This window comes from Candidatus Accumulibacter sp. ACC003 (genome assembly GCF_907163085.1).
Taxonomy (GTDB): domain Bacteria; phylum Pseudomonadota; class Gammaproteobacteria; order Burkholderiales; family Rhodocyclaceae; genus Accumulibacter.
In genome coordinates this window covers 628,315-683,950 of sequence record NZ_CAJQTX010000005.1, presented here as the reverse complement: position 1 = coordinate 683,950, position 55,636 = coordinate 628,315, and the positions used below count along the sequence as shown (strand labels likewise).

The following is a 55,636-nucleotide window of genomic DNA, read 5'->3' as shown; positions in this document are numbered from 1 at the left end:
CAGCCGAATTGGCGGCATCGACAAGTCGCCGCGTCCGCAGTAGGCCTGGATAGGCTCAGGACCGTTCCCGCAATGAGCGGCCACCGGCGATGGCGCAGCAGCTTGCTGCGCACGCCCGCGAACGCGCCCTTCAGGCACTGGCTGCGTGACCGGAGTTCGCTGACCGCCCGCATTCAGGCGCGCGGACGCTTTACGGTGCGCGTGCTGCGCCAGAGCCTCGGCATGCCGACAGCCGACGAAGCGCTGGCCCTGGGGATGGTGCCCGGAACGCGCGCCTGGATCCGCGAAGTGGCCTTGCTCGGTGACGACCAGATCGTCGTCTTCGCGCACACCGTTCTGCCCCGGCGGCCACGCGGGCCGCTCCTGGTCTGGCTGGCGCGCCTGGGCAATCGCTCGCTCGGCGCGCTGCTTTTTGCGCACCCCGGATTCAGCCGCGGCGCGATGCACTTCAAGGCGCTGGATCGTCGCCATGCTCTTTTTGCACCAGCAATCGACGCGCTGCAACTGACCAAACGGCCTCCCGACACACTCTGCGCGCGGCGCTCGCATTTCGGTTTTGGCGCCCAGTCGGTGCTCGTAAGCGAGGTCTTTTCACCGCGGCTGCTGCAACTGGGCGCGGTCGACTCGGCAACACATGCCAAGCGTGATGGCCAGCGGCCATCGCCGGAGCGTCCGGCAGAGGGGCAGGAGAGGAGTCGCGGATTAGACTTTCAGCGAAGAAAAGATCATCGCGACACAAAATAGTGCTATTATGCACGGCTGCACTTGGCGGACTCATCGCGAAGTGCGACGAGCATCGCGAACCTGGCCTTAATTCTCAAGCCCCCCTGCCCCCTGGTGTCGATTCAATCAGCACCGCCCCGGCACAAAGCTTTTGTGCCGATTGCTGCTGACTCCTGCGAATCGATCAGAGTCTTTCTCAGCTTTTCGTTGGTTGGCGTTGCATTTTTTTCTTGCCAACGCGCCATACCGTGACGGTAGGGCGTAGCGCACCCAAACGAAGAGAGAACCATGACTTTTGCAGAAATCGGCCTTCATCCAGCCATCCTTAAAGCACTTACCGATTCAGGTTACAGCGCCCCGACGTCCGTCCAGAAAGAAGCCATTCCGGCAGCCCTCGAAGGCCGCGATTTGATGGTTTCGTCGCAGACCGGCTCGGGCAAGACGGCCGCCTTCATGCTGCCTGCGCTACATCGCTTCGCCTCACAGGAGCGCGCCGCCGACCCGGCTCGCCCGGCAAGCCCGGAACGGCGTCCGGCCCGCGGCCGCTCTAACGATCGGCAGCGCTTCCAGCCGGCACAGCCCAGAATGCTGGTCCTGACGCCGACCCGCGAACTCGCTCTGCAGGTCACCGCCGCCACCGACAAATATGGCCGGCAGCTGCCCAACGTGCACGCCGTCGCCATCCTCGGTGGCATGCCCTACCCGAAGCAGATGGAACTGCTCGGCCGCAACCCGGAAATCCTGGTCGCCACGCCGGGTCGCCTGATCGACCACATGAGCTCGGGCAAAATCGATTTCTCGCAGCTGCAGGTGCTGGTCCTCGACGAAGCCGACCGGATGCTCGACATGGGTTTCATCGAAGACATCGAACGGATCGTCGCGGCAACCCCGGGCAGTCGCCAGACGATGCTTTTCTCGGCGACGCTCGACGGCACCGTCGGCGAAATGGCCAAGCGGATGACTCGCAACGCCCTGCAGATTCGTGTCGACGAGGCGTCGACGCGGCACGACAACATCGAACAGCGAATGCATTTTGTCGACGACCTGTCGCACAAAAACCGCCTTCTCGACCACCTGCTGCGTGACTCGTCGATCGATCAGGCGCTGGTATTCACCGCCACCAAGCGTGACGCCGATACCGTCAGCGACCGCCTCAACCTCGCTGGCTTGAACGCCGCAGCGCTGCACGGCGACATGCATCAGGGCGCCCGCAACCGCACGCTCACCGCCATGCGTCGTGGTCAGGTCCGCATCCTGGTCGCCACCGACGTCGCCGCACGCGGCATTGACGTGCCGACGATCACCCACGTTTTCAACTACGACCTCCCGAAGTTCGCCGAAGACTACGTGCATCGTATCGGTCGTACCGGCCGCGCCGGCCGCAATGGACTGGCGATATCGCTGGTTCATCACGCCGAACACTTCAACGTCAAGAAGATCGAGCGTTTCACCAAGCAGTTGATCCCGGTCGCCGTCGTTGTCGGGCACGAGCCGACGCGCCGACCGGCCCCGGCGAAGCCGCGACCGACCGGCAAGCCCGCCTGGAAAGGTGGTGAAAATCGCTCGCACAAGCCGTCGTCGGCTCCCCGACGCGAAGGTTTGCCGCGCACGCCGTACCGCGACGCGGGCGCTCATGGTGCTGCCAACACCGGCCGCCGGACCTACGGCGACCGCTGATCGCCAGCGCCCAGACCCGCAAGAGCCCGCCGCGTGCGGGCTTTTTCTTGGCCTGCCACCGAGCGGGGCAGTGGCGACGCGAGAAGCTCGCGACGACCGCGCCGGGAAATTGCGGGCGCATGCGCCCTGCCCATCGAACAATTCCGCCGCGCCAGTCGGAAGGCGCGCAGCATGTGAGGAAACCCTCATGGCTTGCACGATCACCGGCGACTGTTTACCGAACGGAGCTTTGTCGGTCGCCAAGGCGACTTTCACGGTAACCGCCGGAGCTGGCTCATTGTGTCGCCCCGAACGCCGCGCGCCACAAGATAGGGGCTGAACGAGGAATACGAGGAATCGTCCGACGACTGGCGCTGGCGTCGTTGCGCTTTCGTCGTGCGTCGGGACGCGTCGCCACCGTGCTGGCCCCGAGCGGGCAGCTGCGCGACGGGTCAGCGGCTCACTTGATCCAGCCGTTCCACAGCATACGTTCGATCGCCGCGTTTGCCGCTGGCCGATCGAAACGCGTGGGATCGAAGTCCAGCCCGGCCCAGGTGCGCACTTTTTCGGTCGGCTCGCCGTAGGGATCGCTCTCCCAGCACTCGAGGAACTCCTGGTACTGGCCAACGCCGCCGGCGTTCTCCGGCGGGCACGCGCGTTCGCCGCCCTCGACCCCGGCGACGCGCTCGTCGCCGTAGCGATCGTCACGGTTGCGGACTTGCTCGACATGGATGCGATGTTCCCAGCCATCGCCAAAGTCATAGAGGTAGGCGAAGGTCGTATCGGCGACCAACAGACGGTTGAGTCGGACTCTCGTTTCGACGGCAGTGGGGTGCCCGGGGTCATCGTAGTCCAGGTTCGGGACGCCGATTCTCTGGTCGCCGACGCGAAATTCGTGCAGGTGCGCGTCGTGCCAGCCCATCGCCGCCTGAATGACGTGGTGCAGCGTCGCAAAGCTGGCGTGCCCACTGATCGCGATCCGGCGCCAGATGCACGGCGTCGTATCGACGAGTTCGATCTTCAGGGTGAACAAGGTCGAGGATGGTTTTTTCGCTGCGTTGGCCACGGCATATTCCTTATTTTTATAGGTCGCCATTTTACGGAAACCTTGCCAAGCGTCCAACAGATAGCCTTGTCCACTGTGGTGTGAGCCTGAACGGTTCGCGTGTTTCCACCGAGGCATGAGCCTGAAAGAAGATGTTGGCGCAGGAAGAAACGGGTTGATCATTCTGAAGATGGTGATCAACATGAACGAAACACAGCTGCGCACGATCGAGCAGGTCGAACAATTTCTCAGCGCCAGCGCCGCCATCGAATTCTCGACGGCGGGCAACGATAGCGAGCGCTACGAGCACATCAGTCGAGTGCTCAAGCGCTTCGACTACCCTGGCCGTAGCAAGCGCGAACGTGGCGTGTTGCGGCGTTACCTGGAGCACACGAGCGGCTACAGTCGGGCGCAGATTACGCGCTTGGTGGCTCGTTGGCAGGGCAACCGCTTGGCGGCCGTTCCGCTGGTCAAGCGCTACCGGGCACCGGCCCGGCCTTTTGCACGCAAGTACACTGCCGCCGATATCGCCCTGCTGGTCGAAATGGACAAAGCCCACGAAGGCGTCTGCGGGCCGGCCATCGTGCACCTCCTGCGGCGGGCCTACCGGGAGTACGGTGACGCGCGCTATGAGCGTCTGGCTACGCTCCCCGCCTCGCACTTGTACAACCTGCGCAAGAGCGCCGGCTATCAGGCGCAGCGCATCCATTTCACGCAGACCCGCTCGGTGTGCAACGCCATCGGCGTACGCAAGGCCCCTGCGCCGGACGGGCGTGCCGGCTTTGTGCGTATCGACACCGTCCATCAAGGCGACCGGGACGGCGTCAAGGGCGTCTATCACATCACCTGCGTGGATGCGGTCAGCCAGTGGCAGGTCGAGGCCTGCGTGCAGGCCATCAGCGAGGCTTTTCTGTTGCCAGTGCTGGCTTTGATCCTGGCTCAGTTCCCGTTTGTCGTACGCGGCTTTCACTCCGACAATGGCTCGGAGTTCATCAACCGTCAGGTGGCGGCGCTGCTCGAAAAGTTGCGCATCGAGCAGACCAAATCACGCTCGCGTCATAGCAACGACAACGCCCTGGCCGAAAGCAAAAATGCCAGCGTGGTGCGCAAGCACATGGGCTACGCGCATATCCCGCAGCACTTCGCCCAGCCGATCAATGCCTTCTATCAGGAGACCTTCAATCCGTGGCTCAACCTGCACCGCCCCTGCATGTTCGCTACGGACGTCGTCAGCCCGAAGGGCAAGATCGTCAAGCGCTACAAGCACGAGGACGTAAAAACGCCCCTGGAGTGTCTGGCCCAGTTGTGCGAAAAAGACTTGGTTCAGCTGAACCCGGGGGTGACGCTGCAGGCCTTGCAGACACAAGCTCGCTCGCAACCTGACCTGGCCGCCACGCAAGCGATGCAACGCGCCAAGGGCGATCTCTTCGACAGCTTTGACAAACCGAAGCGGCGCGCTTGACGCCGCCTCCAACCCCCTGCCGCGCTTCGCTTGCCAGACAGGCCAATTGCTACGCAATCCGCCCGCCGGAAGCCCTGCGGGCGCTTTTGAAACCCGTTTAAAAAAAGCTTTCCAGAACCCCACAACACCAACCCTACAACCCCATCCGCCGCTGCAAACTCAACCCCGTTACACTACCCCTTTCAACCTTCAACCCGCCTCTCAACCTCTCCGAGATCTTCCCTCCTTCAGGCTCATACCTGAATTGGAAAATACTCAGATCCGCGAGCCCTGACGCTCGCGACCTGCGGCGTCATGGCTCAGGTCGCGGTGTCGCCCTGGCCAATTCCTCGTCTTACTTGCCAGCCATTTTCCGCAGCGGGGAGGCCACCTGACTCCTGGGGAAGACCCGGGAGGGGCGGCGCTGTTTGACCAACCCGCGATGGCGTCGGCAGCCGGCCACGGTAAATTTGTTCTCGTGCCGGGATCAAGGTGATACGTGGCCTGTAGAATTTTTGGTCATGCGCAGGTAGTCGAAGACCAATCGGATGTTGCGGTTGAGGTGGCGCATTTTTTCGGAAATGCTGGTTTTGCCGTCGGAGAAGTGGTGCAGGATTCCGACGGCAAAGCGGCGCAGGCGTGACATGTTCTCGGGTCCGTAACCAGTCCGAATACGGCTACGGTCCTCGTCGTAGTTCCAGTCGATGACGTAGTGACAGCGGTTCTCTATCGACCAATGGCCGCGATTGATGGCGAGGATTTGCTGTGGGCTGGCCTGTTCTGGAGGGCGACTGGTGATCCCGAGAGCGATTTCGTGCGTCCGCTTGCCGCTCTTCTTGTGCAGCACTTCGCGCTCGATCAAGAACACCTGGCCGACATACGGGAAGTCGAGATAGGCGTTGAGGGCATTGCTGCACCAAATACGCCGAGTCTCGATCCGACCATGGTCAGGTGGCGAAACCGCCACGAAGTCTGCCCCCTTCCGATCCTGGAAGAGGAGCGCGATATCGGCTTGCAGTGTTGGCTGATTGCCTTTGACCGTGAAGTGATAGTGCGCCTTGCGCTCCACCAGGTAGGTCGCCAGCTTGCGCTGTGTCAGTAGCGCGTCGGCGGTGATGTCCTTGCCCTGAATATCGATCGCATCGAGCAGGGGTATGAACATCCCGATTTCATTGGTCTGCTTGAGCTCGTCCCCGCCATTTACGGGCAAGGTGCCGACTTTTTTTGGGTGTGACACACGCCGGTCTGATGCCCGACCACGCTCATGATGTGTGCTTGCTGACCGTGCTCGTCATGGGCATTGCGCATGGTCTTGCCGTCGACCGCCAGACTGGGGTCGTCTTGAGCATAGGCCTTGTTCCACTGCTGACACGCTTGATCGAGCGCCATGGGATCGACACGGATCAGGACGTCACGAATGATGAACTCGCTGGGTACGCGGTAAACGCCCTTCTCGCGACGACAGCGGAAACGCTCGCGTGCTTTCGGTGTGAGGTCTTTGGCCCACCCGGCGATGGCTTTGTAGCCCCGCATTCCGCACAAGACCGCCGCCGTGGCGATGGCCAGAACGGCAGGAAGGGGGTGACGCCTTCCTTGCGCGCGCCGCGGGTCGGCGATGCCGGCAAAGAAATCGGGAAGCGTGCGCATCTGTTCGGCGGTGAGCATCATCCTGGGCGCTCCTGTGCGATAGCGGGGGTTGAGTATCGAGCGGGAAAGTTGGCCGCGAGCGTCCGCCTGCAAGGGGCGAACAAAGACAACTTTGGGCGACGTCGGGTGGGCGCTGTAGCCTTCTCGGGTGCGGCGAAAGCCTTGCGTCAGCCCCAGAGGCGTCCAGTTCGCGGCGCGATAGACGGTCCCCTGGAAGCGCGAGGGGTCCACAAAGGTCTCCAGCAGTAACAGCGGCTTCCCGAAATGCGCCTGCCAATCCTCGGCGACCCGTCGCTCGCACAGCGAGAGCACCTTGGAGCCGAGATTGGGGTAATGCCAATCGGGAAGGATCAGAAAGCGACTGTTGTTGGCGACCAGGCCCAAGCGATCGTACTGATGCCGATAGTCCCAGCCGATCCAGCGGTCACGAACGCCGCATTTCCAGGCCGCCGCAGAGAAACTCAGCAGGGCCGTCCACTTTTCGCCGTAGGTGGCCACGTACCAAAGCGTGTGCCCGATCTTCGCCAGGTCGCCCAGGTAGTGATGCTCTGCCATCAACTCCCGATAGCGAGCCTCTTCGCTCTTGCCCACCAAGCGAACACGCAATGCACCAAGAACGCTTTCCATGCGCCATTTATACGGACTTCCGGCGCAGATGTCCAGGGGGAAGAACTAACTGCTTGATTGCCCGTGCGTTGCCTGAGAGGACAAATCCACCCTGGGCAGCCGGCAGGCCGCATTGCGCACGCCTGTGGTGAGCAGCGACAATAGCGCGTTCGGATACGCGGGAAAGTGGATGCCTACTTCAGGAGCGAGCAATCGTGCCGACTTTGTGATCATCGGTGGCGGCATCGCCGGTGCTTCGATCGCTTATTGGTTGTCGCAACACGGGCGGGTGATCGTGCTGGAACGTGAGCAGCAGCCGGGATATCACTCGACCGGTCGCTCGGCGGCGCTGTTTGCCGAGAGCTATGGAAACCGCCAGGTGCGCGCCCTGACCATGGCCAGCCGCGCTTTCTTTGCTGCTCCGCCGGAAGGATTCGCCGATCACCCACTGCTTTCGCCGCGCGGCGCCCTGATCGTCGCGGCACCGGGGAAAGACCAGCTATTGCGCGACCATTGGCAAGATCTGGCGAGCACTGGCAAGGATTTACAGCGGCTGTCTGCGCAACAGGCGTGCGCGATGGTGCCGGTACTGCGGCCGGAAAAGGTGCTCGGCGCGATCCTTGATCGAGCGGCCTCGGACATCGACGTACAGGCGCTGCATCAAGGCTACTTGCGTGCTCTGCGTCGACACGGCGGCGTGCTGGTCTGCGCGGCCGAGGTCACCGCTTTGCAACGCTGTGCCGATTACTGGTCGCTCGACGCTGGCGGGCAGCAGTACGTCGCACCAGTGGTGGTCAATGCCGCTGGCGCGTGGGCGGACCAGATCGCGACCCTGGCGGGTGTCGCGCGCATCGGCTTGCAGCCAAGGCGGCGATCGGTTTTTATTTTCGCGCCGCCGGCAGACCTCGACAGCAGGCGCTGGCCGTTGACCATTGGCGTCGCCGAGGACTGGTACTTCAAGCCGGACGCCGGCATGTTGCTCGGCTCGCCAGCCAACGCCGACCCGGTCGAGCCGCAAGACGTCCAGGCCGAAGAGCTGGACATCGCCACGGGCATCTTCAACATCGCGCAGATGACGACGCTGGCGATTCGTCGTCCCACCCACACCTGGGCCGGTTTGCGGTCGTTCGTCGCCGATGGCGGTCTGGTTGGCGGCTTCGACTCGCTGGCACCAGGGTTCTTCTGGCTCGCTGCGCAAGGCGGTTACGGCATTCAGACCGCGCCAGCGATGGCGGAAAGCTGCGCCGCACTGGTTCGCGGTGCGGCGATTCCACCCCATCTCGCGGCTTTCGGGATCTCGGCTGAGCTGCTTGGGCCGGGGCGTCTGCGGTCGGCAGCGGCGGCGTAGTCGCGTGGCCTTGGTGACGGCGCAGCAGTGGCAGCGCGAGCGCCCGCTTGACTTGTTCGGCAGGCCAGCAGGAGAACACGAAAACGGGGAGCAAGCTGCTCCCCGCCGTTTGTTGCACCTGATCGTGCCGCGCCGCGCGACGACTGCGATGAATGCGACGAACAAGTAGCTTCTAGGCGGCGAAATTCTGCTCGGCGAAGCTCCAGTTGGCGAGTTGGCCGAGGAAGGTCTCGACGAACTTGGGACGCATGTTGCGGTAGTCGACGTAATAGGCGTGTTCCCAGACGTCGATGCACAGCAGCGCTTTGTCGCCGGTGGTCAGGGGTGTGCCAGCGGCACCCATATTGACGATGTCCACCGAGCCATCGGCTTTCTTGACCAGCCAGGTCCATCCCGAACCGAAGTTACCGACCGCGGAAGCCTGGAAAGCCTTGGCGAATTCGGCGAAGGAACCCCACTTGGCGTCGATTGCCGCCGCCAGTGCGCCGCTTGGTGCGCCGCCACCGTTGGCCTTCAGGCAGTTCCAGAAGAAGCTGTGGTTCCATACCTGCGCCGAATTGTTGTAAATGCCGCCGGCCGGCGCCTTCTTGACAATCGCTTCCAGGTCGAGGTTTTCGTACTCGCTACCCTTGATCAGATTGTTCAGGTTGGTGACGTAGGCCTGATGGTGTTTGCCGTGATGGTATTCGAGGGTTTCCTGTGACATGTGCGGTGCCAGGGCGTCGATGGCAAAGGGGAGTTGCGGCAGTTGATGTTCCATTGTTGTTCTCCTTGATGGCTGTCGTACCGTGAAAGTCGCATCCGCGACTCACGAATCGCCCGTCTCCCCACTACGGGAGAAGGGCCGGGGATGAGGGAAACGGTCAGGACCTTCGTCATCGAAGCGTCATGACCATTGGCTGAAGATCGAGCGTGCTGAGCAACTGCCGAAAAAAACCTGCAGGCAGGCAGTCTTCCTGCGGGCGCCGAAGCCCCGGATTCTATTCGGCGCTCGTCTTGCTGGCAATGCTGCTCGCCGCCAGAGCTGCCGCATCGTCGTCAAAAACCGCCAGCACGGCGGCGTCGGCGCGACCCCGGTGGAACAAGACAGCGATCCGCTGGCTTGGTTCCAGAGTCAGGCTGTCACGGATGATTTTCCCGTTCTCGTCGGCGACGACGCTGTAGCCACGCGCCAGCACGGCCTGCGGGTTGAGATGCGCGAGGCCATCGCGCAAGCGCGCCACGTCGGCTGACTTTGCTTGCCGGTTTTCGTGCCAGGCGCTGCGCAGGCGGGGCGCCAGCGCAGCGAGCCGACTGGCGTGGCGCGCCGGATCAGGGCGGTGCAGCAGCAAACGGCGGCTGCGGCTGGCCAGTTCGCTGCGCGCCTGTGCGCTGACCAAGCGCAGACCGGCGCCGAGCCGCCGTTGCAGATTGCGCAGGCTTTCGCGCTGCGTGGCGAGGGTCTGCGCCGGATGTTGCAGTCGGCGCACCAGCCAGTCGAGCTGCTGGCCGCGCAGATTGACGAGTTGTTCGATCTGGCGGCGCAGCGTCGCCTCGCTGGCAGTCAGGCGGGCGAACCAGGCGGCCTGCTCGGGAGCGGCGAGTTCAGCGGCGGCGGTCGGTGTCGGCGCCCGCTGATCGGCGGCGAAGTCGGCGATGCTGAAGTCGGTTTCGTGGCCCACGCCACAGATCACCGGCAGTGGGCAGGCCCGGATCGCGCGCGCCACGGCCTCGTCGTTGAATGCCCAGAGGTCTTCGAGGCTGCCGCCACCGCGACAGACGATCAGCAGCTCGCAGCCGTCGGCTTCGCGACGCTCGCCGGCGCAGCGAATGGCGGCGGCGATCTGCGCGGCGGCGCCTTCGCCCTGCACCGGCGTTGGATAGAGCACGACGCTGACCTGCGGCGCGCGGCGAGCAAGCGTACTCAGCACGTCGCGCAGCGCCGCCGCCTGCGTCGAGGTGACGACGCCGACGCGACGCGGAAACGCCGGCAAGACACGCTTGCTGTCGCTGGCAAAGAGTCCTTCGCGTTCGAGTTTTTCCTTCAGGCGAAGGAACTGTTCGTAGAGCTTGCCAACACCGCCGCGGCGCGCCGCTTCAACGTTGAGCTGGAAGTCTCCGCGTGCTTCGTACAGCGTGACCAGCACGCGCGCTTCGATCTGCTGGCCGTTTTCAAGCCGCCAACCGAGCAGTTGTGCGCGGCTGCGGAACATCACACAGCGCACCTGTGCAGCGGCGTCCTTGAGCGAAAAGTAGACGTGCCCTGATGGCGCGTGACTGAGGTTGGAGACCTCGCCGGCAACCCAGCACAGGGGAAAGGCCGCTTCGAGTCGTTCGCGCGCCAGGCGATTGAGGAGCGAAACCGGGATTACCGGGCTCGCCGACGGGACCGTCGGGAAGCCGGTGCTGGCGGGGGCAGTTTTGGACATCCGCGGATTCTACATCGGCGTCGCCCGTCAGCTTCCCCGGCGCGCGGCGCGCCAAGCGATCGGCGCCAGGCGTGCTGCACTCTCGCGGCGGTGGCGGCGACGCTTGACCGGCGATGGCTGCTTTGCTTACCACGTCGTGCTGCACCTCCGGCGGGCAAGCAGAAACATCTCTTGTCTGCCGGTAGCTTGGGAGTTTTGTCTACAGCCTGGCAGCCGCTTTATCCACAGCTTCTGTGGATACTCGGGGCACCGGCCGCACGCCGGACGAATCGCCAACGCTTGCCGCAAACGCCGCTGCAGGCTAAAGTTCCCCCCTTCAAAATATCCCGGGGTACACCGTGCTTTCCATCCTTCAGGCTGCTGGTTGGCCGATCTGGCCCTTGCTGCTGGCGTCGGTGCTGGCTGTCGCGCTGATCATCGAGCGGCTGGTGGCGCTGCGCACCGCCAAAGTCGTGCCGCCCGGCTTGCTGCAACGGGTGGTCGCCGAGTTCAGGCAGAACGGCGCCAGTGCGACGATGATTACCGATCTCGAGGCCCATTCGCCACTGGGCCGGGTGTTGGCGGCGGGCTTGCGCAACGAGAGCAGCTCGCGCGAGATCATGAAGGAGGCGATTGAAGAAACGGGCAGCGTCGTCTCGCACGATCTCGAGCGCTACCTGACGACGCTGGGCACCATCGCCTCGATCAGCCCGCTGATGGGCCTGTTCGGAACCATCGTCGGGATGATCGAGATTTTCGGCTCGCAGGCACCGAGCGGCAGCAACCCGATGCAGCTCGCGCACGGCATCTCCGTGGCCTTGTACAACACCGGCTTTGGCCTGGTGATTGCTATCCCGAGCATGATCTTCTGGCGGCATTTCCGTGCGCTGGTGTCGGGCTTCGTCATCGAGATGCAGCATCAGGCGGTACGTCTGGTCGAGGTTCTGCACGGCGAACGCAGGTCCTGAGGAAGGAACGATGAACTTTCGCCGCGCGCGTGCCACTGACGTTCCCGAGATCAACCTGATTCCGTTCATCGACGTGTTGCTGGTGATCATCATCTTTCTGATGCTGACCACCACCTATGCCAAGTTCTCTGGCCTGGAGATCAACCTGCCGACCGCCGACGCCAGCAAGCAGACCGAACAGCCCAATGAGATCGATGTGACGGTAACGGCCAGCGGACAGGTGTTGGTCAACAAGTCGCCGCTCGATGCGGTCAGCGTCACGGCCATCAGCGAAGCGCTGCGACGCGCGGCCGGTGACGCCAAGGAACCGGTGATCGTGATCAACGCCGACGCCAAGGCAACGCACCAGAGCGTCATTGACATCATGCAGGCGGCGCAGGCCGCGGGCTATCCGCGCATTTCTTTCGCCACGCAAGCACCGCGTTGATGGCCCTTGGCGGCGTCGCACGGCGCCTGCCACAGCGCTGGTACGAACGGCGGCTGGCAGCCGTCCTGTGGCCCTTGTTACCCCTCTCGCTGTTGTTCGGCGCGCTGGTCGGCCTGCGCCGCTGGCTTTATCGCCGTGGCGTCCTGCCCTCGCAGCGCTTGCCCGTGCCGGTAATCGTCGTCGGCAACCTGACCGTCGGCGGCAGCGGTAAGACGCCACTGGTGCTGTGGCTGGTGCGCGCCCTCCGTGCGCAGGGCTGGCGACCAGGAATCATCAGTCGCGGCTACGGCGGTAGCAGCGAGAGCGTGCAGTCGGTGCTCGCCAGCTCTGTCTGGGCGGTGGTCGGCGACGAGCCGCTGTTGCTCGCCAGGCGTAGCGGCGTGCCGGTCTTCGTCGGCCGTGACCGTGTCGCGGCCGGGCAAGCCTTGCTCGCCGCACACCCCGAATGCGATGTGATCGTCTCCGACGACGGTCTGCAGCACTATCGTTTGCAGCGCTCGGCCGAGCTGGTGGTCTTCGACGGACGCGGCACCGGCAACGGCTGCTTGCTGCCGGCAGGACCCTTGCGGGAGTCATTGCCACGCCTGGCGAAGGCGACCGCGGTGATCTGGAATGGTCGTCCGGAGCGGCCACTGTTGCGCGTCGCCGATGACCTGCCACAGTTCGACATGCGCCTGATCGGCCAGCGCTTTGTCGCCAGTCGCGGCGAGCCACGCAGTTGCGATGCGGCTTACCTGCGCGGCCGACCACTGCATGCCATCGCCGGGATCGGCGACCCGGGCCGCTTTTTCAGGCAGCTCGAAGCTTTGGGGCTCGACTTCGAAGCGCATCCTTTTCCCGATCACCACGCATATCGTGCCACCGACCTGGCCTTCGCCGAGCAGGGCGTGCTGCTGATGACCGAGAAAGATGCGGTAAAATGCGCCGCCATGACCATCGCCGAGGCTTGGGTTCTGCCGGTCGAGGCCGAGATCAGCACGCCGCCGGGTGGCACTGATCTTTTCGAGACCATTATGGAGAAACTGCATGGACGCACGCCTGCTTGATATTCTTGTCTGCCCGATCTGCAAGGCCAATCTCGAATATCGCAAGGCCGAGTCGGAACTGGTCTGCAAACCCTGCCGACTGGCTTTCCCGGTCCGCGACGGTATCCCGATCATGCTGCACGACGAAGCGCGCCAGCTGCCTACCGAACAGCTCTGAGCCGCCGCCGCCGTGATGCCATTCAAGGTTGTCATTCCGGCGCGCTACGCGTCCACACGCTTGCCGGGCAAGCCACTCCTCGACCTCGGCGGCAAACCGATGGTCGTGCGCGTCGCCGAACAGGCGCTGCTGTCCGGCGCCGACGAGGTGCTGGTGGCCACCGACCACCCGGCAGTCCTGGCGGCCGTCGAACGGCACGGTCTGCGCGCCCTGTCGACCCGCGCCGATCACGTCAGCGGCACCGATCGTCTGGCCGAGGTCGTCGAGGTCGCCGGTTGGGGCGACGACACGGTAGTGGTCAACGTGCAGGGTGACGAGCCCTTGATCGATCCCGCACTGATTTCCCAAACGGCCGCACAGCTGGCCGACAGCGGTGCCGAAATCGCCACGGTGGCGCATCGACTGGCCGATGCGGCCGATTTCTTCAACCCGAACATCGTCAAGCTGGTGCGTACCGCCAGCGGCGACGCGCTGTATTTTTCGCGCGCGCCGATTCCCTACGCACGCGACCACTTTGCCCGCGAAGGCGGCGGCGAGACCTTACCGGCCGACATGCTGGCGTATCGGCACGTCGGCCTGTACGCCTATCGTGCGCATTTTCTGCGCCTCTATTCCGGCTTGGCGCCGTCACCGCTGGAAGGCATCGAGGCGCTCGAACAGTTGCGCGCTCTGTGGCATGGGTTCCGGATCAGTGTGGCAATTACCGACCACCTGCCAGCCGCGGGGGTGGACACGCCGGCGGATGCACGCCGGCTGCAGGAGTACTTCAAAGCGTCATGACGGCGAACAGACAGCGCCGACCATGAAAGTCATGACCGCCTCGCTCAAATGCCGTGCGCATTTCGGCGGGCACGCCGCCAGCTGTCGACAGGCAGCGTGCCTGGGCCCTGAATTTCGCGCCTGCCACGCGCTGTAGACGGGAAATATGTGAGTCGCGAACGCGACTTTCACGGCAAAACGTTTGACCGTGCGTGCGTTTGCAGGTACCGTGCGGCGTGTTGATCACGACAACGTGCTGCCGGGGTACTGTAGATGACGTGCAAGTGTCTGAACTTCTGGACAATTTGCTGGATTTCACTATCAACGAAAGCGACTCATGAAACTCATCCTGCTAGGTGCGCCAGGGGCCGGTAAAGGCACGCAAGCGCAGTTCATTTGTGAGCAGTTCGGTATACCGCAGATCTCGACCGGCGACATGCTGCGCGCCGCGGTGAAGGCCGGTACGCCGCTCGGTGTCGAAGCCAAGAAAATCATGGATGCCGGCGGCCTGGTTTCCGACGAGATCATCATTGGCCTGGTCAATGGTCGCTTGCACGAGGGTGACTGCGCCGCTGGTTATCTCTTTGACGGATTCCCGAGGACACTGCCGCAAGCCGAGGCGATGAAAACCGCTGCTGTGGCGCTCGACTACGTGCTCGAAATCGACGTTGCCGATGACGAGATCATTGAACGGATGAGTGGGCGGCGTGTTCATCTGGCTTCGGGTCGCACCTATCACATCCGCTTCAACGCGCCCGCCGTTGCCGGCAAGGACGATGTCACCGGCGAGGACCTGATCCAGCGTGGTGACGACCAGGAAGAAACGGTCAAGAAGCGCTTGCAGATCTATCATTCGCAGACCAAGCCCCTACTCGAATACTATCGCGCGTGGGCCGCCACCGGCGACGCCAAGGCGCCGCAATGTCGCCGCATTGCCGGTGTCGGGAGTGTCGAAGAGATCAAGGCCGCAGCCTTCGCGGCGTTGCGTTAGCCGTCGTCAATGACGGTCGCTGACATGGCCGCTGCTGTTGATGCGGCAGCGTCCTTCAACGCCGCGGCTCGTGGCGTGCCTCGAAGTGTATTGCCAACGACCGCAGCACGCTCGCCGCCGGGATAGCGCGGCAAAACGGGCCGGTACTTGTCGCCACGGCATAAAGACAGGGAGCCGTAACCAAGCCGCGATCGCGGTCCGTCGCGCCCGCGAGTCGCCAGGAAGGTTCTCGACCCCCTCGCCGCCGCCAGGCTTCCCATGGCGCCGCGAGCCGTGCGGACGAGGTGCTTACAAGCTGGGCTGTTTCGTATAAAGTAGCTTACAGGGGTAAATCCGGCCCGCGGGATGTCTCCCAGGGGTCTCAAAAAAAACTTTAGAGAGGGAGCATGTATATGGGTTATCTGGTGTTCGCGCTGCTATGCGCGCTCATTGCAGTGGGTTACGGCGCTGCAATGACCAAATGGATTCTCGGCTTGCCCGCCGGCAACGAGAAAATGCAGGAGATTGCCAAAGCCATTCAGGAAGGCGCTTCTGCGTATCTCAACAAGCAATACACCACCATCGGCATTGTCGGTGCCGTGCTCTTCGTCGTCATCTGGATGGCGCTTGGTCACTTGATGGCTTTCGGCTTCCTGATCGGCGCCGTCCTCTCGGGGGCCACCGGCTTCATCGGCATGAACGTTTCAGTGCGGGCCAATGTGCGCACCGCCGAAGCGGCGCGCAACGGCATTGCTGCGGCGCTTGATGTCGCCTTCAAGGGGGGTGCCATTACCGGCATGCTGGTCGTCGGTCTGGGCCTGCTTGGTGTCGCTGGCTACTACGCCATCCTCAGGGAGCCAGGCGGCGATCTGCACCATGCGGTTGCCCCGCTGGTTGGCCTGGCCTTCGGCGGCTCGCTAATATCGATCTTCGCGCGTCTGGGTGGCGGCATATTCACCAAGGGTGCGGACGTCGGCGCCGACCTGGTCGGGAAGGTCGAGGCCGGCATTCCGGAAGACGATCCACGTAACCCGGCAGTCATCGCCGATAACGTTGGCGATAACGTCGGCGACTGTGCGGGCATGGCAGCCGACCTCTTCGAGACCTACGGGGTGACCGTAGTGGCGACGATGGTGCTTGGCGCGATGATGCTCAAGGGCGTCCCTGGCGCCAGCGACAACCTGATCATCTACCCGCTGGTCCTCGGTGGCGTTTCGATCATTGCCTCGATCGTTGGCTGTTTCTTCGTCAAAGCCAACGATGGCGGCAAGATCATGAACGCGCTCTACCGCGGCCTGGCTGTGGCTGGCGGGCTGGCGCTGGTCGCCTTCTATCCGGTGACCAAGATGCTGCTCGGCGACGGTGTGACGCTCGCTGATGGCTCGCTGATCACCTCGGGGAGCATTTTCGGGGCGGCTAGCATCGGTCTGCTGCTGACCGGCCTGCTGGTGTGGATCACCGAGTATTACACGGCGACCGAGTATTCTCCGGTCAGAGGCGTTGCCGAGGCCTCGACCACCGGCCACGGTACCAACATTATCGCCGGCCTGGCCGTGTCGATGAAATCCTGCGCGCTGCCGGTGCTCTCCGTTTGCGCGGCGATCTACGTCACGCATGCGCTGGCTGGTCTGTACGGCATCGCCATCGCCGCAACCGCGATGCTGTCGATGTCCGGGATCATCGTTGCCCTCGACGCCTATGGACCGATTACCGACAACGCTGGCGGTATCGCCGAAATGGCGGGTTTGCCGGCATCGGTGCGTGATGTCACCGATCCGCTCGACGCGGTGGGCAACACCACCAAGGCGGTGACCAAAGGCTACGCCATCGGTTCTGCCGCTCTGGCAGCGCTGGTCCTTTTCGCCGACTACACGCACGCGCTTGAAGCCAACTTCGGTACCACCCTGAGCTTTGATCTCTCCAATCACATGGTGATCATCGGGCTCTTCCTCGGCGGCCTGATCCCCTACGTCTTCGCGGCCATGGCGATGGAGGCGGTGGGTCGTGCGGCCGGTGCCGTGGTCGTTGAGGTGCGCCGGCAGTTCAAGGAAATCAAGGGCATCATGGAAGGTACCGCGAAGCCGGATTACTCCCGCGCTGTCGGCATGCTGACCGTTGCCGCGATCCGCGAGATGATCATCCCCTCGCTGCTGCCGGTGCTGGTACCGGTTGTCGTCGGCCTGCTGCTTGGTCCGCAGGCGCTTGGTGGTCTGCTGATGGGAACAATCATCACCGGTCTCTTTATCGCCATCTCGATGACCACCGGTGGTGGCGCCTGGGATAACGCCAAGAAGCACATCGAGGACGGCAACTTTGGTGGCAAAGGTTCCGAAGCCCACAAGGCATCGGTGACCGGCGATACCGTTGGCGACCCGTACAAGGATACCGCGGGTCCGGCGGTCAACCCGCTGATCAAGATCATCAACATTGTCGCCCTGATGATCGTACCCTTGATGGTTCCCGCAGGCGGCGCCAAGCCAGCGGCCGCTGCGCAGGCTCCGGCAGCCGTGGTGGCAGCCGCTCCGGCCACCGTGGTGGCAGCCGCTCCGGCCACCGTGGTGGCAGCCGCTCCGGCCACCGTGGTGGCAGCCGCTCCGGCCACCGTGGTGGCAGCCGCTCCGGCCGCCGTGGTGGCAGCCACTCCGGCCGCCGTGGTGGCAGCCGCTCCGACCACCGTGGTGGCAGCCGCTCCGGCCACTGTGGTGGCAGCCGCTCCGGCCGCCGTGGTGGCAGCCACTCCGGCCGCCGTGGTGGCGATGGTTCCAACCGCCAAGATCTACTTCGCATCGGGTTCGGCGGTACTGCCCGCCGACGCGGCGACGGCGCTGGAACTGATCGTCGCCCACGCCAAGGCCAACCCGAGTACGAAGCTGATCATTGCCGGCTTCCACGACGATAGCGGCAGCGCCGAAGCCAACGCCGAGGTCTCGAAGCAGCGGGCGATGGCCGTCGCTGAGGCGCTGAAGAACGTCGGTATCGCCGAGGCACGCCTCGCGATGCAGAAGCCGGCGCTGACTCTCGGCTCCGCAGATCCGGCCGAGGCGCGTCGCGTCGAGGTCAGCGTGCACTAGTCGCCAGGCGGCGGATGGTCGCCGCGCTGTTCGAAAAAAAGGCCGCAGCAGCGGCCTTTTTTTCGTCAGTAGCCCCCGGCCGAGAAGCTTTACTCGGCAGCGGCGATCAGCGACGGATTGAGCGTGTAGGTTCCGCTCAGGCTCGCCTGCGCCAGGACGTGTCCCTGCATTGCCGCACGGACCTGCTGGCCACCCAGCTTGCCGTCGACGTCCAGCCGCGCGACGTCGAGCGCGAAAACGGTGAACACGTAGTGGTGGACGATTTCGTCGTTCCACGGCGGGCACGGACCATCGTAACCGTAGTAGTCGCCGCGCATGTCGTTGTCGCCGTCAAACCAGGCGGTGTAGTCATTGATCCCCTGCCGTGCGTCGTGCGGGGCGTGCGGTCCCGGTTTGCCGCGTGCCGTCACATCGCTGGAAAATTCGCCGTCGCCGACTTCGCTCAGCGTCGCCGGCAGATCAAACAGCACCCAGTGGAAGAAATCAACCCGCGGCAGCGATGCCGGCACCGTGCGGTCTTCTTGATTGACGTCGTCACCCTGGCTCGGGACGTCCGGATCGTGGCAGATCAAGGCAAAGGATTGCGTGCCCGCCGGCGCGTCGCGCCACGCCAGCTGCGGGTTGCGGTTTTGGCCCAGGCCAACATGGTGTGCGGGATCGACGATGCCGAAGGCAAAGTCACCGGGGATCTGCTGGCCGTCATTGAAACTGCTGCTGGTCAATTCCATCGTTGCTCCTCTCCTGATTGATTACTCGGCCGCACTGCGTCTGAAGTCGCGCAGGCGAAAGCCCGCGACCCATAGTGTAGCGAAGTAAACGGCTACACCGAAAGTGACAACCAGTGCCAGGCGCAGCAGCCGCTCGCTCAGCCGCCAGTCCAGCCAGACGCTCGCTTCGCCGGCCGTCAGCCAGAGCGCTGCGCCCATCGCCGCCAGGGCCAGGGCCAGCCGGCCGTAGAACAGCGGCCAGCCTGGCTGCGGAGTGTAAATGGCGTGCCGCCGCAGGCCGATGTAAAGCAGGCTGGCGTTCAGCGTCGCCGCCAGGCCGATGGACAACGCCAGTCCGGCGTGCTGCAGCCAACCGATCAGCACCAGGTTCAGCGCTTGCGTGACGACCAGCGAGAGCAACGCGATCTTGACCGGCGTGCGAATGTTCTGGCGAGCGTAGAAACCCGGCGCCAGTACTTTGACCAGGATCAGGCCGAGCAGGCCGACGCTGTAGGCGAGCAGCGCGTTGCGTGTCATGAAGACGTCGGTGGCCGTGAACGCGCCGTGGTGGAACAGCGTCACGATCAGTGGCACGGCGAGAATGGCCAGCGCCAGCGCCGCTGGCGCGGCGAGCAGGAAAGTCAGCCGCAAGCCCCAGTCGAGGAGCTGCGAGTAATCGTCGTGTCGTTCGGCGGCATGGTATTTGGCCAGCGAAGGGAGGAGGACGGTGCCCAGTGCGGCGCCGAGCAAGCCGGCCGGAAACTCCATCAGGCGGTCGGCGTAGTACAGCCAGGAGACGCTGCCGGTAGCCAGGAACGACGCGAAGACCGTGTTCAGCAGTAGGCTCACCTGCGCCACCGAAACGCCGAGAACGGCCGGTGCCATCAAGCGGAAGATCCGCCGGACGCCCTCGTCGTGGAGGTTCAACGAGAATCGTGGCAGCATGCCGATGCGCTGCAGCGCCGGCAGCTGAAAGGCCAGCTGCAGGGCGCCACCGAGGAAGACTGCCCAGGCCAATGCCAGAATCGGCGGGTCGAAATGTGGCGCTGCGAAAAGCGCCATGAGAATAAAGGAGACGTTGAGCAGCACCGGCGTGAAGGCCGGTACGGCAAAACGGCTCCAGGTATTGAGCACGCCGCCGGCGAGCGCCACCAGTGACATGAAGAGAATGTACGGGAAGGTGATGCGTGTCAGCTGCACGGTCAGCGCAAACTTCTCCGGGTCGCTGGCGAAACCCGGCGCCGAAACGTAGACCAGCAAGGACGCGCCGGCCATGCCGGCGGCGGTCACCGCCAGGACGACGAGCAACAGCAGGCTGAGCACCCGGTCGACCAGCTGCCGGGTTTCGTCGCTGCCGCGTTTGTTCTTGTATTCGCCAAGGACCGGCACAAAGGCTTGCGAGAACGCACCTTCGGCAAACAGTCGGCGCAACAGGTTGGGCAGCTTGAAGGCCACGAAGAAAGCGTCGGTCAAAGCCCCGGCGCCAAAGGTCCGGGCAATCACGAAGTCGCGGACAAAGCCGAGGATACGCGACAGCAGAGTCATGCTGCTGACCGTGGCAAGTGTTTTCAGGAGATTCATTGCGGATCCGGGCGGCGCCGCCCGGGCGCGAAGGCCGTCATCTTAATGTGAAAGTCGCGTACGCGACTCACGAAACTCCCGTCTCCCCTTGCGGGAGAAGGGCTTGGGGAAGAGGGAAACGGTCATTACTTTCATGATCTGGGGTATCTCGACATGTCATGACCGTTAGCGCCTGCAAGTCAGCAGGCAAAACGGCGCGCGCGCCGCGTCCAAAGTTTCTCGCCTGCCGGACGCCCGCCAGGGCCCGTGCCACTATTTCTTGTGCCGGCCGGGGTCCGCCTTCTGCGGCCTTTCGCCTTCACTCTTCTCAACGTTCGCTCGCGGCGCCTTCGCCGGCACGTAGCCGCTCAGTTCCATGAAACCGACGCCGCTGTGTGAGCCAGTCACCTTTGTCGCGCCTTCCCAATAGACGTTCAGCGTCGTCGTGCGCGCGTCAAACTCGCTCGCCCGGATGACCGGATCGACTTGCAGCTGCAAGCCCTTCGCCGGTACGCTGATCGTCCAGTTGATCGGGTAGCTTACCTTCGATGCAGCGCTCTGCCAGCTGCCGCGAGGTTTCACGGCGAAGTCGGCGCCACCGAGGGCGGTCACCGTACCGCCCCTGGCGTACGTCCCCATACGCAGCACCGATCCGCCTTGCCGGTCGAAGAGCTCGAACAGCATGATGTCGACACCGTCGGTCAGCTGCAGCGCGAACCAGTTCCAGCGCAAATCCGCCGCTTCGAAGTCGCCCCATTGATGATCGAACCAGACTTCGCCGCGTACGGCCTGCGGCTTGCCGGCAATCGTCAACGTGCCCTGCGCGGCCATTCGCGGCCGCGAGGTGTAGTAGCTCATGCCGGCGGCGCCGAAATCGAGCAGCCCGGCGACCGGAGTTGCTGGCGCCTGATGCAAAACAGGGGGCAGCGCGTCGTCCATGCGCAGATCGAGTGAGAAATCCTTGCCGGCCATTTTCGCCAGGTGCTGCGCGCCGTCGCCTTGCAGTTGCCAGTCACCGAAGCTGAAGCTGAAGCCGTCGCGCCGCCCATCCGACGGGTTGCCGGCGGTACGCGCCTGCGCGGTGTAGAGCTTCTCGGTCTGATGGTCGAGCAGCGAGCCGTGGAAAACGGTATGGGTGAGCGTGCCTCGCCGCAGGAAGGTCGCCAAATGGAACGAATAGCGCTCGCCGGACTCGCTCGTCCTGCATTTTATGGTGTCTCGCTTGTAGTCCCCCCATGCGGTCAAGCGGTTCATGTCTCACACGCGTCGTCTCTACCGGCAGCTGACCGCCGGTCATTGTGTCGCCATCTGGGCCTTCACTGGCTGCATGCTATTCAGGACATAGTACGTTCATTCCGGCGCGGTCACGGTTGCTGGGCCACGGCCGGGCCTTACGTTTCGGATAGCGCTTACGTAATTTATGAGCGTACTTAGCCTATAACTTGGCTTAAGAAGAATACTAGTTATTCAGCCCGTGAGGATAAAGTCAAGCACGAGTAGTTCGCTTTCGAACCAGACTGCGCTAGGTCCGGTTTTTCAGCACGCCGGTCCACAGGCGGTTTGGTCGATCGGATATCCATTTGGATGGCTCGCTCAATGAGGGGAGCCGTGCTTGCCGGCTGTATTGTTCTATCGATAGTCATGCATTAGCACCATTACGCTGTTCTAGGCTGGGGCTAGCCAAGGCCAGCGTTCGCGTGTAGTCCTGGCCGCTGAGGATCAGCAGCAGCTTGCCGGGAAAGTGTCGCCAGCCTTCAGCCATGCGATCCTGGAAGCCGAGACTTTTTCCGTTCGCGGCACCTGCGCTGGCGCGACGCGCGGCGAGCGCACTGCTGAGCAGACCGGCGATCGATTGCAGCACGTGCATCCGGCCACTGAGCAGCTTGCGCCAGAATTCTCCCTGCAGCAGGCGCTGGCCATAATAGTGTTTGATATGCGTCTGTGCCAAACTCGCCGGCGACCGCACCCAGGGATTGAGCAAGACCAGGCCGGCGATGCGCGGATCGTCGCGGCCGTTGACGTACAACAAGGCCGCGGAGGCCGCGTCGCAGAGGCCCCAGATAACGATCCGCTGCAGCGTCGGACACGCGCGCTGGAAGGCGTCGACGGCGGCGCCGATGTCGGTCGAAATGGCCTCGAAGCTGCGCATTTCGCCGCTGGCGTCGCCCATGCCGCGGTGGTCGAAGCGCATCACCGGGTAGGCCTTGCTGGCCAGGCGGCGCGCCAGCAACACGAATTGTCGGTGACTGCCGACCCGATATTGCGGGCCACCGACGACGATCAGCACGCCGCAACGGCCGCGCGGCTCGCTGTTGCCGGCGTGCTCTTTGCCGCTCGCGGCGTCTGCCGTTCCACACGACCGCGCTGCGCGCTTGTCGTCCGCGCCGTGCTGCGCCGCGTGCAAAGCTTGCGGCCAGGCAAGGATCGCCGGCAGAAGCTCGCCCGCACAGGGGAATAGCAGGGCTTCTTCGACGACGTTCATCGCGGCGGTTCCTCGGCCATCGCCTGGATGCTGGCCTCGAGCAGCGCCGGACACTCGCTGATCTCGGCAGTCTGCCAGAACGCCGGACCGCTCACCGACCTTCCACGGGCTTGCTGGCCGGCCGCCTGCCATTGCGTTAGGCGCGCCACGGCAGCCGGTGACAGGCTGGCGTCGGGCCGGCCGGAGATCTCGATCCATTCGACACGGCCGGAGCGGTGCGGCAGCAGCAACTCGGCTTGGGCGAGTCCAGCAGCCAGCGCCGGCGACAGCAGATAACCGGCGACCTCGACCGCTTCACCCCGTTGCAGTTGGCTGCGAAGACGTTCCATGACGCCCTTGCCGTCGCTGCCAAGCATCTCGGCAGCGACCTTCAGGCGCAGGAACTGCTGCAGGAACTGCTTGCCCGAAACGACCGGCTGCCAGAACAGCAGGTTGACCGGGCGCTCCAGGCGCTGCGCGGCCTCGTTGGCCAACAGGCAGCCGGCGCGCTGGCCCCACAGCCAGAGCGCTGCGGTCGTTCGCTGCTGCAGGCAGTCACTGGCGAGCTTGACGTCGGCCAACCAGGCCTCCCAGGTGGCGTCGGCAAAATCGCCCGAACTGTCGCCACAGCCCAGCAAGTCGATCTGCAACACGAGGTAGCCGGCGGCAGCCATCGCGCGCGCCTGCAAGGCCGCCATGCGCCGCGACTTGTTGAGTTCCTCGGCAAACGGGGCTACGTAAACGACCGCCCCGCGCGGCGTTGCCGAGGCCTCTGGCGTATGCAGCAGGGCAAAGCGCTGGCCTGCCGCAGCCGGCAGGAAGAATGCTTCAAGGGGCATGGTGAGCGGCAGTGCCTACGCGGCCAGCTTACCTTGTACGAAGTCCGTCAGCGAGGCCAGCGTGGCGAATACCGAACCGTCGATTTCGTCGTCATCGACGGTAAACCCGAAACGTTCTTCGAGGGTGGTGATCAGCGCAACCACGGCCATCGAATCGAGTTCCGGAATCGCCCCGAGCAACGGCGTGCTCAGGGTAAACTCGCTGGCTCGTCCCTTGAGGCTCAAGACCTCGTCCAGAACCGCTACCACCTCACTCTTGGTATCCATCTTGTCTCCTGTAGCGGGAATCTTCCCGGTGCCGCCAGCCTGCTTGTCAGGCCGGGGGATCGTTTGAGCGGCGATTATACCGAGTCGGCTCATTGCCCTGCGTGCGATAGGTCACGGGCGACGATGATCGCAGCCGGTGATCGGGCACGCACTGCTCACGCCATCGAGCGGAGGGTACACGGGCGGACGGCGCCAGAGTGCTTGCGGCCAGCGCTGTTGCCACGGTGCAGCGCAGGCCTTGTCGGTCGGGCTGGCTGGTGAGAGACTGGCGCGTATCGCCGAGTGATCGGAGCTGTGCCGCGACGGCAAAGACGCCGAGAGCGTATTGGAGTGACTGATTAATGGCCGACTCGACCGCCCGGGCAAGCACCCGCCTGCCCGCTTTTGAAAGCAAGATCATCGCACCGGGCGAGTTCGCCTACCGGCTTGTCGCGGTGCCGCGGCCCTTGGTGTTCAGCAATGGCTGCTTCGACATCCTGCACCGCGGCCATGTGACGCTGCTCGCGCAGGCCCGTGCCTGTGGTGCGGCGCTGGTCGTCGCGCTGAACTCGGATGCCTCGGTCAAACGCCTCGGCAAAGGTGACGATCGCCCGGTGAATGCGCTGGCTGACCGGCTGGCGATCATCGCCGCGCTGGAGGCGGTGACGCTGGTCACCTGGTTCGACGAAGATACGCCGCTGCAACGCATTCTCGATTGCCGCCCCGATGTTCTCGTCAAGGGTGGCGACTGGCCGGTCGACAAGATTGTCGGCAACGGCGAAGTCGCCGGCTGGGGCGGGCGGGTACTGTCGATACCGTTCATCCACCAGACATCGACCAGTACGCTGCTCGACAAGATCCGCCGACTGTAGCGTCGCGCACGCCTTTGGCGCGTCGGCAAAGCGGCTAGCGGTCGAGGCTCAAGTGCCCTTTTCATGTTGTCGTGGATGTTCCTCTGTTCTCGCAGTGGGTTTATACGGAGTGAGATGCGAAAGGGGAACGGCTGAGTAAGGTCCGGTGGGTGTGCAGGCTTGGTCATCTGGATGGGGGGGGGGGGGGGGAAGCAGGTGTGGCTGGTAAGTTAACCAAGTTGGGGGGGGGTTTTGCTATTTTACAAGGTTGTGGCGCTCGGGGGTGTATGTGGACGATGGTTTGGGGGCGGGCGCGCGGTGGCGTCCAATGAGTTTTGGTCAAGGTTAAAAATTACTGGTGTCTTTTGGTGTTGGGTCGTATTGGCGGGTACAGGTTGGAGGCGAGGACCCACGGTGCGACGTGGGTGGCCACACACGGCTCTTTATATTCTCTATTTTCTGCTTCGAGGCCGTGCAGGTAGGTCGGGAGCAGGGAAAAGTGGGGGAGCGTGGTGGCGGGGAGGGGAAAGTGGAGACAAGAACCAATCAGGGGTGGAGCCGGGGTTGGTTTTATCCCCGGGATTCGCGGGTGGGCCGTCATATTTGTGGTTTTTTGCTTTTTGCGGTCGTGGGTTTTGTTTGTTTTTGTCATATTTATCTTTTTTTGGGCCCAGCCGGCGCAGCCACTGCAGCACAACCGGCAGGCGCGGTGGGCAGCACTCGGAAAAAAACCGCCGCGAAGAGAAGACCCGATTCCGGGAATCAACGCCGACGGCCTCATCGGGATTGACGCGGGTCAGCTTGCGAGCCAGGACGCGGCTCAGCGCCGCGACGTAAATGCTGTGCTCCCAAAGGCGCCGCGACAAGGCTGCGAACGGCAACATTTTCTTCGAGTTGAGCATGCTTCCTCTTGGCCTGTTGCGCCGTTCAGGAACGAGTTTCCTGCGTAGCTCGTGGGGCCTTCTATGCCGACCCGGACGTATCGCGCTGTAGTTCTTGTGATGTCGTGACGCGCCCCCTTTGAGGGTTGTCTGATTGTTGGTCGTTCTTCTGCTCGTGGGGTGCGATGTTTTCTTCAGCTGGCAATTGTTTTGTTGATTGTTGTATAAAGTTGCTCTTTTTGTTCTTTCGTCTGTCTTCATGATTTGGGTTTTCTGGATTATCTTGCTAACTTTCTGAAAATCAGGCGCGTTCTGGACGCAAGGTTTCGCTCTTCTGGCTGTTTTTGTGTGTCATGTCCTCTATCGGGAAAAGAACAGTTCACACCGTAAAGGCCGAGCGAGAGCGGCAGGAGGCGAAAGCTGATTTTTGGGTCATTTGGTGTTGTGGTGTCGAGGGGGTTTGTGTTTTTTCTGTGTTGTTTTTGCTTGTCTTGGCGGTATGTGCATACGAACGACTTCGCGGGACTGTGGGCTGCGGTACGCGGGCGGCCACGCGCGGGCGGGCGCTCGCTCAGCGCTTGGTGTGTTGTGTCTTTTTGTGTGCGGCGTTGTGGGCAACCTGCCGTGGCATTGTTTGTTGTGTTGTGTTCTTGGCTCTGTCCGCCACCGTGGCTGGGCCCCCCTGAGAGATTCCGGCCTGCCGGGCGGCTTCGGCGTCAAGTTGCCGGGAGTGTTCGTTGTCGTGGCAATAGAGGCAGAGCAACTCCCAGTTGCTGCCATCGCCAGGATTGTTGTCGTGGTTGTGGTCGCGGTGATGAACGGTCAGCTCGCGCAGGTTGAGGTGCGTGAACTCGCGAGTGCAGCGACCACAGATCCACGGGTAGATTTTCAAGGCCTGCTCGCGATAGCCGCTCTCGCGAGTCTGGCGCTGGCGAACGGCGTCGGCAATCAAACGATCGGTGTGCGCGCTCCTGGCGTTGTCCTGGGCCATGCTGGCCTCCTTGTCAAAATGGCTGTGGTATCGGGTAACAAGCCTTGCTAAACGCGCACCGCGATCAGTGGTACGCGCATCTCGTTGCTGCTGGTGCCGCCGTGGACGCCGAGCATGGTGTAGCGTTTTTCTTCCGGCAACCAGTCCTTGATCGTCCAGTTGTCCTTCATCAGCAAGGTGTAGTCACCGACGCGCGCCGACAGCTTCGGGTGATACGGCGGCGCGCCGAACCAGCCGGCGGCGATCAGTGCGTCGCTGTTGTAGAGATGGCAGGCGCGACCGAAGTGGCGGCGGACGTAGCTTTCGAAGGCCGGCCGATTGGCCGCCGCGACATAACAGTAGGCGACGCGGCGCTCGCCGCATAGCGGCCGCAGCAGGAGCGCAGCGAGTTGCGGATGCTCATCGAGATCGATCACTCGCCGGCCGGGCGAATCGATGAAACCGTGGTCGGCAGTGACCAGCAGCCAGCTGTCGCTGCCCTGCAGCAAGCGCAGCAGGGCGCCAAAATGGGCGTCAAACTCGGCCAGCGTCTGCTGCGCTTGCCGACTGTCGGTACCGTAGCGGTGCGAACGGCTGTCGAGGTCTGGATAGTAGGCATAGACGTAGCGCGGCGTCGCGCTTTCCTGCAGCAAGTCGCCGACGCCGGCGAACATCTCGGGCAGCGTGCGGTAGGCCAAGCTCTGCGCGCCGCGGGCATGCCAGGTGTTGAAGGCGCTGCCGGCGATGCTGTGCGGGGCGACCACCCAGGACTCGCGGTCAAGTTCTTGAAACAGTGACGGATGATCGAAAAGCTGCGGCGGCAGTTGCTCGGGGAGCCGCTTCGGCAACCCCGCGCGCGGCGTCAGCGGCAGGATCGCCAGGGTCTGGTCGATTTCCTGCAGGTGCATGTGCCAGCCGGTCAGGCCGTGTTGCGCCGGCGCCAGTCCGGTCATGAAGGTGGGGATCGCGCTGGCGGTGGTCGACGGGAACACCGAGGTCATGCTGCCGAGCAAGTGGCTCTGCAGGTGGCGGCTGGCGGGGTGTCTGGCGAGCGTGCGCAGACCCATCCCGTCGACGACCATCAGCAGCACGTGCCGTGCTTTGGCCAGCTGCGCCGCCGACAACAGCGCGAGCTGCGGGTAGTGCGTGCGGCGGCTGCCGCAGGCGGTGGCAATACTCTGCATCAGATTGACGATGCTGCCGCCAGCGTAGTCGGGAACCAGGGTCGAACTCATGATCGCACCATTCTACGTCAAGCCAGCGCCGACCGAGAGCTGGACTACTGACCGCGCTTGCTCGGGCAAAGGGTGTTGGCCGGCTTGCCGACGAACTCGCCGGCAGTCTGATCAGCACGCGGCTGGCGGCTCGAGCTGATCCGTGAGGTAGCGGCCAGGGGCATCCTCGATGACCTTGAGCGCGCGCTCGCCAGGGTGGCGCGCGGTGACCAGAGAATTGCCGTCTGGCTGCGCCATGAGCCACTGCTGCCAATCGTTCCACCATGATCCCGGGTGCCGGACGGCGTCGCGCAGGAAGTCGTCCGCGTGCTCCGGCAGGAGCTCGTTGGTCCAGTAGCCGTGGCGGCCGACGGCTGGCGGATTGACGATGCCTCCGACATGACCCGAGCCGCCAAGAACGAAGCGCAGCGGCCCGCGTGGCAGGCGCGCACTGCGGTAGCAGCTTTGCCACGGCGACACGTGGTCTTCGATGGTCGCCAGGAAATAGCACGGCAGTTTGACTTTGGCGACGTCGATGGCAACGCCGGCCACGGTGATGCCGCCCGCCTGCTGCAGGCGGTTCTCCTGGTAGAAGTTCTCCAGGCAGTAGCGGTGCAAGGCCGTCGGCAAACGCGTCGAATCGGCGTTCCAGTGCCAAAGGTCGGCCGGGAAGCGGTCCTTTCCGAGCAGGTAGCGGTTGACGACGAACGACCAGATCAGATCGTTGGCCTGCAGCATGGTGACGGTAGCCGCGTCTTGTGGGTTCTCGGCGTCCTTGCTGCTGGCGCTGGCCTGCCGTTGCTGGCTGGCCAGTGCGCCGAGTTCGCCGGGCTCGGCGAAATCGAGCAGGGTCGCCAGGAAGGTCGCCGACGCCGCACGGCGGTCGCCTCGAGCGGCCATGTAGGCGAGGGTGACCATCAGCAAGGTGCCGCCAAGACCGTAGCCGACGAGGTCGATCGCCTTCTCGCCCGTCGCCAGTTCAACGGCATCGACGGCCGCCAGCGAGCCTTCAAGCAAATAGTCTTCGAAGCTCTTTTGCGCCAGTTCCGGGCTGGGGTTGACCCAGCTGATGGCGAAAGTCGTGAAGCCCTGGCCAACGGCCCAGCCAATGAAGGAATCGTCCTGGTGCAGGTCGAGGATGTAGTACTTGTTGATCCACGGCGGAATGATCAGCAATGGCTTCCGGCACTGGTGGCTGCCCGCCGCTTGGTACTGGATCAACTGCAGCAGTTCGTTCTCGAAGACCACCTTGCCCGGCGTCGTCGCCAGTTCCTTGCCGACGCGGCCGGCGTCGCGGCCGGCCAGCGGTGCGCGTAGCGGTCCGTCGCCGCTTTGCAGGTCCTTGAGCAAGTGCTTCAGGCCCCGGCGCAGGTTCTTGCCCTTGCTGTTTACGGTTTCGCGCAGTACTTCCGGGTTGCTCAGGGCGAAGTTGCTCGGCGCCAGTGCGTCGATGTATTGCCGGGTGAGCTGATCGACCTTGTCCTGCGTCGCGTCGTCGAGTCCCTCGACTCTGGCCACCGCCTGGTGTACGTGGCGGGCGGTGATCAGGTAGGACTGTTTGATGAAGTCGAACAGGAAGCTGTCTTCCCACGCGGCGTCGGCGAAGCGCTGGTCGCCCCTGGCGGGTGGCGCGACAGCGTGGAAGGGCAAGCCCATGGTGCGCAGCGTCGATTGCTGCAAGAGCAGGCAGTGGTCGCGCATCATGGCCATCTGCGCTTGTGCCAGCCGGTACGGGCTGGCCAGCGCGTGCGCCGACAGGTCCATGAACGCCTTGGCAACTTCGAGCTCTTCGTTGGGAAACCAGAGGCCCTTCCTGGCCGTCTTCTTCATGTACTTGCGCAGCAGCTGCGAGGCGCGCCGTGCGACCTCGAGATAGCTGCCGACAAGCTCTGCAGCGGCGGGCAGCGAGCGCCCTGGGTCAGCCACCGGTGGTGGCGCCATCGTCAGCCTCCTTGGTCTTTTCCGGGTGGTCGGGCGGCGCCCTGCTTGCTGACAAAACGGATCAGGCCCCGGTCGTCCTCGATACGTTGCAGGCGGCCGGCGTGTTCGAGTCGATTCAGATGGGCGATGGCTTCGCCCATGGCGAACATCGTCTGGTGCGTGTCGAGATCCCTGGGGAACAGGGTAATCAGCAACTCGGCGGCGCTGTGCGGGGTGGCGCACGCCTCCTCGAGCAGCAGCAAGCGTTCTTCGTGGTGTGCGTGCAGCGCGTCCACGCGGTTCTCGATTCCGTGGAAAGGCAGTCCGTGCGAGGGCAGTACCAGTGTTTCCGGAGGCAGTTCGCGGTAACGGTCGATCGAGTCCAGGAAGTCGGCCAGCGAATCGGCCATCGGCGTGACTGCAAAAACGCTGATGTTGGTCGAGATCTTGGGCAGCAACATGTCGCCCGCGATCAGTACCCCGAGGTCGGGACTGTACAGCGCGGCGTGCTCGGGCGAGTGTCCGAAGCCGACGCGAACGCGCCAACGATGCGCGCCAATGCGCAACTCGTCGCCGTCAAACAGGCGCTGGTAGGCGGTCGGTAGCGTCGGTACGCCGCGGTTGTAGCCACCACTGCGGCGTTCGAGTGCTGCCCGGCGGTCGGCATCGAGTCCGTGCGCGCGGAACTGGCGGAGCATCGGCTGATTGCCGTGACCGCCGACCTCGTGCCACACCGCATGGGCCGTCAGGTACTCACCCAGCGTCATGTATACCGGCGCACCGGTCTCGTCTTGTAGCCAGGCAGCGAGACCCAGGTGATCGGGGTGGAAATGGGTCACGATGATCCGCGAGATGTGGCCGCCGCATGGCGTCGTCGACAAGCGGTCGAGGATTTGTCGCCAACAGTCCTTGACGGTGTCCAGCGCGAAGCCGGTGTCGACGATCGTCCAGCCATCGTCATCCTCGAGCAGCCAGAGGTTGATGTGATTCAGCGCGAAGGGGAGCGGCATGCGCAACCAGTGAATGCCGGGAGCGACCTCGAAGGTTTCTCCAGCGGCTGGCGGCGTCGCAAAAGGATAGTCTGGCAGCATTCGTCTATGGATTGTAAAAACGTCTGAAGTCTATAAACTTGCCGGCACAGTGGGCCGGCTTCAGATGCCCTCTGCAGCGAAGCATTCTACACGGATACACGTCATCCGACTCCGGACAGCCCCGCAGTGGAAAAGCAAAGCACAAGCTTCAGCAATTCCGATCTGGCGCGCGCAGTCCAGATTACGGCGCGATCGCACCCGCCTGGAGCTGGCACGGCGTGGCAAACCGCTCGGTTTCAGCCTGGCCGAGATCGCTTGCCTGGTCGGCATGAACGACACGGCGCACGACAAGAACAGCCAGTTGACCGAGTTTCTCAATGGCCCGAACAGCGCAAGGCGGCACTTTTGCAGCCGCATGAGGACCTCGAAGCGGTGCTGCAGACGATCATGGCGATGCCCGGCAAGCCGGAACATCAGCGCTGAAACAACCACTCAAGGAGCGAGAGACATGGAACATCCGAGCCTCAGTTTTGCCCACGGCGCGATCATCGACATGCTGCGCGACACCGTTCGCAGCTTTGCCGCGCGCGAGATTGCGCCGCGCGCTGAAGCCATTGATCGCGAAAACGTCTTTCCCGCCGACCTGTGGAAAAAGTTCGGCGACCTGGGCCTGCTCGGGATGACCGTCGAGGAGGAGTACGGTGGCACCGGCCTTGGCTATCTCGCGCACATCGTCGCCATGGAGGAAATCTCGCGCGCTTCGGCGAGCGTCGCGCTTTCCTACGGCGCGCACTCGAACCTCTGCGTCAATCAGATTCGCCGCAACGGCAACGCAGCCCAGCGCCAGAAATACCTGCCCAAACTGATCTCCGGCGAGCACGTCGGCGCACTGGCGATGTCGGAAGCCAACGCCGGTTCGGACGTCGTCAGCATGCGGCTGCGCGCCGAGCCCAGGGGCGACAGCTTCGTCCTCAACGGCAGCAAGATGTGGATTACCAACGGTGGTGACGCCGACGTCCTGGTGGTCTATGCCAAGACCGACGTCGCCGCCGGCGCCAAAGGAATCAGCGCGCTGATCGTCGAAAAAGGAATGCCAGGGTTCTCCTGCGGTAGCAAGCTCGACAAGCTGGGAATGCGCGGCTCCAACACCTACCCACTGTTCTTCGACGACTGCGAAGTGCCGGCCGAAAACGTCCTTGGCCAAATCAACGGCGGCGTACGCGTGCTGATGAGCGGCCTCGATTATGAGCGCGCGGTACTCGCCGGCGGCCCCTTGGGAATCATGGCGGCGGCGATGGATCTGACACTGCCCTACCTGCACGATCGCCAGCAGTTCGGCCAGTCGATCGGCGAGTTCCAGTTGATGCAGGGCAAGATCGCCGACATGTACACCACCTTCAACGTCTGTCGCGCCTACGTTTATGCCGTCGGTCAGGCCTGCGACCGCGGTGAGACGACGCGCAAGGACGCCGCCGGAGCGATTCTCTACGCGGCCGAGAAGGCCACCTGGATGGCCGGCGAGGCAATCCAGACACTTGGCGGCAACGGCTACATCAACGAGTATCCGGCCGGTCGCCTGTGGCGCGACGCCAAGCTCTACGAGATCGGTGCCGGCACCTCCGAAATCCGCCGCATGCTGATTGGCCGCGAACTGTTTGCCGACACGCTGTAAAACGCCATGAACGGCCTGGCGCCTGGCGGCGCGTCGACACCGCCAACGGCAATCGCTGTTCCGAGGCAATGGCCGCCAAGGCCGGCGTGCACGGTGCGCCCGGCACACGCCCGCAGTCGCTTCACACCATTTTCTGGACCATCATGACCACCACCCTTCACTCTCTTGGCGCTGACGACACGAAAGCCGTCGAGCACGTTCGCCAGTTCTTCCGCAACTACGCCGCGTGGCTCGGCGTTGACCTGTCTTTCCAGGGTTTTGAAGAGGAAATGGCGTCGCTGCCGGGCGCCTATGCGGCGCCGGCGGGTCGCCTGTTCTACGCGGAACGTAATGGCCAGCCGGCGGGCTGCGTCGGCATTCGCCCCTTCTCCGCCGGGCTCTGCGAGATGAAGCGGCTGTACGTCGAACCGCGGCATCGCGGCTTCGAAGTCGGCCGCGATCTGGCGCTGGCGGCGATCAAGGCGGCCAAGGAAATCGGTTATCGCAAGCTGCTCCTGGACACTCTGCCAGCGATGCGCGTGGCGGTGAAGCTGTACCGTGAACTGGGCTTCAAGGAAGCGCCGGCCTACTACCAGACGCCGCTCGAAGGGACCATGTTTCTCGCTCTCGACCTCGAGAACTGGTCCGCAGAAGAGGTCGCCAACGAGAACCTGTTCCACCTCTTCGATTTCAACCGCGCCTGGTCGGGTCGCATGCAGGAGGGTGACCCGGAGTACTTCCGCCGGCTGTCGCGGCTGCAAACACCCGAATACCTGTGGATCGGCTGCTCGGATTCGCGGGTACCGGCCAACGAGATCGTCGGCCTGCTGCCCGGCGAGATCTTCGTCCATCGCAACGTCGCCAACGTCGTCGTGCATACCGATCTCAACTGCCTGTCGGTGATCCAGTTCGCCGTCGATGCGCTCAAGGTCCGACACGTCATGGTCGTCGGCCATTACGGTTGTGGTGGCGTCAAGGCGGCGCTCAATCGCGACCGCGTCGGCCTGGTCGACATCTGGCTGCGGCACGTTCGCGACGTGCACGACAAGCACCTGGCGCGGGTCGATAGCCTGCCGCCGGAACGGCAGCACGATCGCCTGTGCGAGCTCAACGTCCTCGAGCAGGTGGCCAACGTCTGCCAGACCTTCGTCATCCAGGACGCCTGGCAGCGGCAGCAGCAGCTGACCGTGCACGGCTGGATCTACGGATTGGCCGATGGCCTGATGCGCGATCTCGGGTTCACCGTGCACCGTGCCGAAGACCTGCTGCCAAGCTACGTGGCAGCGCTCGAAGCGCTCGAGACCTGAGTGGCCGCCTTGTCGCCGACGCGGTCGGAGCCCGTCGCTGCGTCCCTGGCAACCTACCTCAAGCTGGTCGCTACCGCCCTGCTCTGGGGAGCGACCTGGATTGCCGGTCGCGTGGCGGTCAGCGAAGCGTCGCCGCTGGCCGTCGCCAGCTGGCGCTTTCTGCTCGCCGCGCTGGTTCTCGGCAGCTTGCTGGTGATTCGTGAAGGCTGGCCGCGCTGGTCGTTCAATGACTGGCTGCTGCTCAGCGCGCTCGGCGCCAGCGGCATCTTTCTTTACAACGTCTGCTTTCTCTACGGCATGACGATGATCCAGGCCGGCCGCGGCGCGCTGGTCGTCGCCCTGACGCCGGCCTTGATCGCCGCCAGCGACTGGCTGCTGTTCGACGCGCCGATGTCGCCAGCGAAGGCCGCGGGTATCGGTCTGGCGGCCTTCGGCTGCCTGCTGGTAGTCACCAACGGCGACCCCTACCGACTGTTCGCCGGCGAGGTTGGCCTGGGCGAATGGCTGATCGTCGGCTGCGCCGCCCTGTGGGCGATCTACACCTTCCTCGGGCGGCGCGCGACGCGCTCGCTGTCGCCGCTGGCGATGACTTTCGGCGCCAGCGTCACCGGTTGGCTGATGCTGACCATCGCCGCGCAGCTGCAGGGCTCGCTGTTCGCGATGGCGGCAACCACCTGGCGCGGCTGGAGCGCGATCGCTTTTCTCGGACTGTTCGGCACTGCGCTGGCTTTCACCTGGTACGCCGAAGCAGTCCAGCGCATCGGCGCGACGCGTTCGGGAGCGTTCATCAATCTGGTTCCGGTCAGCGCCGTCATTCTCGGCGCGCTACTGCTCGGCGAGCGGCTCGGGATCGCCGTCCTGAGCGGCGGCGCGCTAGTCATCATTGGCGTTATCATCACCAACCGCGCCGGCGCACGACTCGTCGCCGGTGCCCATAACAAGGAGAAGGCAGCATGATCTTGACCCAGGAGCAGGAAATGATCCGCGACTCGCTGCGCGAATTCGCGCGGGAGCGCCTGGCGCCCTTCGCCGGCGAATGGGACCGCAATCACAGCTTTCCAGCGGAAGCGCTGCGCGAGCTCGGCGAGCTCGGCGCGCTCGGCATGGTCGTTCCTGAACAGTGGGGGGGGGCCGGCATGGACTACATGTCGCTGGTGCTGGTGATCGAAGAAATCGCTGCCGGCGACGGCGCGACGTCGACCATCGTCAGCGTCCAGAACTCGCTGGCCTGCGGCATCACCATGAAATACGGCACCGACGAGCAGAAGGAAACCTGGCTGAAACCGCTGGCGCGCGGCGAGAAACTCGGCTGCTTCTGCCTCACCGAACCGCATACCGGCTCCGACGCCGCGGCGATCACCACCCGCGCCGACCGCGATGGCGACGATTTCGTCCTCAACGGCGTCAAGCAGTTCATCACCACCGGCAAGTACGGCCAGGTGGCGATCGTTTTCGCGGTCACCGACAAGAGTGCCGGCAAGAAGGGCATTTCGTGTTTTTTGGTGCCGACCGATACACCCGGCTACATCGTCGCGCGCATCGAGGAGAAGATGGGCCAGCGCGCTTCCGATACCGCGCAGATCCTGTTCGAGAACTGCCGTGTTCCGGCTTCCTGTCTGCTCGGCAAGGAAGGTGATGGTTACCGGATTGCGCTGTCCAATCTCGAAGCCGGTCGCATCGGCATCGCCGCGCAGTCGGTCGGCATGGCGCGCGCCGCTTTCGAGGCCGCGGTCCAGTACGCCAAGGACCGCGAGACCTTCGGCAAGCCGATCATCGAGCACCAGGCGGTCAGCTTTCGCCTCGCCGACATGGCCACGCAGATCGACGCAGCGCGGTTGCTGGTGTGGCGCGCCGCGACCTTCAAGGACGCCGGCAAGCCCTGCCTGAAGGAAGCTTCGATGGCCAAGATGTTCGCCTCGGAGATGGCCGAAAAGGTCTGTTCCGACGCCATCCAGATCCTCGGCGGCTACGGCTACGTCAGCGATTTCCCGGTCGAGCGGATCTACCGCGACGTCCGCGTCTGCCAGATTTACGAGGGCGCCAACGATATCCAGCGGCTGGTCATCGGTCGCGCCGTCGCCGACGCCTGACATGGGCCGCCACACGCTTCGGCCGGGCGTAGATACCACCTCGCTAAACGCCCGCTCACCAGGGCATCTGCCCGGCTGGCTGGGAATGGACGTACTGGCGATCGAACCCGGAAAATTGCACGCCAGTCTGCTCATCCGCCCCGAGATGCTGGCGCCAAACGGCTTCCTGCACGCGGCAACGGTCGTTGCGCTGGCCGATACCGCCGCCGGCTACGCGACCTTCGCGCACCTGCCGGCAGGTGCCGATGGCTTCACGACAATCGAGTTGAAGACCAACTTTTTCGGGACACTGACCGAAGGGCTGCTGCTGTGCGAAGCTACGGCCGCGCACTGTGGTCGCACGACGCAGGTCTGGGACGCCGAAGTCAGCAGCGAAGACGGCCGCCGCCTGGCCTTGTTTCGTTGCACGCAGATGGTGTTGTGGCCGAAGGTCGCCGTGCCGGCCGCGGCCGGCGGGTGACCCGGATGAACCCGCGGAATTCGCCAACAGGAGCCCTGCATGGCTAAAGAGTTCTTCCCGCTGCCGGCAAACCTGCCGGTGCCGATCGACGACGGCGCGGCGGCACACCTGCGCGGCCTGTCCTTGCCCGATCTGGCACTGCCAAGTACCGACGGGTCTTCGGTAAAGCTCGCCGAGTTGAGCGGCCGCCGGGTGATTTACGTCTATCCAAGGACCGGTCAGCCGGGCGTCGACGTGCCGGAGGGTTGGGACGCGACGCCCGGGGCACGCGGCTGTACGCCGCAGTCCTGCGCTTTTCGCGACCACTTTGCCGAACTTGCAGCGTTGGCAGCCGGAGTCTTCGGACTCAGTTCGCAGACCACCGCGTATCAACGCGAAGCGCGCGATCGCCTGCATTTGCCGTTCGAACTGCTCAGCGACAGCGCCTTGCAGCTCGAGACGAAGCTCGGACTGCCGACCTTCGACGTGGCGGGAATGCACTTGTTCAAACGGCTGACGCTGATTGTCGAGGACGCGCGCATCACGCAGGTGTTCTACCCGGTTTTCCCTCCCGATCAAAATGCCGAAGACGTTGTGCGCTGGCTGCAAGAGAACACCGCTCGTGGTCAAGGCGCCGTTGATCCTTGATCTCCGGCAAAACCAATGAACCATTGTGATCATGCCGCAGCAATCATCGATTTTCTGTCGACTGGCTCGAATGCTAATCGGGGAACGATTTCCCTTTGTCGGACACCGACCTGCTCGAGCAACCCGGGAGCAAGGTGACAAAGGCGTTAATTGCCTGGCTGCCATCGCTCCGCAGCGATGTCGCTGCCCCGGACGCCCGGACTGAATGGTCAGGCGCTCCAGCCATTGGGAGAACCAAACCATGCCGGACCCCCTCGATTTCTACTTTGATTTTTCGTCGCCCTATGGCTACCTGGCGTCCGAGAAAATCGACGAACTGGCGGCGCGCCACGGGCGCACGGTCAGGTGGAGGCCGATTCTTCTCGGCGTGGTGTTCAAGCACACCGGCGCCGCGCCGCTGACGCTGGTGCCGCTGAAAGGCGAGTACTCGGAGCACGACTTTTCGCGGTCGGCGCGTTTCCTAGACGTCCCCTACGAGCATCCCGAGAAGTTTCCGCTCGCCACGCAACACGCCGCGCGCACATACTACTGGCTGTACGATCAGGACGCCGAAACGGCGCGCGCCTTCGCGCACTCGGTATTCCGCGCGCTTTATGTCGAGGGGCGCGACGTCTCCGACCGAGACGTCGTGATGGAAGTGGCTGCCGGGCATGGCGCCGACCGCGATACGCTGGCCGAGGCGCTCGCCGCTCCGGCGTTGAAGGCACGGCTGAAAGGCGAGGTAGACGCCGCACTGGCCAGGGGAGTTTTCGGCTCGCCGTACATCGTTGTCGACGGTGAGCCATTTTTTGGTGTTGACCGGCTGCCGCAACTTGAACGCTGGCTAGCCCGTGGAGGTTTCTGATGCCCGTCCTGCAAACTCAGCTCAACGCGCGTAGTGCCGACTTCAAGGCCAACCACGACGCGATGCGCTTCGTCGTCTCCGACCTGCGCGCGACGGTCGCGCGGATCGCCCTCGGCGGTCCCGAGGCGGCGCGTCAGAAGCACCTGGCACGCGGCAAGCTGCTGCCGCGCGAGCGCGTCAATGCACTGGTCGACCCGGGTTCGCCCTTCGTCGAGCTGTCGCAGCTCGCCGCTTACGGGATGTACGGCGGCAAGGGGGGGCACCCCTTCGAGGTGCCGGCGGCGTCGCTGATCACCGGCATCGGGCGGGTCAATGGCGTCGAATGCATGATCGTCGCCAACGACGCGACGGTAAAGGGCGGCACCTATTACCCACTGACCGTCAAGAAGCACCTGCGCGCGCAGGAGATTGCCGGCGAGAACCGCCTGCCGTGCATCTATCTGGTCGACTCGGGTGGCGCTTTCCTGCCGATGCAGGAAGACGTCTTTCCCGACAAGGAGCACTTCGGCCGCATTTTCTACAACCAGGCCAAGCTGTCGGCAGCCGGCATCCCGCAGATCGCCGCGGTCATGGGCTCGTGCACCGCCGGCGGCGCCTACGTGCCGGCGATGTCCGACGAGTCGATCATCGTCAAGGACCAGGGAACGATCTTCCTGGGCGGACCACCGTTGGTCAAGGCGGCGACCGGCGAGGTCGTCAGCGCCGAGGATCTGGGTGGCGCCGACGTCCATACGCGCATCTCGGGCGTCGCCGATCACTACGCCGAGAACGATGCGCACGCGCTGGCAATCGCCCGCCGCATCGTCGGCAACCTCAACTGGCGCAAGCGGCCGCCGCTGGCGCTGAGCGAGCCGCGGCCGCCGCTATACCCGGCGGAAGAACTGTACGGGGTGATTCCAACCGACACCAAGAAGCCCTTCGACGTCCGTGAGATCATCGCCCGGATCGTCGACGGATCCGATTTCGACGAGTTCAAGGCGCGCTACGGGACGACCATCGTCTGCGGCTTCGCGCGCGTCTGGGGTTACCCGATCGGCATCGTCGCCAACAACGGCATCCTGTTTTCCGAGTCTTCGCTGAAGGCCGCCCATTTCATCGAACTGTGCGCGCAACGCGGCATCCCGCTGCTTTTTCTGCAGAACATCACGGGTTTCATGGTCGGTCGCAAGTACGAAAACGGCGGCATTGCCCGCGACGGTGCCAAAATGGTTACCGCCGTCGCCTGCGCCCGAGTGCCGAAGTTCACGATCGTCATCGGCGGCTCTTTTGGCGCCGGCAACTATGGCATGTGCGGCCGCGCCTACTCGCCGCGCTTCCTGTGGATGTGGCCGAACGCGCGCATTTCGGTGATGGGCGGCGAGCAGGCGGCGGCGGTTCTGGCGACCGTCAGACGCGACGGACTCGAAGCCGCCGGCAAGACCTGGAGTGCCGCCGATGAAGAGGCTTTCAGGGCGCCGATCCGCGAGCAGTACGAGGCGCAGGGTCACCCCTACTACGCCAGTGCGCGACTGTGGGATGATGGCGTGATCGACCCTGCCGACACGCGCCGGCTTCTCGGTCTCGGCTTGTCGGCGGCGATGAACGCCGAAGCCGAAGCAACGAAATTCGGCATTTTCCGGATGTAAAGGCTATTGATGAGCGACTACCAATTCATTATTACCGAGGTCGACGGCGGCGTCGGCATGCTGACGCTGAACAAGGCACACCGTCACAACGCTTTCGACGACGAATTGATCGCCGAGATGACCGCCGCTCTGCGCGAACTCGACGCCGACCCGGAAGTTCGTGCGGTGGTCTTGTCGTCGACCGGCAAGAGCTTCTGTGCCGGCGCCGATCTGCACTGGATGCGTCGCGCCGCTGGCTATTCTGCCGAGGAGAACCTGCGCGACGCCAACCAGCTCGCCGATCTGCTGGCGACGCTCAACGAACTCTCGAAGCCGACAATCGCGCGCGTGCAGGGTCCGGCTTACGGTGGCGGAGTTGGCCTGATCGCCGCCTGCGACATTGCCGTCGGCAGCTACGATGCGCTCTTTTCACTCAGCGAAGTGAAGTTGGGGATCATCCCGGCGGTGATCAGCCCCTACGTGCTGGCGGCGATCGGCGAGCGCTACTGCCGCCGCTACATGCTCACGGCCGAGCGTTTTTCGGCCGCCGAGGCGTACCGGATCGGGCTGCTGCACGAAATCGTTCCCGGTGACGAGCAACTCGACGAGGCCATCGGCGAAATCCTCGACGCGCTGCTGATCAATGGCCCGTGTGCACAAGCCGAGTGCAAGGCGCTGATCCGCATCGTCGCCGGGCAGCCGATCGACGAGCCGACAATCACCGAAACCGCGCAGCGCATCACGCGCGTCCGCGCCAGCCCGGAAGGACAGGAAGGTCTGTCGGCTTTCCTCGAAAAAAGATCGCCGAACTGGATCGCCGAGTGAGCGGCCGGGCCACGGCGCCACGGCGCCCGAAATTCAGGATGCCTCTCCTTGCGGCTTGCCGCTGTTGACCAGTGACCATGCCTTCGCCGCGCGCAGGCGCTGGCGGAGGGGGTGAAAGGTGCTTCGATGTTCAGCAAGATTCTGATTGCCAATCGCGGTGAGATCGCCTGTCGGGTGATCAAGAGCGCGCGGCGGATGGGTGTGCGTACCGTCGCCGTTTATTCGGAAGCCGACGCCAACGCCCGCCACGTGCGCCTGGCCGATGAGGCGGTGTGCATCGGGCCGGCGGCCGCTCGCCAATCGTATCTGGTCGGCGCGACGATCCTCGACGCCGCCAGGCGAACCGGCGCGCAGGCCGTTCATCCGGGCTACGGCTTCCTGTCCGAGAACGAGCACTTTGCCGAGGCGTGTGCGGCCGCCGGAATCGTCTTCATCGGACCGCCGGCGGCGGCGATCCGCGCCATGGGTTCGAAGTCGGCGGCCAAGGCGATCATGAGCGCTGCCGGCGTGCCGGTGACGCCGGGCTACCACGGTGACGACCAGGAGCCCGCGCTGCTGCAGCAGGAGGCCGACGCCATCGGCTATCCGGTGCTGATCAAGGCGGCGGCCGGCGGCGGTGGCAAGGGCATGCGACTGGTCGAGCGCAGCGACGATTTTGCCGCTGCGCTGGCTTCGTGCCAGCGCGAAGCCAGCGCGTCCTTCGCCTCGGACAAGGTGCTGATCGAGAAGTATCTGAGCCGTTCGCGGCATATCGAATTTCAGATCTTCGCCGATACGCACGGTAATTGCGTCTATCTCTTCGAACGCGACTGCTCGGTACAGCGTCGCCACCAGAAGGTTCTCGAGGAAGCGCCGGCACCGGGAATGACGGCGGTCCGCCGGGCGGCGATGGGCGAGGCGGCGGTCGACGCCGCGCGAGCGGTCGGCTACGTCGGCGCCGGCACCGTCGAGTTCATCACCAGCGACACTTTCGCGCACGACGGCCGCTTCTATTTCATGGAGATGAACACCCGTCTGCAGGTCGAGCATCCGGTAACCGAGATGGTCACCGGGCAGGATCTGGTCGAATGGCAGTTGCGCGTCGCCAGTGGCGAAGCACTGCCCTTGCGCCAGGATCAGCTCGATATTCGCGGCCATGCGCTGGAAGCGCGCATTTATGCCGAGAATCCCGAGAACGATTTCCTGCCGTCGACCGGCCATCTGGTGCACCTCGCGCCGCCACTGGAGAGCCTCAACGTTCGCGTCGATACGGGTGTCGAAGAGGGTGACGAGATTACGCCGTTCTACGACCCGATGATTGCCAAACTGATCGTCTGGGACGTCGACCGCGATGCGGCGCTGGCGCGGATGTGGCAGGCGCTGGCCGACTACCGCGTCGTCGGCGTCAACACCAACATCGACTTCCTGGCGCGCCTGGTGGTCTGCCCGGCCTTCGCCAACGCCGATCTCGACACCAGCCTGATCGAGCGCAGCCGCGACTTCCTCTTTCCGGCGCACGGAGAGCCGCCCAAGAACGTCTTCTTCGTCGCCGCGGTCGCTGGTTTGCTGCGCGATCAGGCGGCCGCGGTCGTCAAGGGCAGCCGCTCGGGAGACCCCTGGTCGCCCTGGAGTTCGCACGACGGCTGGCGGCTGAATATCCAGGCACGGCGGACGATCAACTATCGTAGCGGCGACCGCCTGCACGAGGTCGTCGTCGCCTACGAGGCCGATGGCTGGCGTTTAACGCTGGGCAACGAGTCGGTGATGGCGCGTGGCCGTTTCCTCGACAGCGGCCGCTTTGCCGGCCAGCTGGCGGTCGAGCTCGACGATCGCCGCCTGGTAGCCAGCGTCATCGCCGTCACCGAGAAGAACGAGCACAAGCGACACGTCTTTCTCAATGGCAGCAACTACGTGATCGTGCGCGACGACCCGCTGCACCTGGTCGAAGCCGGCGGCACGCACGGCGGCGGCCTGACGGCGCCGATGCCCGGCAAAGTCGTCGCCTTGCTGGCGGTGGTCGGCCAGCAGGTCGAGAAGGGCGCGCCCTTGCTGATCCTCGAAGCGATGAAAATGGAACATACGATCACCGCGCCGAAGAACGGTACCGTCAAGGCCTTCTGCTACGCGGCCGGCGAGCAGGTCGCCGACGGCGCCGAACTCGTCGACTTCGCCGCGGAGAAATGAAATGGCGCTGCCAAAACGGGTGAAGTTGGTCGAGGTTGGACCGCGCGACGGCCTGCAGAACGAGCCGCAGATCGTTCCGACGGCGATCAAGGTCGAGCTGATCGAACGTCTGGCCGACGCCGGGCTGTCGGTCGTCGAGGCAACGTCCTTCGTGTCGCCGCGCTGGGTGCCGCAGATGGGCGACAACAGCGAAGTGCTACGGGCGCTGCTGGCCAGCCCGCGGCGCCGACCGCAGGTGTCGTACCCGGTGCTGACGCCCAACCTCAAGGGTTTCGATGCGGCGATCGAAGCCGGCGCGCAAGAGGTGGCGATCTTCGGCGCGGCGTCGGAAACGTTCTCGCAGAAAAACATCAACTGCAGCGTCGCCGAGAGCCTGAAGCGCTTCGCCGCGGTGGTCGACGCGGCCAGCGCGCTCGAAATCCCAGTGCGTGGCTACGTGTCCTGCGTCGTCGCTTGTCCTTACGAGGGCGTCATCGACCCGCAGCGAACGGCGTGGGTCGCCAGGCAGCTGCTCGACATGGGTTGCTACGAGGTCTCGCTGGGCGATACCATCGGTGCCGGGACGCCAGCAGCGGTGCGGCGGATGATCGAGGCGTGTGCCGCGGTGGTGCCGATCAAGCGCCTGGCCGGGCATTACCACGACACCTACGGGATGGCGATTGCCAACATCTACGCGTCGCTCGAAATGGGCATGGCGGTGTTCGACAGCTCGATCGCCGGCCTCGGTGGTTGTCCGTACGCGGCCGGCGCGAGCGGCAACGTGGCCACCGAAGACGTCGTTTACCTGCTCGACGGACTGGCCATCGAAAGCGGCGTGGACCTTGGCAAACTGCTCGCCGCTGGCCAGTTCATCACGCGTCACCTGGGTCGCGAATCGGCGTCGAAAGCCGCCCGTGCGCTGCTTGCCCGGCGCGACGCCGGATGAGTGCCGTAGCCTCAATTGGAAGGAACGTGTCGTGAGCCAAGCCCTTTCCTCGCCGTGCATCAACGTCTGCCGGATCGATGACGATAGCGGCCTCTGTCTTGGTTGCTTCCGGACGATCGAAGAAATCGCCGTCTGGAGCCGCGCCGCCGATCCGCAACGCCTGCAGATCCTGTTGGCCGTCGAACGTCGGCGCGTCGACCACGACCCACACGGCTGTGCCTCGGGTGGCGAGTTTCGTGGCGACTGCGAGCGCTGAGCATGAGCGGCACTGAAGACGATTATCTGTGCGTCGGCGTCTGCATGTTCGACCCCGATTCGGGCTACTGCCTGGGTTGCGGCCGCCCGCCCGAGCCGCTGCCCGAGGACTCGCAGGGGATCGTCGCCGAGGAGGTCGCGCCGCTGCGCATCGTCGATGCCGGAGTGAACGGCGATTCGCCGGGCAAGGACTGATGCTCCCCGATAATCTGCTGGTTCTTGAACGCGGCTGGCTGTCGTCGAACAACATCGTCTTTCTCGAGGGCGAGCAGGCGGCGCTGATCGACAGCGGCTACGTGACGCACGCCAGCCAGACGGTGGCCCTGCTTGAACATGCGCTGGCAGGTCGCCGCCTGACGCGCCTGCTGAACACCCATTCGCATTCCGACCACATCGGCGGCAACGCCGCGGTGGCCGCTGCTTTTGGCTGCCAGGTGATCGTTCCACAGGGAATCGACGCGACCATCGCCGAATGGGACCAGGAAGCGCTCCTGCTGTCACCGCTCGGCCAGAGCGCGGCGCGTTTTCGCCACGACGCGACGATCGCCGCCGGCGACGAGAGCGAACTCGGTGGCCTCAACTGGCGGGCGATCGCCGTTCCCGGGCACGACATGGATGCGCTCGCTTTCCACAACCCCGAGCGGCGCCTGCTGATCTCGGGTGACGCCTTGTGGCGTAATGGCTTCGGCGTCATCTTCTCGGAACTGCTGGGTCATCCCGACGATGGCGGCGGTCTGAAAGCCGCGCGCGAAACGCTCGACGCGCTCGCTCGTCTGCCGGTCGAGGTGGTCATTCCCGGCCATGGCGCTCCCTTCTTCGACGTCGAAGAAGCTTTCGAGCGTGCCTACCGGCGGCTGTCGGCCTTCGAGCAGGATATCGAACTGCTCGCGCGGCACGCGCTCAAGGTCATTGTCGCCTTTGCCTTGCTGGAGAGGCGGCAGCTGCCGCGCGCCGATCTGCCGGACTTCCTGGCGCGTCTGAGCTTCTGCCAAAGCGTCAACGCACGCTATCTGCAGCTCAGCAACGAGGTCCTGGCGCAGCAGCTGGCCAGAGACCTGATCCGCGCCGGCACGCTGCATGACGTGCAGGGCGTGCTGGTCGCCGCTTAGTCAGCCGGCCGACGCCTGCGCGCCGCCTACCGATGCGCGGCTGCAGATTCTGCTCAGCTCGTCCGCTGTCAAACGCCGCAGGTCGAGATCGCCCTGCCAGCGGCGTCGCTCGGCGCCGGAAAAGGCGTACTCCTGACTCTGTTCTGCGCTTTGTTCCAGGAAGCTTTCCAGCGTGCGCCGCAGGTGACTCGGGGTCGGCAGCATGGTGCCAAAGTAGAGCGTCCATTGGCGACGCTTGATGAGCAGCGTCGGAAAGTTTTCGACGTCGAGGTCACCCAGGTGGTCGGCGTGGTCCTCGATATCCAGCCAGTGAAATAGCAGCGCCGGGAACTGCCTGGCGACTTCCTTGAAGCCGTCCCGGTATTCGCGACAAACACCGCACCATTCGGCGCACAAGCAGACGACCACGAATTCACTGAACGCACCGAGTTCGCTGGCGGGCGAATCGCCGTCGGCGGCTGACCCGGCGAGCGCCTCGCGCGGCGGGCTCATCGCGGTCCTGGTGCCGCTGGCCGTGCGGCGCGTGCCAAGCTGGCGCCGTCGTGGCCCCGGCTGGCGCGGTCAGGCATCACGCGCTCAAGCGCCGCCGCGACCAACCACCAGCCGCTGGATGTGCGCAATCAGCTGCTCCTCGGGGTAGGGTTTGCCGAGCAGTACGTCGACGCCGGCGGCGTCCGCCTCGCCGCGCAATTGATCGCTGTCCGAGGTCACCATGATGATCGGGAGATTCGCCGTTTGTGGATTGCTGCGCAGTTGCCGGACCAGCTGCAAACCGGTCATTCCGGGCATATCGACGTCGGTGACCAGAACGTCGGGTAGCGCAGTGGCGATTTTTTGCGCCGCGTCGAGCCCGTCTTCGGCCATCAGAACCTGATACTGATTGGCCGTCAGCAGTCTGCCGGTCTTGACGCGCACGACCTTCGAATCGTCAGCAATCATCACCACCGTTTGTTCCGGAGCCTTGGCTTTCGCCGCAGCAGGTGGCGGCGCGGCGACGGCGCGTTCAGCCTCCAGCAGCGCGGCTTTCTCAGCGGCCTGGCGCTCGGTCTCGCGAGCGATCGCCTGCTCGACCGCCAGGCGCTCATCCTCCTCCAGACGAAGGGCTTCCTCGACGGCTTTGCGCTCGCCTTCGAGACGAGCGGTTTCCTCGGCAGCCTGGCGCTCGGCTTCGACGCGAGCGGCTTTTTCGGCGGTCTGGCGCTCGACCTCGGCACGAGCAGCTTCTTCGGCAGCCTGGCGCTCGGCCTCAGCGCGAGCGGCTTCCTCGGCAGCCTGGCGCTCGACCTCGGCACGAGCAGCTTCCTCGGCAGCCTGGCGCTCGGCCTCAGCACGAGCGGCTTCCTCGGCGGCCTGGCGCTCGGCCTCAGCGCGAGCAGCTTCCTCGGCGGCCTGGCGCTCGACCTCAGCGCGGGCGGCTTCCTCGGCAGCTTGGCGCTCAGCTTCGGCGCGAGCAGCTTCCTCGGCGGCCTGGCGCTCGACCTCGGCACGAGCAGCTTCCTCGGCAGCCTGGCGCTCGGCCTCAGCACGAGCGGCTTCCTCGGCGGCCTGGCGCTCGGCCTCAGCGCGAGCAGCTTCCTCGGCGGCCTGGCGCTCGACCTCAGCGCGGGCGGCTTCCTCGGCAGCCTGGCGCTCAGCTTCGGCGCGAGCGGCTTCCTCGGCAGCCTGGCGCTCGACTTCGACGCGAGCGGCTTTTTCAGCAGCCTGGCGCTCGACCTCGGAGCGGGCGGCTTCCTCGGCGGCCAGGCGCTCGGCTTCGACGCGAGCGGCTTTTTCGGTAGCCTGGCGCTCGGCTTCGACGCGAGCGGCTTTTTCGGCGGTCTGGCGCTCGACCTCGGCGCGAGCGGCTTCCTCGGCGGCCTGGCGTTCGGCCTCGACGCGGGCACTTGTCTCGGCGGCCAGACGCGCGGCTTCGTGGGCCGCCTGCTCGCTCACTTCCCGACCCGCTCGCTCTGCAGCCGCGCGCGCCTTGAAGAAACGTTGCAGGAGAAACGCCACCAACGCGCCGGCGGCAATCAACAGCACGCTCTCAATTATTGACATTGAACTGCTCCCTCGTAGTTGGCGTGTGCCAGCGTCGGAACGTGCCGGCGCTCACCCGATGACTGTGCAAATTATCGGCCGACAGCGCTATTTCATCGGTGTCGAGCATGATAAAACGAATAATTGTCCGCTTGGAAGATCGATTCACCGACGATCGACCGTGGCGACGGCCAAAGAACGGTGCGCATGCCGCGCTGGCCCAGGCCTGCCGCGTCGCCTCGGCGGCGAATTCATGCCGGCAGGCGATCGGCGATCGCCAGGCATGATTGACCTTGCGCGCCGTTCGCTTTCCTTGCTGTTGCGTAGCGGTCGGGCCCGGAAACTGCGAGAATGCCGGGCTCGGGAGCGATGCTTGCTGACCCGAGCGACGTTCGGTCGCCGCGTTTCGCAGGCGCCGCCGGCAACTGGCGCGAGCCCACTCGCGCGGAGGACGTATTGTATGGCACCACAACGCACATCAGCCGATGTCGCACCGATCGAGGAAGTCATCGTCGAAATGCGTGCCGGACGGATGGTTGTCCTGGTCGACGAGGAAGACCGCGAGAACGAGGGCGATCTGATCCTCGCCGCCGAGCACGTCAACGCCGAGGCGATCAATTTCATGGCCCGTTTTGGCCGCGGCCTGATCTGCCTGACACTGACCGAGGCGCGCTGTCGGCAACTCGGTCTGACGCAGATGGCGCGCGACAACAAGAGTCCGTACAGCACGGCGTTCACGGTCTCCATCGAAGCGGCCGAGGGCGTTACGACGGGCATTTCGGCGCAGGACCGCGCGCTAACGATCAAGGCGGCGGTAGCCCGAAACGCACGACCCGAGGACATCGTGCAGCCTGGTCACGTTTTTCCGATCATGGCGCGCGCCGGCGGCGTGCTGGTGCGTGCCGGGCATACCGAAGCGGGCTGCGATCTGGCGCTGCTGGCCGGCCTTGAACCGGCGGCGGTGATCTGCGAGATCCTCAATGACGATGGCAGCATGGCTCGCCTGCCCGATCTGGTCGCTTTTGCGCAGCAGCATGGCCTGAAGATCGGCACCATCGCCGACCTCATTCATTACCGCAGCCAGCACGAGACCTTGGTCGAGCGCACCTTGTCGAAAACCGTACAGTCGGCACACGGCGAGTTCACGCTGCACGCTTATACCGACTGTACGTCCAACGAAGTGCATCTGGTCCTGACCAAGGGCAACATCCACCCCGAGCGCGAGACGCTGGTGCGCGTGCACGAGCCCTTGTCGGTAGTCGATTTCCTCGATCCAGGCGGTGGTCGGCATACGTTTTCGCTGGACGTGGCGCAGGCCGCACTGGCGGCCGCCGAAGCCGGCGTGATCGTCTTGTTGCACCGTCCCGAAAGTGGCCAGGACATTCTGGCGATGCTGCGTGAGCCGGTCGCCGCCAAGCGTCCGGCGGCGCGCTGGGATCCGCGCATCTACGGTATTGGCGCGCAAATCCTGCGCGATCTCGGCGTCGGCAAGATGAAACTGCTGTCGAGTCCGCGTCGGATGCCGAGCATGACCGGCTTCGATCTCGAAGTGACGGGCTACGTAGCCAACTTGACCGATATTGAAAGGCTTTGATGACTACCCAGAAAGCGAGTGAACCCTCTGTCCGCACCGCTCCCGCGGCGCGCTCCGGAAACGCCTGCGAGTACGAGGCATCGCTGCGCGGTGCGGGGCTGCTGATCGGCGTGGTGATGAGCCGTTTCAGCGAGAATATCGGAGAAGGACTGCTCAGCGCCTGTACCAACGAGCTCAAACGGCTCGGCGTGGACGACAGCAGCGTCAGCCTGGCCACCGTCCCTGGCGCTCTGGAAATCCCCCTGACCTTGCAGACGATGGCGCGCAGCGGCCGTTTTGACGCGCTGATCGCGCTCGGCGCGGTCATCCGCGGCGAAACCTATCACTTCGAGGTCGTCGCCAACGACTCGTGTCGGGCGCTGATGGACGTCCAGCTGGCGACCGGCGTACCCGTTGCCAACGGTATTCTGACCTGCGAGGACGACGACCAGGCGCTGGTTCGCATGCATCAGAAGGGCACCGATTGCGCGCGCGTGGCAGTCGAAATGGCCAATCTGCTGCAGGCGCTCGGGGAGCAATCGTGATGGCCGAAAACTCTCGGACACCGGCCGCCGGCGGCAAGCCGGGCGCTGGCCGCTCACCGCGTCGCCGGGCCCGCGAATTCGCCCTGCAAGGGCTCTACCAGTGGCGCTTGAGCGGTAACGACGAAGCGGCGATCGAAGCCCATCTCGGCGACATCGACGACTTCGACAAGGCCGACAGTGAGTTCTTCGTCAAGTTGCTGCGCGGCGTTCTGGCCCAACGCGAGGAATTGCAGGGGCAGCTGCAAGCGTATCTCGACCGCCCCTTCGGCGAGCTGTCGCCGATCGAGGCCAGCGTCCTGCTGGCCGGCGCTTTCGAGTTGCGCAATTATCCGCAGACGCCGTACCGGGTGATCATCAACGAGTCGATCGAGCTGGCCAAGGGTTACGGCGGCACCGACGGCCACAAGTACGTCAACGGCGTTCTCGACAAACTTGCCGCCAGCCTGCGGCCGGCCGAGGTCGAGGCCAAGCGTGCCGCTCGCGCCAAAGCACGCTGAGCGGCGGCGGGCGGCGAATTGCTGCAGGCCAGCGAGACGGCAGCGGTGGTGAGCAGCGAGTTTGACCTGATCCGGCGCTATTTCTGCAGGCCGACGCCACAAGCCGTCCTCGGCCCGGGTGACGATTGCGCGCTGCTCGCCCCGACGGCGGCAACCGAACTGGCGATCAGTACCGATATGCTGGTCGAAGGCACTCACTTTCTGGCCGGCACCGATCCCTGTCAGCTCGGCTGGAAGGCGCTGGCGGTCAACCTCTCCGACCTGGCGGCGATGGGTGCCACGCCGCGCTGGGCCTTGCTGGCCGGCAGCTTGCCGGAAGCCCGCGCGGCGTGGCTGGAATCGTTCTCGAGCGGGCTCTTTCGCTGCGCGACTCGCTACGGCGTCGATCTGGTCGGCGGCGATCTCACACGCGGGCCGCTCAATCTCTGTTTCACGGTGCTCGGTGAACTACCCGCAGGCAGCGCTCTCCGTCGCGACCGTGCCGTACCGGGTGACGATCTCTGGGTGTCGGGACAACCCGGTCTGGCGGCGCTGGGTCTGGCGCAACTGCAGGGCAAGACCAGCCTCCCCGAGGTGCTTGGCCAGCGCTGTCTGGCCGCCCTGCACTGCCCGCGGCCACGTCTGGAATTGGGGCTCGAGCTGCGCCGGCGTCGCCTGGCGCACGCCGCGATCGACGTCTCGGATGGCCTGCTCGCCGACCTTGAACACATCCTCGAACGCTCGGCTGTCGCCGCCGAGGTGTTTGTCGCGCAGCTGCCATGCCTGCCGGCCGGCGCCGACCCGCTGCTCGCCCGGCAATGCCAGCTGGCCGGCGGCGACGACTACGAGCTGGTCTTTTCGGCGCCGCCGGCGAAACGAAGCGAGCTCGCCGCGCTCGCCGCCGAGCTCGATCTGCCGCTTTGGCGCTTCGGCCGGGTCGTCGACGCGGCGCTTGATCGCCTGACGCTACTCGACGGCGACGGCCAGCGACTGCCGATGGACGGCAAAGGCTTCGATCACTTTGGCTAGCACTCCTTCGCTGCGATTCCTTCTCGCCCATCCCGCGCATCTGGTCGCCTGCGGCTTTGGCAGCGGTTTGTCGCCGTGGGCGCCGGGGACCTTCGGCACGCTCTTTGCGTGGGCCACGTTCGGGCCGCTGCGCTCGTCGATGAGCGACTTCGAATTGCTCGGTTTTCTCGTTGTCAGCTTCATTGGCGGCATTGTCGCGGTGCATAAGACGGGCGTCGATCTGGGCGTCGTCGATCACGGCAGCATCGTCTGGGACGAGATCGTTCCGTTCTGGCTGGTGCTGCTGTTCTGTCCCACGCACTGGCTATGGCAGACCGCCGCCTTCTGTCTGTTCCGCTTTTTCGACATCAGCAAGCCGCAGCCGGCGCGCTACTTCGACGAGCAGGTGAAAAACGGTTTCGGGGTGATGACCGACGACCTGGTCGCCGCCGGCTACACGCTGCTGGTCCTGGCGATCCTGCGCTTCGTACTGCCATGAGCGCCTGCGATCAACGTTCGCTCGAAGCCCTTGCCGCCGAAGTCGGCGCGCTGCTGCTGCGTAGTGGCGAGCGTCTGGTGACCGCCGAATCGTGCACCGGCGGTTGGGTCGGGCAGTGTCTTACCGCGGTGGCCGGCAGTTCCAGCTGGTTCGACCGCGGCTTCATCACCTATTCGAACGAAGCAAAAATCGAAATTCTCGGGGTCGGCGGCGACACGCTGGCGGCGCAGGGGGCGGTATCCGAAGCCACTGCTGGCGCCATGGCGCTTGGCGCGCTGCGCCGCAGTCGTGCCACCTGGGCCTTGGCGATCACCGGCGTTGCTGGCCCAGGCGGCGGCTCGCCGGAGCGGCCGGTGGGGACCGTCTGCTTCGCCTGGGCCGGCCCGGACGGCTATCTGGCCACCGCTAGCCGACGCTTTCCGGGTGACCGCGAGGCGGTGCGTGCGCAATCGGTCGCGCATGCGCTGCAAGGCGTGCTGCGGCGCGCTGGCCACGATCTCTGCTGATAGCCGCCGGGAGCGGCTCCTGGGGCGTTTTCGCTGTCGTCAAATTCGGGAATTCAGGCGCGCAATCTGGCGCAATCGGCATCGCCATCGACTAGAATAACTGCCTTATATCCGACTTTTAGTCCGGTCATGCCCTCGCCAATCGCCAACATCCCTTCTCGCTGGCTTGTTGTCTTGCTGCTGCCGGCCCTCTTGCTGTTGGCGCCGCAAAGCCGAGCCGTTGGCGTCAACGACGCCGCCATTGTTTCGCTCGTTGACGAGCCGCGCGCATCGGGTGGCGAGCACCCAGACCCGCTCGAGAAGCGGCTCGTCGAGTTGCCGGAAGAGCGCCGGATCGGGCCGGCGGCGCCGGCGGCCGAAGAAAGCGACTGGTGGATCGAGCTGGGCGCACTGTTCGCTCTGATCGCCGGCTTGATCGGACTGATTCGTCGGCAGGCTGAAATGTCGTCTCGCCAGGCGGAACTTCCGGTCTGCGCCGAGCCATTGATCGACGCCAACGAGGACAGCGGATGGGAGTTGTTGCCATTTGGCAGTGCCGATGATCCGACTCAGCTTCCCGACCGCGAAAAAGCCGCCGATAGATTCTCGACCTTCCGTGCGACACCAGACGCACCGCCGCAGGGCGAGCAGAGCGAGGTCGCTGTGGTGCTCGAACTGGCCGAAGTCATGCTCGCCTTCGGTCGCATCAAGGGTGCCGAGCAAGCTCTCGAGGAGTTTGTCGAAAACCAGCCCGGCGCAGCACTAACGCCGTGGTTGAAATTACTTGAGATTTACCGTCAGAACGGCCAGCGTGACGCCTTCGAAGACAAGAGCGAGCAGCTTCGACGCCACTTCAACGTCGCGACGGCGGCGTGGGAGCTAGCCAGCGAGGCCGGCGCGCCAGCCGTCTCGGCAAGCGAGGAGAGCGCTGCGGCGATTGAGGAACTGCTGCCGCGGCTGCCGATGATCGGGCAGCTGCCGCACATCGCGACCGAGATTTCACGTGCCTGGGGCTCGCCCGGCTGCCTCGCCTATCTCAACAGGCTCTTGCGTGACAACCGTAATGGACAGCGCGGCGGCTTTGCGATGGCGACGGTCCGCGAGCTGTTGTTCCTGACCGACGTCCTGGAAAGCAGCCTGGCGCGGACGCGCTGAGCCGCAGCCGAATCCCAAGCCTGTCTATTTCGTTGAGACTGTATATAATCACAGGTCTTGGTGGTGCTGATGCTGGCGTGTTCAGTGCCGTCGAACATGGGATAATTCCGCTCAATCAAGAATAAGGACTGGCAATGGACGACAACAAGACGAAGGCGCTGGCTGCAGCGTTGGCCCAGATCGAAAAGCAGTTCGGCAAGGGCTCGATCATGAAAATGGGCGAAGGCAGCGTGGTGACCGACGTTCCAGTTGTTTCCACCGGCTCCCTGGGCCTGGATATCGCGCTGGGAATCGGCGGCCTGCCACGCGGGCGAGTGGTCGAGGTCTACGGTCCGGAGTCCTCGGGCAAGACGACCTTGACCCTGCAGGTCATCGCCGAAATGCAGAAACTCGGCGGCACGGCCGCCTTCATCGACGCCGAGCATGCGCTCGACCCGGGCTATGCGCAGAAGCTTGGCGTCAACCTCGACGAGCTGCTGATCTCGCAGCCCGATACCGGCGAACAGGCGCTGGAAATCACCGACATGCTGGTGCGCTCGGCGAGTGTCGACGTGGTGGTCATCGATTCGGTTGCAGCGCTGGTACCGAAGGCCGAGATCGAAGGCGAGATGGGCGACTCGCTGCCCGGCCTGCAAGCCCGCCTGATGAGCCAGGCGCTGCGCAAGCTGACCGCCAACATCAACCGTACCAATACCCTGGTTATCTTCATCAACCAGATCCGCATGAAGATCGGCGTCATGTTCGGCAGTCCCGAAACGACCACCGGCGGCAATGCGCTCAAGTTCTACGCTTCGGTCCGCCTCGACATTCGCCGCATTGGTTCGATCAAGAAGGGTGACGAGGTGGTCGGTAATGAAACCAGGGTCAAGGTCGTCAAGAACAAGGTTGCACCACCGTTCCGCGAAGCGATATTCGATATCCTCTACGGCGAAGGAACGTCGCGCGAAGGCGAGATCATCGAACTCGGGGTGTTGCACAAGCTGATCGACAAATCGGGTTCGTGGTACGCGTACAACGGCGAGAAAATCGGCCAGGGCAAGGACAACGCACGCGAGTATCTCAAAAGCAAGCCACAAATCGCCCAGGAGATCGAAGACAAGATCCGTGCCGCGGTTAACGTTCCGTCGCAGACCCCGAAAGCGACCGCTGCCTAGCGCTTCCGGCAATGAACGACCCGCTGCGCGAGCGGGCCTTGCGCCTGTTGGCCCGCCGCGACTACGCGCGGCTCGAGCTGGCGGCCAGGCTGGCGCCCCACGCCGCCGGATCCGCGGCGCCACTTGACGCCTTGCTCGATGCGCTTGCGGCCAGTGGTCTGCTGTCCGACGAGCGTTATGCAGGAGCACGCGTGAATTTGCGCGGCGCGCGCGTGGGCGACGCGCGTTTAGCTTACGAACTCCGCTCAAAGGGCGTTGCCGACGACCTGGTTAGAGCGGCGCTGGCCGCTGGCGAAGACGAACTGACACGGGCGCGTCGTGTCTGGCAACGGAAGTTTGGTCGTCAACGAACCGTCGCCGACGATGCCACCAAGCGAATTCGCCAGATGCGCTTTCTCGCGGGCAGGGGGTTCTCCAGTGATACCATCCGACGTGTCCTACGCGGCAATCTTGAAGATGATTGAAAAATGTCAGATACGCAGAGCAAATTGTCTACCCGCAGCCTCAAGAAGAGCTACAAGTCGCGTACCGTGGTGCATGACGTTTCCTTCGAAGTAGTCAGCGGCGAGGTCGTTGGCCTGCTTGGCCCCAATGGTGCCGGCAAGACCACGTGTTTTTACATGGTCGTCGGTCTGGTCGCTTGTGATGGCGGTGACGTATCGCTTGATGAAACCAAGCTCACGCATCTGCCGATGCACAAGCGCGCCCGCCTGGGCGTCTCGTATCTGCCGCAGGAAGCTTCTGTTTTTCGTAAGCTGACGGTCAGCGAAAACATCAAGGCCGTGCTCGAACTGCAGCAGCTGTCGGCTGACGAAATTGAAGCGCGTGCAGAAGACCTGCTCGATGAGTTGCACATCAGCCACCTTCGCCACAGCCCCGCAACTTCGCTTTCCGGCGGCGAACGTCGGCGAGTCGAGATCGCCAGGGCCTTGGCTACCGGACCGCGCTTCATTCTGCTCGACGAGCCCTTCGCTGGCGTCGACCCGATCGCCGTCCTCGACATCCAGAAGATCATCCGTTTCCTCAAAGAGCGCGGCATCGGCGTGCTGATCACCGACCACAACGTTCGCGAAACGCTCGGCATTTGCGACCACGCCTACATCATCAACGAGGGCAGCGTGCTTGCCGCTGGTCGGCCCGACGAAATCATTTATAATGAAAACGTTCGGAAAGTCTATCTGGGTGAGAATTTCCGCCTCTGAAGCCAATGGCCCTACAGCCGCAATTCGAGAACCATATGGGCAATTTCCGCATTCCAATGAGGCGGCTTGCCCGGTTCCGTAAATGAATCCGTCCCTCCAGCTCAAGCTCACCCAGCATCTCGCCCTGACCCCACAGCTTGCGCTGTCGATCAAACTGCTGCAGCTGTCGACGCTCGACCTTGAACACGAGCTGGAGAAGTACTTGCGGGAGAACCCGCTGCTCGAACGCGAAGAGACCTACGCGCAGCCCGAGGCAGCGTCCAAGGGCGGCAGCCTTGACGAGGTCAGTAGCCCACCAGCGGCAGACGAGCGCAGCGAACACACCGAGCAGTCGTTTTCCGATGAGGAGGGCTGGCCGAGCGAAGACGGCAACCACTTCAGCAACTCGTCGGCTTCCTTCGACGACGAGGATAGCGACTATCAGGACGTCCAGGCAGCAACGGTGTCCTTGCGCGAACACCTGCTATGGCAGCTTGGCTTGATGAGCATCCCGGATCGTGACCGCGCTCTCGTGCGCTGCCTGGTCGATGCGCTGGACGATGACGGCTACCTGACCCAGTCTCTCGACGATCTCGCGGAAACGATGCCGGCAGAACTGACTATCGAGCTCGAAGAACTGCAGATTGCGCTCAATCACTTGCAGCATTTCGACCCGATCGGTGTCGGCGCACGTAGCGCACAGGAATGCCTGCGACTGCAACTGCAAGCCCTACCGGTTGATCGGACGCG

The 55,636-nt window shown here is 64.2% G+C and carries 58 protein-coding genes (2 of these 58 running past the window's edge); 40 read left to right on the top strand and 18 right to left on the bottom strand.

Translation table 11 applies throughout. The annotated features are described in order from the left end of the window. The 3 genes from QZ656_RS12935 to QZ656_RS12925 all read left to right on the top strand — a co-directional run. Positions 1–43, top strand: the 3' end of a protein-coding gene (locus QZ656_RS12935; protein WP_291993773.1) for a DUF192 domain-containing protein. It extends 401 nt beyond the left edge of the window; the window shows 43 of its 444 coding nt (coding positions 402–444); its start codon lies off the left edge, out of view; it ends in the stop codon at positions 41–43. Between the two features lie 59 nt (positions 44–102). Beyond that, positions 103–744 (top strand): chorismate lyase, encoded by a 642-nt coding sequence (locus QZ656_RS12930; RefSeq protein ID WP_291993772.1) that lies wholly within the window; start codon positions 103–105, stop codon positions 742–744. Positions 745–1,011: 267 nt separating this feature from the next. Then, the gene (locus QZ656_RS12925) at positions 1,012–2,400 is read left to right on the top strand and encodes a DEAD/DEAH box helicase (protein WP_291993771.1); all 1,389 of its coding nucleotides are present in this window, start codon (positions 1,012–1,014) and stop codon (positions 2,398–2,400) included. Positions 2,401–2,839: 439 nt separating this feature from the next. Here QZ656_RS12925 and QZ656_RS12920 read toward each other — a convergent pair whose 3' ends face one another. Next, entirely contained in the window at positions 2,840–3,445 is a 606-nt protein-coding gene (locus QZ656_RS12920; protein ID WP_291993770.1) for a plasmid pRiA4b ORF-3 family protein, read from the bottom strand. Between the two features lie 154 nt (positions 3,446–3,599). Between QZ656_RS12920 and QZ656_RS12915 the strand changes: the two genes are divergently transcribed. Beyond that, on the top strand, positions 3,600–4,886 hold the full coding sequence (locus tag QZ656_RS12915; protein ID WP_291993769.1) for an integrase: 1,287 nt from the start codon (positions 3,600–3,602) through the stop codon (positions 4,884–4,886). A 466-nt stretch (positions 4,887–5,352) separates the two neighbouring features. On the opposite strand, the gene QZ656_RS12910 is transcribed toward QZ656_RS12915, so the two are convergent. Next, the gene (locus QZ656_RS12910) at positions 5,353–6,102 is read right to left on the bottom strand and encodes an ISAs1 family transposase (RefSeq protein ID WP_291991589.1); all 750 of its coding nucleotides are present in this window, start codon (positions 6,100–6,102) and stop codon (positions 5,353–5,355) included. After that, positions 6,066–7,139: a Druantia anti-phage system protein DruA gene (locus QZ656_RS12905; protein WP_291991588.1), complete on the bottom strand. Its 1,074-nt coding sequence runs from the start codon at positions 7,137–7,139 to the stop codon at positions 6,066–6,068. The genes QZ656_RS12910 and QZ656_RS12905 overlap by 37 nt, the downstream gene beginning before the upstream one ends. Positions 7,140–7,308: 169 nt before the next feature. Here QZ656_RS12905 and QZ656_RS12900 point away from each other — a divergent pair, with 169 nt between their 5' ends. Next, positions 7,309–8,466, top strand: coding sequence for an FAD-binding oxidoreductase (locus QZ656_RS12900; RefSeq protein WP_291993768.1), 1,158 nt, complete (start codon positions 7,309–7,311; stop codon positions 8,464–8,466). A 172-nt stretch (positions 8,467–8,638) separates the two neighbouring features. Here the strand turns inward: QZ656_RS12900 and QZ656_RS12895 are convergent, their stop codons facing one another. Continuing rightward, positions 8,639–9,226 (bottom strand): Fe-Mn family superoxide dismutase, encoded by a 588-nt coding sequence (locus QZ656_RS12895; protein ID WP_291993767.1) that lies wholly within the window; start codon positions 9,224–9,226, stop codon positions 8,639–8,641. A 220-nt stretch (positions 9,227–9,446) separates the two neighbouring features. Continuing rightward, entirely contained in the window at positions 9,447–10,874 is a 1,428-nt protein-coding gene (gene xseA / locus QZ656_RS12890; RefSeq protein WP_291993766.1) for an exodeoxyribonuclease VII large subunit, read from the bottom strand. 338 nt (positions 10,875–11,212) lie between these two features. Here xseA and QZ656_RS12885 point away from each other — a divergent pair, with 338 nt between their 5' ends. From QZ656_RS12885 to QZ656_RS12855, 7 genes are all read left to right on the top strand, one after another. Then, positions 11,213–11,821: a MotA/TolQ/ExbB proton channel family protein gene (locus tag QZ656_RS12885; RefSeq protein WP_291993765.1), complete on the top strand. Its 609-nt coding sequence runs from the start codon at positions 11,213–11,215 to the stop codon at positions 11,819–11,821. 10 nt (positions 11,822–11,831) lie between these two features. Continuing rightward, positions 11,832–12,248 (top strand): biopolymer transporter ExbD, encoded by a 417-nt coding sequence (locus QZ656_RS12880; protein ID WP_291993764.1) that lies wholly within the window; start codon positions 11,832–11,834, stop codon positions 12,246–12,248. Continuing rightward, positions 12,248–13,294: a tetraacyldisaccharide 4'-kinase gene (gene lpxK / locus QZ656_RS12875; RefSeq protein ID WP_291993763.1), complete on the top strand. Its 1,047-nt coding sequence runs from the start codon at positions 12,248–12,250 to the stop codon at positions 13,292–13,294. The genes QZ656_RS12880 and lpxK overlap by 1 nt, the downstream gene beginning before the upstream one ends. Further along, positions 13,275–13,451 carry a Trm112 family protein gene (locus QZ656_RS12870; RefSeq protein WP_291993762.1) on the top strand — a complete coding sequence of 59 codons (177 nt, stop codon included), beginning with the start codon at positions 13,275–13,277 and terminating at the stop codon, positions 13,449–13,451. Before lpxK ends, QZ656_RS12870 begins: the two co-directional genes overlap by 20 nt. Positions 13,452–13,466: 15 nt before the next feature. Then, the gene (gene kdsB, locus QZ656_RS12865) at positions 13,467–14,231 is read left to right on the top strand and encodes a 3-deoxy-manno-octulosonate cytidylyltransferase (protein ID WP_291993761.1); all 765 of its coding nucleotides are present in this window, start codon (positions 13,467–13,469) and stop codon (positions 14,229–14,231) included. A 316-nt stretch (positions 14,232–14,547) separates the two neighbouring features. Further along, positions 14,548–15,201 (top strand): adenylate kinase, encoded by a 654-nt coding sequence (gene adk, locus QZ656_RS12860; protein WP_291993760.1) that lies wholly within the window; start codon positions 14,548–14,550, stop codon positions 15,199–15,201. Between the two features lie 386 nt (positions 15,202–15,587). Next, positions 15,588–18,251, top strand: coding sequence for a sodium-translocating pyrophosphatase (locus tag QZ656_RS12855; protein WP_291993759.1), 2,664 nt, complete (start codon positions 15,588–15,590; stop codon positions 18,249–18,251). Between the two features lie 89 nt (positions 18,252–18,340). Here the strand turns inward: QZ656_RS12855 and QZ656_RS12850 are convergent, their stop codons facing one another. The 6 genes from QZ656_RS12850 to QZ656_RS12825 all read right to left on the bottom strand — a co-directional run bounded on the left by QZ656_RS12850 (position 18,341) and on the right by QZ656_RS12825 (position 24,085). Beyond that, positions 18,341–18,979 carry a YbhB/YbcL family Raf kinase inhibitor-like protein gene (locus tag QZ656_RS12850; protein ID WP_291993758.1) on the bottom strand — a complete coding sequence of 213 codons (639 nt, stop codon included), beginning with the start codon at positions 18,977–18,979 and terminating at the stop codon, positions 18,341–18,343. Positions 18,980–19,000: 21 nt separating this feature from the next. After that, complete coding sequence (gene murJ / locus QZ656_RS12845) at positions 19,001–20,539, bottom strand: murein biosynthesis integral membrane protein MurJ (protein WP_291993757.1); 1,539 nt, start codon at positions 20,537–20,539, stop codon at positions 19,001–19,003. Between the two features lie 252 nt (positions 20,540–20,791). Further along, positions 20,792–21,772, bottom strand: a complete 981-nt coding sequence (locus QZ656_RS12840; RefSeq protein ID WP_291993756.1) for a lipocalin family protein — start codon at positions 21,770–21,772, stop codon at positions 20,792–20,794. Positions 21,773–22,157: 385 nt separating this feature from the next. Then, positions 22,158–23,000 (bottom strand): hydrolase 1, exosortase A system-associated, encoded by an 843-nt coding sequence (locus tag QZ656_RS12835; protein WP_291993755.1) that lies wholly within the window; start codon positions 22,998–23,000, stop codon positions 22,158–22,160. After that, positions 22,997–23,818, bottom strand: coding sequence for a hydrolase 2, exosortase A system-associated (locus QZ656_RS12830; RefSeq protein ID WP_291993754.1), 822 nt, complete (start codon positions 23,816–23,818; stop codon positions 22,997–22,999). The genes QZ656_RS12835 and QZ656_RS12830 overlap by 4 nt, the downstream gene beginning before the upstream one ends. A 15-nt stretch (positions 23,819–23,833) precedes the next feature. After that, positions 23,834–24,085: an acyl carrier protein gene (locus tag QZ656_RS12825; protein ID WP_291993753.1), complete on the bottom strand. Its 252-nt coding sequence runs from the start codon at positions 24,083–24,085 to the stop codon at positions 23,834–23,836. 341 nt (positions 24,086–24,426) lie between these two features. Between QZ656_RS12825 and QZ656_RS12820 the strand changes: the two genes are divergently transcribed. Further along, positions 24,427–24,936 (top strand): adenylyltransferase/cytidyltransferase family protein, encoded by a 510-nt coding sequence (locus QZ656_RS12820; protein ID WP_291993752.1) that lies wholly within the window; start codon positions 24,427–24,429, stop codon positions 24,934–24,936. A 431-nt stretch (positions 24,937–25,367) separates the two neighbouring features. On the opposite strand, the gene QZ656_RS12815 is transcribed toward QZ656_RS12820, so the two are convergent. The 5 genes from QZ656_RS12815 to QZ656_RS12795 form a co-directional block, all read right to left on the bottom strand. After that, on the bottom strand, positions 25,368–25,817 hold the full coding sequence (locus tag QZ656_RS12815) for a hypothetical protein (RefSeq protein WP_291993751.1): 450 nt from the start codon (positions 25,815–25,817) through the stop codon (positions 25,368–25,370). A gap of 550 nt (positions 25,818–26,367) precedes the next feature. Then, a complete protein-coding gene (locus QZ656_RS12810) occupies positions 26,368–26,787 on the bottom strand; it encodes a YajD family HNH nuclease (protein WP_291993750.1) in 420 nt (139 codons plus the stop codon). Positions 26,788–26,834: 47 nt separating this feature from the next. Then, entirely contained in the window at positions 26,835–28,001 is a 1,167-nt protein-coding gene (locus QZ656_RS12805) for an alkaline phosphatase family protein (RefSeq protein WP_291993749.1), read from the bottom strand. A gap of 111 nt (positions 28,002–28,112) precedes the next feature. Beyond that, positions 28,113–29,921, bottom strand: coding sequence for a class I poly(R)-hydroxyalkanoic acid synthase (locus QZ656_RS12800; protein WP_291993748.1), 1,809 nt, complete (start codon positions 29,919–29,921; stop codon positions 28,113–28,115). 2 nt (positions 29,922–29,923) lie between these two features. Further along, on the bottom strand, positions 29,924–30,991 hold the full coding sequence (locus QZ656_RS12795; protein ID WP_291993747.1) for an MBL fold metallo-hydrolase: 1,068 nt from the start codon (positions 30,989–30,991) through the stop codon (positions 29,924–29,926). Positions 30,992–31,117: 126 nt separating this feature from the next. Here QZ656_RS12795 and QZ656_RS12790 point away from each other — a divergent pair, with 126 nt between their 5' ends. The 15 genes from QZ656_RS12790 (at position 31,118) to QZ656_RS12720 (ending at position 44,791) form a co-directional block, all read left to right on the top strand. After that, positions 31,118–31,414, top strand: a complete 297-nt coding sequence (locus tag QZ656_RS12790; RefSeq protein WP_291993746.1) for a hypothetical protein — start codon at positions 31,118–31,120, stop codon at positions 31,412–31,414. 25 nt (positions 31,415–31,439) lie between these two features. Beyond that, positions 31,440–32,603 carry an isovaleryl-CoA dehydrogenase gene (locus QZ656_RS12785; protein WP_291993745.1) on the top strand — a complete coding sequence of 388 codons (1,164 nt, stop codon included), beginning with the start codon at positions 31,440–31,442 and terminating at the stop codon, positions 32,601–32,603. Between the two features lie 143 nt (positions 32,604–32,746). Beyond that, positions 32,747–33,889: a carbonate dehydratase gene (can, locus tag QZ656_RS12780; protein ID WP_291993744.1), complete on the top strand. Its 1,143-nt coding sequence runs from the start codon at positions 32,747–32,749 to the stop codon at positions 33,887–33,889. Next, positions 33,890–34,846, top strand: coding sequence for a DMT family transporter (locus QZ656_RS12775; RefSeq protein ID WP_291993743.1), 957 nt, complete (start codon positions 33,890–33,892; stop codon positions 34,844–34,846). After that, complete coding sequence (locus tag QZ656_RS12770; protein ID WP_291993742.1) at positions 34,843–35,979, top strand: acyl-CoA dehydrogenase; 1,137 nt, start codon at positions 34,843–34,845, stop codon at positions 35,977–35,979. Before QZ656_RS12775 ends, QZ656_RS12770 begins: the two co-directional genes overlap by 4 nt. Position 35,980: 1 nt before the next feature. Then, entirely contained in the window at positions 35,981–36,439 is a 459-nt protein-coding gene (locus QZ656_RS12765) for a PaaI family thioesterase (RefSeq protein ID WP_291993741.1), read from the top strand. 39 nt (positions 36,440–36,478) lie between these two features. Further along, a complete protein-coding gene (locus QZ656_RS12760; protein ID WP_291993740.1) occupies positions 36,479–37,066 on the top strand; it encodes a peroxiredoxin in 588 nt (195 codons plus the stop codon). A 241-nt stretch (positions 37,067–37,307) separates the two neighbouring features. Continuing rightward, complete coding sequence (locus QZ656_RS12755; RefSeq protein ID WP_291993739.1) at positions 37,308–37,910, top strand: 2-hydroxychromene-2-carboxylate isomerase; 603 nt, start codon at positions 37,308–37,310, stop codon at positions 37,908–37,910. After that, complete coding sequence (locus tag QZ656_RS12750; RefSeq protein WP_291993738.1) at positions 37,910–39,535, top strand: carboxyl transferase domain-containing protein; 1,626 nt, start codon at positions 37,910–37,912, stop codon at positions 39,533–39,535. Before QZ656_RS12755 ends, QZ656_RS12750 begins: the two co-directional genes overlap by 1 nt. 9 nt (positions 39,536–39,544) lie before the next feature. Continuing rightward, entirely contained in the window at positions 39,545–40,339 is a 795-nt protein-coding gene (locus QZ656_RS12745) for an enoyl-CoA hydratase/isomerase family protein (protein ID WP_291993737.1), read from the top strand. 126 nt (positions 40,340–40,465) lie between these two features. Further along, entirely contained in the window at positions 40,466–42,502 is a 2,037-nt protein-coding gene (locus QZ656_RS12740; protein WP_291993736.1) for an acetyl/propionyl/methylcrotonyl-CoA carboxylase subunit alpha, read from the top strand. A gap of 1 nt (position 42,503) precedes the next feature. Next, positions 42,504–43,427 carry a hydroxymethylglutaryl-CoA lyase gene (locus QZ656_RS12735; protein ID WP_291993735.1) on the top strand — a complete coding sequence of 308 codons (924 nt, stop codon included), beginning with the start codon at positions 42,504–42,506 and terminating at the stop codon, positions 43,425–43,427. A gap of 31 nt (positions 43,428–43,458) precedes the next feature. Continuing rightward, positions 43,459–43,683: a DUF1289 domain-containing protein gene (locus QZ656_RS12730; protein ID WP_291993734.1), complete on the top strand. Its 225-nt coding sequence runs from the start codon at positions 43,459–43,461 to the stop codon at positions 43,681–43,683. A 2-nt stretch (positions 43,684–43,685) separates the two neighbouring features. Beyond that, on the top strand, positions 43,686–43,877 hold the full coding sequence (locus tag QZ656_RS12725) for a DUF1289 domain-containing protein (protein ID WP_291993733.1): 192 nt from the start codon (positions 43,686–43,688) through the stop codon (positions 43,875–43,877). After that, positions 43,877–44,791 carry an MBL fold metallo-hydrolase gene (locus tag QZ656_RS12720; RefSeq protein ID WP_291993732.1) on the top strand — a complete coding sequence of 305 codons (915 nt, stop codon included), beginning with the start codon at positions 43,877–43,879 and terminating at the stop codon, positions 44,789–44,791. Before QZ656_RS12725 ends, QZ656_RS12720 begins: the two co-directional genes overlap by 1 nt. Here the strand turns inward: QZ656_RS12720 and QZ656_RS12715 are convergent, their stop codons facing one another. Together QZ656_RS12715 and QZ656_RS12710 are read right to left on the bottom strand one after the other, a co-directional pair. Further along, positions 44,792–45,283, bottom strand: a complete 492-nt coding sequence (locus QZ656_RS12715; RefSeq protein ID WP_291993731.1) for a thioredoxin family protein — start codon at positions 45,281–45,283, stop codon at positions 44,792–44,794. Positions 45,284–45,367: 84 nt separating this feature from the next. Continuing rightward, positions 45,368–45,730, bottom strand: a complete 363-nt coding sequence (locus QZ656_RS12710; protein WP_291993850.1) for a response regulator — start codon at positions 45,728–45,730, stop codon at positions 45,368–45,370. On the opposite strand from QZ656_RS12710, the gene QZ656_RS24115 reads away from it, so the two are divergent. From QZ656_RS24115 to QZ656_RS12650, 12 genes are all read left to right on the top strand, one after another. Beyond that, positions 45,626–46,828 carry a hypothetical protein gene (locus tag QZ656_RS24115; RefSeq protein WP_366522156.1) on the top strand — a complete coding sequence of 401 codons (1,203 nt, stop codon included), beginning with the start codon at positions 45,626–45,628 and terminating at the stop codon, positions 46,826–46,828. The two genes, QZ656_RS12710 and QZ656_RS24115, sit on opposite strands and share 105 nt — an antisense overlap. Before the next feature lie 442 nt (positions 46,829–47,270). Further along, positions 47,271–48,404 carry a bifunctional 3,4-dihydroxy-2-butanone-4-phosphate synthase/GTP cyclohydrolase II gene (ribBA, locus tag QZ656_RS12700; protein ID WP_291993730.1) on the top strand — a complete coding sequence of 378 codons (1,134 nt, stop codon included), beginning with the start codon at positions 47,271–47,273 and terminating at the stop codon, positions 48,402–48,404. Continuing rightward, entirely contained in the window at positions 48,404–48,928 is a 525-nt protein-coding gene (ribH, locus tag QZ656_RS12695) for a 6,7-dimethyl-8-ribityllumazine synthase (protein ID WP_291993729.1), read from the top strand. Before ribBA ends, ribH begins: the two co-directional genes overlap by 1 nt. Next, entirely contained in the window at positions 48,928–49,425 is a 498-nt protein-coding gene (gene nusB, locus QZ656_RS12690) for a transcription antitermination factor NusB (RefSeq protein WP_291993728.1), read from the top strand. The genes ribH and nusB overlap by 1 nt, the downstream gene beginning before the upstream one ends. A gap of 18 nt (positions 49,426–49,443) precedes the next feature. Next, positions 49,444–50,433, top strand: coding sequence for a thiamine-phosphate kinase (gene thiL / locus QZ656_RS12685; protein ID WP_366522155.1), 990 nt, complete (start codon positions 49,444–49,446; stop codon positions 50,431–50,433). Further along, the gene (locus QZ656_RS12680) at positions 50,420–50,911 is read left to right on the top strand and encodes a phosphatidylglycerophosphatase A (RefSeq protein ID WP_291993848.1); all 492 of its coding nucleotides are present in this window, start codon (positions 50,420–50,422) and stop codon (positions 50,909–50,911) included. The genes thiL and QZ656_RS12680 overlap by 14 nt, the downstream gene beginning before the upstream one ends. After that, the gene (locus tag QZ656_RS12675; protein WP_291993727.1) at positions 50,908–51,417 is read left to right on the top strand and encodes a CinA family protein; all 510 of its coding nucleotides are present in this window, start codon (positions 50,908–50,910) and stop codon (positions 51,415–51,417) included. Before QZ656_RS12680 ends, QZ656_RS12675 begins: the two co-directional genes overlap by 4 nt. Before the next feature lie 129 nt (positions 51,418–51,546). Continuing rightward, a complete protein-coding gene (locus QZ656_RS12670) occupies positions 51,547–52,551 on the top strand; it encodes a hypothetical protein (protein WP_291993726.1) in 1,005 nt (334 codons plus the stop codon). Between the two features lie 134 nt (positions 52,552–52,685). Next, positions 52,686–53,705 (top strand): recombinase RecA, encoded by a 1,020-nt coding sequence (recA, locus tag QZ656_RS12665; RefSeq protein ID WP_291993725.1) that lies wholly within the window; start codon positions 52,686–52,688, stop codon positions 53,703–53,705. Positions 53,706–53,716: 11 nt separating this feature from the next. Continuing rightward, a complete protein-coding gene (locus tag QZ656_RS12660) occupies positions 53,717–54,169 on the top strand; it encodes a regulatory protein RecX (protein WP_291993724.1) in 453 nt (150 codons plus the stop codon). 3 nt (positions 54,170–54,172) lie between these two features. After that, positions 54,173–54,907, top strand: coding sequence for an LPS export ABC transporter ATP-binding protein (gene lptB / locus QZ656_RS12655; protein WP_291993723.1), 735 nt, complete (start codon positions 54,173–54,175; stop codon positions 54,905–54,907). Positions 54,908–54,989: 82 nt separating this feature from the next. Then, positions 54,990–55,636, top strand: partial view of an RNA polymerase factor sigma-54 gene (locus tag QZ656_RS12650; protein ID WP_291993722.1) — the 5' portion only. 781 nt of this gene lie beyond the right edge of the window; only the first 647 of its 1,428 coding nucleotides appear in the window; its start codon is at positions 54,990–54,992; its stop codon lies beyond the right edge, outside the window.

What these genes read in the sequence shown, in the direction of transcription:
- QZ656_RS12815 (WP_291993751.1), bottom strand. Translation starts at nt 25,817, where the DNA reads ATGCTCAACTCGAAGAAAATGTTGCCGTTCGCAGCCTTGTCGCGGCGC.
- QZ656_RS12770 (WP_291993742.1), top strand. Translation starts at nt 34,843, where the DNA reads ATGATCTTGACCCAGGAGCAGGAAATGATCCGCGACTCGCTGCGCGAA.
- murJ (WP_291993757.1), bottom strand. Translation starts at nt 20,539, where the DNA reads ATGAATCTCCTGAAAACACTTGCCACGGTCAGCAGCATGACTCTGCTG.
- can (WP_291993744.1), top strand. Translation starts at nt 32,747, where the DNA reads ATGACCACCACCCTTCACTCTCTTGGCGCTGACGACACGAAAGCCGTC.
- QZ656_RS12660 (WP_291993724.1), top strand. Translation starts at nt 53,717, where the DNA reads ATGAACGACCCGCTGCGCGAGCGGGCCTTGCGCCTGTTGGCCCGCCGC.
- QZ656_RS12745 (WP_291993737.1), top strand. Translation starts at nt 39,545, where the DNA reads ATGAGCGACTACCAATTCATTATTACCGAGGTCGACGGCGGCGTCGGC.
- QZ656_RS12925 (WP_291993771.1), top strand. Translation starts at nt 1,012, where the DNA reads ATGACTTTTGCAGAAATCGGCCTTCATCCAGCCATCCTTAAAGCACTT.
- QZ656_RS12720 (WP_291993732.1), top strand. Translation starts at nt 43,877, where the DNA reads ATGCTCCCCGATAATCTGCTGGTTCTTGAACGCGGCTGGCTGTCGTCG.
- QZ656_RS12870 (WP_291993762.1), top strand. Translation starts at nt 13,275, where the DNA reads ATGGACGCACGCCTGCTTGATATTCTTGTCTGCCCGATCTGCAAGGCC.
- QZ656_RS12800 (WP_291993748.1), bottom strand. Translation starts at nt 29,921, where the DNA reads ATGGCGCCACCACCGGTGGCTGACCCAGGGCGCTCGCTGCCCGCCGCT.
- QZ656_RS12880 (WP_291993764.1), top strand. Translation starts at nt 11,832, where the DNA reads ATGAACTTTCGCCGCGCGCGTGCCACTGACGTTCCCGAGATCAACCTG.
- adk (WP_291993760.1), top strand. Translation starts at nt 14,548, where the DNA reads ATGAAACTCATCCTGCTAGGTGCGCCAGGGGCCGGTAAAGGCACGCAA.
- QZ656_RS12810 (WP_291993750.1), bottom strand. Translation starts at nt 26,787, where the DNA reads ATGGCCCAGGACAACGCCAGGAGCGCGCACACCGATCGTTTGATTGCC.
- QZ656_RS12895 (WP_291993767.1), bottom strand. Translation starts at nt 9,226, where the DNA reads ATGGAACATCAACTGCCGCAACTCCCCTTTGCCATCGACGCCCTGGCA.
- QZ656_RS12765 (WP_291993741.1), top strand. Translation starts at nt 35,981, where the DNA reads ATGGGCCGCCACACGCTTCGGCCGGGCGTAGATACCACCTCGCTAAAC.
- QZ656_RS12835 (WP_291993755.1), bottom strand. Translation starts at nt 23,000, where the DNA reads ATGAACGTCGTCGAAGAAGCCCTGCTATTCCCCTGTGCGGGCGAGCTT.
- kdsB (WP_291993761.1), top strand. Translation starts at nt 13,467, where the DNA reads ATGCCATTCAAGGTTGTCATTCCGGCGCGCTACGCGTCCACACGCTTG.
- QZ656_RS12900 (WP_291993768.1), top strand. Translation starts at nt 7,309, where the DNA reads ATGCCTACTTCAGGAGCGAGCAATCGTGCCGACTTTGTGATCATCGGT.
- recA (WP_291993725.1), top strand. Translation starts at nt 52,686, where the DNA reads ATGGACGACAACAAGACGAAGGCGCTGGCTGCAGCGTTGGCCCAGATC.
- QZ656_RS12795 (WP_291993747.1), bottom strand. Translation starts at nt 30,991, where the DNA reads ATGCTGCCAGACTATCCTTTTGCGACGCCGCCAGCCGCTGGAGAAACC.
- ribBA (WP_291993730.1), top strand. Translation starts at nt 47,271, where the DNA reads ATGGCACCACAACGCACATCAGCCGATGTCGCACCGATCGAGGAAGTC.
- QZ656_RS12785 (WP_291993745.1), top strand. Translation starts at nt 31,440, where the DNA reads ATGGAACATCCGAGCCTCAGTTTTGCCCACGGCGCGATCATCGACATG.
- QZ656_RS12675 (WP_291993727.1), top strand. Translation starts at nt 50,908, where the DNA reads ATGAGCGCCTGCGATCAACGTTCGCTCGAAGCCCTTGCCGCCGAAGTC.
- QZ656_RS12805 (WP_291993749.1), bottom strand. Translation starts at nt 28,001, where the DNA reads ATGAGTTCGACCCTGGTTCCCGACTACGCTGGCGGCAGCATCGTCAAT.
- QZ656_RS12740 (WP_291993736.1), top strand. Translation starts at nt 40,466, where the DNA reads ATGTTCAGCAAGATTCTGATTGCCAATCGCGGTGAGATCGCCTGTCGG.
- QZ656_RS12760 (WP_291993740.1), top strand. Translation starts at nt 36,479, where the DNA reads ATGGCTAAAGAGTTCTTCCCGCTGCCGGCAAACCTGCCGGTGCCGATC.
- QZ656_RS12850 (WP_291993758.1), bottom strand. Translation starts at nt 18,979, where the DNA reads ATGGAATTGACCAGCAGCAGTTTCAATGACGGCCAGCAGATCCCCGGT.
- lpxK (WP_291993763.1), top strand. Translation starts at nt 12,248, where the DNA reads ATGGCCCTTGGCGGCGTCGCACGGCGCCTGCCACAGCGCTGGTACGAA.
- QZ656_RS12905 (WP_291991588.1), bottom strand. Translation starts at nt 7,139, where the DNA reads ATGGAAAGCGTTCTTGGTGCATTGCGTGTTCGCTTGGTGGGCAAGAGC.
- QZ656_RS12840 (WP_291993756.1), bottom strand. Translation starts at nt 21,772, where the DNA reads ATGAACCGCTTGACCGCATGGGGGGACTACAAGCGAGACACCATAAAA.
- QZ656_RS12820 (WP_291993752.1), top strand. Translation starts at nt 24,427, where the DNA reads ATGGCCGACTCGACCGCCCGGGCAAGCACCCGCCTGCCCGCTTTTGAA.
- QZ656_RS12670 (WP_291993726.1), top strand. Translation starts at nt 51,547, where the DNA reads ATGCCCTCGCCAATCGCCAACATCCCTTCTCGCTGGCTTGTTGTCTTG.
- QZ656_RS12725 (WP_291993733.1), top strand. Translation starts at nt 43,686, where the DNA reads ATGAGCGGCACTGAAGACGATTATCTGTGCGTCGGCGTCTGCATGTTC.
- lptB (WP_291993723.1), top strand. Translation starts at nt 54,173, where the DNA reads ATGTCAGATACGCAGAGCAAATTGTCTACCCGCAGCCTCAAGAAGAGC.
- QZ656_RS12755 (WP_291993739.1), top strand. Translation starts at nt 37,308, where the DNA reads ATGCCGGACCCCCTCGATTTCTACTTTGATTTTTCGTCGCCCTATGGC.
- xseA (WP_291993766.1), bottom strand. Translation starts at nt 10,874, where the DNA reads ATGTCCAAAACTGCCCCCGCCAGCACCGGCTTCCCGACGGTCCCGTCG.
- QZ656_RS12715 (WP_291993731.1), bottom strand. Translation starts at nt 45,283, where the DNA reads ATGAGCCCGCCGCGCGAGGCGCTCGCCGGGTCAGCCGCCGACGGCGAT.
- ribH (WP_291993729.1), top strand. Translation starts at nt 48,404, where the DNA reads ATGACTACCCAGAAAGCGAGTGAACCCTCTGTCCGCACCGCTCCCGCG.
- QZ656_RS12735 (WP_291993735.1), top strand. Translation starts at nt 42,504, where the DNA reads ATGGCGCTGCCAAAACGGGTGAAGTTGGTCGAGGTTGGACCGCGCGAC.
- QZ656_RS12710 (WP_291993850.1), bottom strand. Translation starts at nt 45,730, where the DNA reads ATGATTGCTGACGATTCGAAGGTCGTGCGCGTCAAGACCGGCAGACTG.
- QZ656_RS12830 (WP_291993754.1), bottom strand. Translation starts at nt 23,818, where the DNA reads ATGCCCCTTGAAGCATTCTTCCTGCCGGCTGCGGCAGGCCAGCGCTTT.
- QZ656_RS12825 (WP_291993753.1), bottom strand. Translation starts at nt 24,085, where the DNA reads ATGGATACCAAGAGTGAGGTGGTAGCGGTTCTGGACGAGGTCTTGAGC.
- nusB (WP_291993728.1), top strand. Translation starts at nt 48,928, where the DNA reads ATGGCCGAAAACTCTCGGACACCGGCCGCCGGCGGCAAGCCGGGCGCT.
- QZ656_RS12750 (WP_291993738.1), top strand. Translation starts at nt 37,910, where the DNA reads ATGCCCGTCCTGCAAACTCAGCTCAACGCGCGTAGTGCCGACTTCAAG.
- QZ656_RS12855 (WP_291993759.1), top strand. Translation starts at nt 15,588, where the DNA reads ATGTATATGGGTTATCTGGTGTTCGCGCTGCTATGCGCGCTCATTGCA.